Raw genomic sequence first — 57,671 nt, forward strand, 5'->3', positions numbered from 1 at the left:
TCACGGTCAATATCGGTAACTAAAGCATTGGTGACGACATTGATTCCCCATTCGGCGTACTGAGCGGGTGTAGCAAGCGCTAGGTCATCAGCACTCGCGCCACTAAAAAATGATGACAGATAAACGCGGTCGTATGCGAGGCGAGATTCGCCGCATAAAACGGTTATTTCTACATTGGCATCGCTTTGGTGAAGCTGTTCAACAAAATGGTGCCCCACCATGCCGTTGCCTACGACGACAATTTGCGTTTTTGAGTCCAATGAAGTCATGATATTCCCCTTTTTTCGGGACAAAAAAAAGCCCGCTTCAACTTTCGTTGATGCGGGCTTCGTTGCCTATTTTGCTAGTACTGACACTTAAGACCAGCATACTCTAACTAACACATTTTACGGAGTGTTATAAATCACACAATTTTTCAGCGATTGACACAAATCACCAAAACACACTTTACGCTTATAGCTATCCAAGTTCAGTGCCAAAACCGTAATCCGTTGTTTTTATTTGATTTACTAAAAAACAGGTATTATTCAGACTTCAAAACTGCACCAAACAAACGCAAACCTGTGTTCACTTGGTGCATTAAGAACTATCAAATAAATTAGGCCAGTTTATCCGTTGCTACACGGTAGCGAGGGTCTTCGACTACGTTAATTTCAACAAATTTGTCGGCCTTGCGAAGCAGTGAGCGACACTCATCGCTAATATGGCGAATGTGTAGCTTCTTACCTTGCTCTTCGTATTTATCTGCAAGGGTATCTAGTGCGTCGATACCTGATGAATCCCAGATACGAGAGTCTTTAAAATCGATAACTACATCTTCTGGGTCGTTAGCGATATCAAACAAGTCTTTGAAATGGGTTACCGAGCCAAAGAACAGCGGGCCGTCTAGCTCATAGACTTTCCAGCCGTCGTTATCAATATGCGACTTCGCTTCGATATGACGGGCGTGTTTCCATGCAAATACAAGGGCTGAAACGATAACACCCACTACCACCGCAATGGCAAGGTCGGCAATAACCGTGACACCTGTTACTAGAAATAGCACAAAGGCATCTTCTTTGTTTACGCCGCGAATAATTCTGAATGACGCCCACTCGAAGGTAGCGATAACCACTACGAACATTACGCCAACAAGAGCAGCAAGCGGGATCATTTCAATCAGCGGTGCAGCAAATAGAATGAAGCCCAATAGTACAAGTGCGGCAGTAATACCGGATAAGCGACCACGGCCGCCAGAGTTTATATTGATCATGCTTTGACCAATCATGGCACAACCGCCCATACCGCCAAAGAATCCGTTAACCGTATTTGCAACGCCCTGGCCAACACACTCTTTATTACCTCGACCGCGGGTATCGGTCATTTCATCAATTAATGAAAGAGTAAGAAGCGATTCAATAAGACCAACCAAGCAAAGAATTACTGAGGTTGGTAGTACTATCATAAATGTTTCCCAAGTGAACGGAACCATAGGAATAGCGAAGCTAGGAAGCTCGCCTGCAAGTGTTGCAGTGTCGCGCTGGTCAGCCGGTAGCAAGTCACGAACAAAGTCGATTACCGTACGTGCTTCTAAGTCGAGGCCGTGTACTAATGCGGTTACCGTAACAATCGCTACTAGCGAGGCAGGAACGGCTTTTGTGAGCTTAGGCAGTAAATAGATAATGGCCATGGTTAACGCTACAAGCCCTAGCATCCAGTACAGCAGTGTACCTTCCATCCACTGCAGTTCTCCAGCAGCGTTGGTGACTTTAAACTGACCTAACTGAGCTAAGAAAATAACGATAGCAAGACCGTTTACAAAGCCAAGCATTACCGGATACGGCACTAAGCGGATAAACTTTCCGAGCTTGAAAATACCGCACAATATTTGCAGTAATCCAGCCAAAATAACCGCGGCAAATAAATACTGCACGCCGTGTTGGGCAACCAGTGCCACCATTACAACGGCCATGGCGCCGGTAGCACCAGAAATCATTCCTGGTCGGCCACCAATAGCGGAAGTGATTAAGCCCATCATGAAAGCCGCATAAAGACCAATCATTGGTTCTACGCCGGCTACAAATGCGAATGCAACGGCTTCAGGAACCAAGGCAAGCGCCACGGTAATACCTGATAGCACGTCATTTTTAACGTTGCTGTCTTTACTGGTAATTAAATCGAACATGTTCTCTCAGAAGCTAGGATGTTAAACACAACAACCTACCGTGGCGTACACTGCGTTACAGCAGAACACCAAGTGGGTAGGAGAATTTTTCGGCGATTCTATCACCATTGTTGCTTAAAATCTTTTAATAGATTGTTACTACGGCCTGTTGAACGTTGATGTACAGCAAAGATCAACAAGCCCCCGTCCAAACTACTTGGCGCTTACGTGATAAGCACAAGGCTCTTTGCACCATTTCTAATACTGTGAGCTTGTCAATTTTTCATGTAAGGCCTCAGGGCTTAATTTAATAGCGAATGCTGACAAATTGCATCGTACATGGCATCGTATAAAGGTTTTTATTCACCGCGTCGTTCAATGCGCTTCGATTTCTAATACGGGGCTACGATAAGACGTCGCAATAAGGCACAAGTCTTATTCAACGAGGAGTTAAAGTGGTACCTTATATTCTGACCATTTTGTGCGTGCTAGTGGCAGGCGCTATACATTGGATGTCGCCGAAGGCTTATTGGAAAGCCACTATTATGTCGACCGCCGTTATTTTACTATTTTCTGTAGCGGCATTGTTCATCTTTAAAGCATCAGGAATGCTGGTTAGCGAGCACACAGGCGAGAATGCTGATTTTTCAGGACAAATGCTAACCATCACCACAATGATTGCCTTCTTCGGTTTCTTAATATCGCTGTTTGTAGGCTGGTTTCTTCGCGTAGTCAGAAACTAATTTGGAAAGCAAAACCACATAGTTTGCGAGGCTGCACCATTTTGGCGCAGCCTCTTGCCTCTCAACTTCCCTCTTAACGCCGCTAACCTTCCCGTCCCCCCTTATAAAGTCACCTTAAGTAAAAATTCCAGTCACACCACATGCCGCGAAATGTCAGCACTCCGAGCGTTTTTGTTCACGCTAACGCTTATCTTCATCAATTCTAATAAACAGGGCATAAGTGTTGCTTGGTAGACGTATTGCTCTGCTGAGTCCAGGGGGCTAAAAGCAAAGAGTTTCAAAAAATCGTTTCGCCAATAGATGCACTCATCAAGAAAAAATTCGAAACGTGTGTACCAAAGATTAGCAGGCCTTAATATGCTTCATGAACCAGAACAGACCATTGCGCTGTGTAGCGACGCTACTAAGCGCTTTTTGCTAGCGGCAAAGCACGCCGAAATAACTGTGCTTGAGCAATTATCTAGTAATTGTCGAATTGTAATTGCGGTTCGTGAGCTTATTCATGAACTGCAAAAAGAACGTGGGGCCAGCAACATCTTTCTTGCTTCAAAGGGCGAACGTTATAGTGTTGAGCGAATGCAGTATATCGGTGCTAGCGAACAAGCGGAGTCTTTGTTAAAAAGCCATTTAAAGTCCCTCTACCTGACAGATGAAATCACTACGGGTAACCCGCGGTTGTTGAGCAGCATTACACTTGCTATGCAGGCGACGGACTACCTGCCCAGACTGAGAGAACAAGTAAGCAAGCAGCTGCTGACACCACTGGAATCCACCCGAGCATATAGTCGCTTAGTGGCCAGTTTACTTACTGTTATCTTTGAAGCAGCAGATATTGCAAGCGACCCAACAATAACCCGCTTACTGGTTGCTCTGTTCAATTTTATGCAGGCAAAAGAATACGCGGGGCAAGAGCGGGCGTGGGGCGCTATTGGTTTCGCAGAAACTCATTTCGATGTTCGCCTTTGTGAAAAGCTAGCCGCACTTCAGCACGCACAAGAACATCACTTCAGTATATTCTGTGAGTTTAGCTGTAAACCGCATAAAGAAGCACTAGAAGCGTTAAACAAAAGCCCTGCTGCAATCGATATTACACAGCTTAGAAATATGATTGCACAGCTTGGTGACGGCAGTCCGATTGCCGGAGAAATATCGGAAGTTTGGTTTGATGTAGCAACACGTCGAATGGATGCAATGCAGACTATCGAAGTGGCGCTCACTGAGGCCCTTACTCAGCAAGCTAACAGTAAAGTGGCCGATGCAAAAAATGAGATGGCCAATCATCAGCAGTTGCTTACGCGCTTCAATGATGAACACGCTACTGATGGCTCACCGCTCACCTTATTGTTCGATCCAAGTATGCCTGGGCTCGCGGAAGACACCAAAGAAGACGAAATCAAAACGCTATCACTTAACGAGCAAACGAAGACTTTATCTGCTCACCGCTCTTTTTATGATTTACTGCGTTCACAGGCCCAACACATAGAAGATATGGGTCGGGAGCTCGAAGAGGCCAAGCGTGCAATACAGGAACAAAAACTGATTGGGCGAGCAAAACTGGTAGTAATGGAGCAATTCGGATTAAGCGAAAATAATGCGTATCGTCGACTGCAAAAACAAGCTATGAGCGAAAATACGACCATAGCGGCTATTGCCGCTAAGATAGTAAATATTACAACAAAGACTACTGCTCAAAGGTAGCTACTCTCAATTGAGTCACTTCTAGTTTAATTAAGCGCGTTCTAGCTCTTAAGGAGAAACTAAAGTCAACAAAGGCCAAACAGTAAGCCAATTCTTAGAAGCAAGTCGCTGTTTAAAAACTTCGGGTCTTGGATATTTTGGGTTAATACTTATGGTGCCGGCGAAGTTTGCTTCCAAACCAAATGGCGCGAGTATGTCTAAATCATCATTGGCTAAAAGACGAACCGCAACACAGGTTTCTCGTTCTATCCAATACGAAATAGCGTCTTGGCAATTTTGATAGGGAGCGTGCGCGTGAGCTACGTGCATACGCGCTTGGTTTTTAACTTGCCAATTAGCTTGAGGAACCATACGCGCTAGCTCGCGTTCAATGGCTTGTTCTTGTGCTTTCAGCCCTGGTTTAGCAGCTGCAGAATTTGGTGAGTAAGCTTGCGGTTGAGGTACTGATTCCAATGTATTATCGGCACTCGCAACACTTTGCGGCGGATTAATTTCACCACTAAAGTAAATCACATCAATATCGTTAAGCGGAGTTGGTGTCGCTCTTGCGTGTAACTCATCCCATATGGCATTTCGAACAAATCCAGCACCAATGTACCCTTGCGGTAAATCGAGCGCTCTCAAAGCGCGAAGGCAACGCATGCGAAAAGGATCCCGCTTAATAATGTCGCCTAGCCGTTTGAGCTCTTGCACGTTTAACCTTCGTCTTTTATACGCAGTTTGCGTTTCCACTTGATGATATAAAAGCAAAAGGCAGCCATACTGCCACCAGCAAACCACCCTGCAATAATGTCGCTAGGCCAATGCACGCCCAATAAAATGCGGCTTAAGCCAATACAAAATACAAGAAAGGTGGCTGCCATGTAGATCCACACTTTTACTGAAGCGTTTTGCGTGAAGTACGTTAACAAATAGGCGATATAGAAATAAACAAGCGTAGATAAGGTAGCATGTGCAGAGGGGAAGCTTTGTGTATACACACTTACATCCTGCATGGGCAGCGGAGGACGAGGCCTGTCGATGCCAGCTTTGAGTAAGAAAGTCGTTGCGATCCCCACGGCAACAGCAATCAAAAAAGTCAGTGCCTTTTTCTTTTCACCGGCCATCGCCAAGGCTCCGGCAACTGAAATCGTGACAAAGATAAGTGCCGTATTACTGCCTAACGCGGTGATATCGCGAAGCGCGTCTTCTTTCCAACCCGATACATTGCCTGCTTCGCTAATTACATTGAATAACGCATTGTCAAACGTAGTCAGCACGCCCATGTAGACAAACAACATCATAAGCAAAAAACCGGTGCCAAGTAGTAACACCTGAATAGAGGGTGTTTTAATGATGTCTAAGTAAGAGGCTAGCGCGCCGCTGTTTTTTGTTTCACTGCTTGTCATAAATCTACTTCCATTTAGTACAAAAAGAGCGTTATTGGTCGTGCTTGCTACCACCTAGGCAGTTTGGCGATACCATAGATTGCCCACCTCGAGCTTCCCACTCTGTAGGCGTATACGTGTGAAGTGCCAACGCATGAACAGGCCCCTGCAGCGCTTCAGCCGCAAGACCGTTAATTTCTCTGTGTCTCGCTATTAAGCGCTTACCCTCAAAGGCATCACTCACTACCGTTACTTTGAAATGACTTTGAGCCCCTTCTGGAACATTGTGCATAAAACTCTCATCTACAACCTCGAGAAAACTCGGATTAAGTGCAGCTTCAATCGTAGTTTCCAGAAACGCTTTTACTTGCATTTGGCTTACCTTGTTCTGTGAATAAGATGTCGGAATGTAAGATTAATTCTACCACCGATAGGCTTAGCCGTCTTCGCAATACCGTGCACATAATGACTTTGTGTTGTTCCTGCCATAATTAATACACTGCCGTGCTCAAGCACCTGCGTATACTTTTCCTTTGTTTCTTTGTGCTTAAAAACAAAGGGCCTTGCTTCACCTAAGGTGACGGATGCAATAACCGGGTTTATACCCAACTCAGGCTCATCATCTGAATGAAAGCTCATGCTATCTTGTCCGTCACGATACCAATTCGCTAACACACTGTTGAACTTTGTATTTTGGGTTGCAGCACATAACGCTTCACAACAATCCTTAATGCTTAAAAGGCTGTTCGTCCACGGATTTGGCGACATGGTTAAATTCGAATAGGTATAGGTGCAATCGTCATCGCCGTGCCAGCTCTGAAGGCGGGGAATTTTTACCGGCTTGCCAAACAATCTGATCGAGTCCTGACGCCAGGGTAACTCGGCCTTCAGTAACTCAAAAAAAGTATCTGCATCATTTTTTGATAGCGCCTGAGGAAAATAAGTGACATCGCCCTCTGACAGCGGCAGCTTATGAGATGAGCTATTGTTTTCTGACGTCTCGAAAAGAGAAAACTGCATGCGTAACTATGATATTTCCGGTGATTTTAAATTTTGGCTATGGGCACTTGATCTCAAAAGTGCTTAAACACACCTTTGAAGTTCCCCCAATTACACCTTAATTACGCATGCATTGCTAATGTGGATTTTTCTGCGAGATTTAAAAGTGATTCTGCAACCAGTACATTGTTACCACCAACAGCGCACTGCATAAGAATAACACGTTAATGGCTAGAGCCGCGTAGCTGATATGATAAGATAGGCAACGCGAACACAAACCAACTAGGCATTCCCAAAAGTATGTGAGTGCTTTGAGCCTTCTCTGAAAACAGATTCCAATGAATACAGAATTTATTTTTGCCGACCGACAATTCTCGCTTATTCGCTACCCTGAAAAGCACCAGCACATAAGCCTTCAAGCATGGGATAGCGCTGATGAACTCGTTATTGAGCACATTGAGAGCTTATTAAGTGAAGCGTCGCTTTCAATTGGCAGTGGTGACAATGATGGCTCAATGATGATTTTTAACGACGATTTCGGCGCGTTAGGTTGTTGGTTTTCGCACTTAGCACCTTACTGGGTATCTGACTCCTACATATCTTTGCGATCACTCTCTGAGAATTTAAAAGCCAATCATTTACTGGGTAATGCAGAAACGAGCAATAAAAACGGCCTGCTAACCGCGCCGCTGAAAACCTTGACTAGCGTGCAAAGCTTAACGTTTAAGCCAGAAAAGGCGCCGAGTCTTGTTGTGCTGAAGGTCCCCCGCGCCCTTGCACTTCTTGAACAGCAGCTTATTGATTTACAAAAATATATAACACCTGACACGCGTGTTATCGCAACCGGTAAAGTGAAGACCATCACAAAATCCGTACTCAACCTATTTGAACGATATATTGGCCCCACCACCACGTCCCTTGCCAAGAAGAAATCGCGGCTTGTGTTCGCTTCGCCTCGTGAGTCAATAAAACTATCTGACTCGCCCTATCCGACGCGCTGGCAGTGTAAAAGTACGATGGGAATGGCGTTAACTATAGACAATCTGGCGAATACGTTTTCCCGACAGTCATTAGATATAGGCGCTCGCATTATGCTTGAACATATGACGGTGAGCGCTAATGATGTGGTGGTAGATTTAGGCTGCGGCAACGGAGTACTGGGGGTTAATGCCCTTTCTCTTGCCCCTGATGCCAAAGTAATATTTGTGGATGAGTCCTATATGGCGTTAGAAAGTGCCAGACTCAATGTGCTCAACAACTTCCCGGATAAAATTGATCAATGTGAGTTTGTTGCAAGTAATTGCCTTGAAACATTAATCAATAGAGAGAATAAACCTGCTGTTACCAAAATTCTGTGTAACCCACCGTTTCATCAACAAAACGCAATCACTGACCATATTGCATGGCAAATGTTCACTGATTCCCGGGACGTACTTATTAAAAGCGGTCACTTAGTGGTGGTTGGTAACCGACACCTCGACTATCACATTAAACTTAAAAAGTTGTTTGGTGGCGCTAAGGTACTTGCGAGTGACAAAAAGTTCGTTATCTTAGGCACTGCAAAACGATAAGCGATCAAAAAACATGCGCGAATTAAGGAAAACATTTAAAGGCATTTTTATGAAGAAAATACTTTTATCACTGCTGACCGCTATCATGCTAATAGGCAGCAGTTCACCCGTTATGGCCAAGAAAGACGATGGGTCTCAGGTTCAGCCAGATAACTATTACCCTCGGGTGAAAATAGAAACCACCATGGGCGATATTGTGGTTGAACTGGACAGAAGACGTGCGCCAATTACCGTAAATAACTTTCTTCGTTATGTTGATAAGCGCGCCTACGAAGACACCATTTTTCACCGCATCGTGCCTGGTTTTGTTGTGCAAGGTGGTGGTTATACGGCTGACTTCAACGGCAAGTCGAACTTTCCAGATATCTTCAATGAGTCTGGTAACGGTTTGACTAACGATCTGCACACTATTGCAATGGCAAGACAAGGTGACCCGCATACCGCAAACCGACAATTTTTCTTCAACGTGAATGACAACAGCAGCTTAAACCCCGGAAGAGACTGGGGCTACGCGGTTTTTGGCGTAATTGTTGAAGGCGAAGATATTGTTGATGCCATGTCGGAAGTAGAAACTGAATATTCGATTCGCCTTAACGCGAATAACGTACCCATTGAGCCGATCATTATTAAAAAGATGACCGTGTTACCGCCCTTATAGCGATTAACAGATACAAGCAGCCATAAAGAGCAATGCTCTATGGCTGTAATTCCAACCTGAACAAATGCTGTTTTGGGAAGGTTTTGTCGAAGTAAAAGCCCTGCTTGTTAAATCCTAAGCGCTGTAAAAGCTTCTGCGACGCCATATTTTCTGGGTGCGTCATGGCTGTTAAAAAACGATAGCCCTTAGACGCAGACCACGCAATAACACACTGACATGCCTCGTAACATATACCCTTACCTCTTGCTTCAGGCAGCATGGCAAAGCCTAAATCTGGACATTCAAATGCAAAGCGATTGAAGAGACCACAAACCCCTAACGGTTGTTTGGTTTTGGTTAATTCAACAGCAAGCAGGCCATACCCCCACTCTTCGCGCTGCGCATTCGTTTTGCCAATGTAATCACACGCATCGTCCACTGTATTAACGTTCTTACTTCCAATGAATTTTAGCCATAGCGGGTCCTGCTGCAGAGCGAGCACCCAATGTTTATCATTATAAGTCAGTGGCCGTAGCGTTATTTTATCGTTTGTAAAAATAGCGGTGTTTGTGTTCACACTAGTCCTTTTGGCAAAGTTTTTATGACGCGCATGTAGTGCTAGTTTTGTACCTCTGCAGGCTAATATATAGCTAGAAGTAAGACTTAAGGCAAACAATATTCCTTTGATAGAAGCCTGTCTATGTGCTCAAGGTGATCTGGGTTCACCGCTGCCGCGCGAGGGTATTTTGGGTCCGCTCTGTCATTTACTCTTGGGTGCTCCCACAACGATGTATGGACGATAAACCGCTCGGCTTCCTCTGCACCACCGTGCTCTAAGCATCCACTCAAGCATGTATCTACGTACGTTTGATGTACAGGATAGGCGTCATTTGCCTGTGCACAATCGAGTGTTTCGCAAATCCAAAAGGTAAATTGTGCAAGCACATCGTCTAGAGACTCAGACCCCTTGTGTTGATGAAAATTGAGTGCTTTAGCGCTTACTTCGACAAACCGATAGTCTTTTTCTCTCTCCTGTAAGGCAGGGTTAATTTGTGTTGGGATAAGTTGGGCGTTTAATTTGCTATGCGCATTGACCACGGCGCCAACGTAGGTCTGTTTTTCATGAAGACTACGCGTCACCCATGCCCTTTCGAAGCCAAAAACCGTCACAGGGAGCCCTTGTGTAAAAATGTTGGAGTAGCGCTCTCGGCTGTTTTTGCTTAGTAAGCTTCCGTAACCTAACACCATGTGTTTTTCGGTTTGCGTACTTAACCAATTCGCTATTTCATTCATTTTCACCTCTACTTCACAACCGCTCGACGTTTACCATCTTAAGCATGTTTATCTTTGCAGTTTATTCAACTGGAAAAAATCGTACTGACCACTTTCCCCTAGTATAAAAAAAGGCGATGTACTGAGAGCCCCAATACATCGCCTTGTATACCGCAGTGGAGTTGTTTAATTAAAACAACGCTCTCACACCCATAGTAAAGTTTCTACCTGGAAGCGGTGCTTGGTCTTTTAAGAAAGATGTATGAACACGGGCTTCCTCGTCAGTTAGGTTTTCACCGCGCGCAAACACTACCCAGTCAATGCCCTGTGTGCCAAATTCATATTGCACGCTTGCGTTAACCAAGATGTAACCGTCGGTTGCAGTCTCAAATGACGCAACGTCGTTTTGGTCGTCGTACCACGTAAAGCCCACGTCAGCACTTAAACCATCGTTCACGTAGCTTAATTCACTACCAAAGCGCATAGGCGGCGTGCGCGGAAGGTTGTCGTCTTCTATTTCTGCGCGGATATAGTCACCAAATACGGTTAAACGTAGCGTGTCTGATAAATCAACGTAAGTTTCTGCTTCGAAGCCCCAAATGTCAGCGTCAGCTTGTTGGAAGTAATAGATAGGCAAGCCTTCTTCATCGCCGTGTTCATCATGTCCATGTTCTTCGTGCTCGCTTTCTAATCCTTCCTCTTCGTGCTCATCGTGTTCTTCGTGCTCGCTGAGCGCAATTAAGCCTGTGCTTGTTTGGAAGATATAGTCATCTGCCTGATTGTAGAAGAAAGACGCACTATAGCCCCAGCTACCGGTAAACTTACGGAAAGTAATATCTAGGTTGGTACTAACTTCTTCTTTTACGCCTTTAAGTGTTTCTTCGATATGGCCTTCTTCATCCATATCAAATACTAAACCCACTTCGTAGCTTTGGGTTGCTAAATGCTGGCCAGCAGAGAAAAGTTCTTGCTGACTAGGCGCACGCTCACTGCGTGACAACGTAACGGCAACCGAGTGACCTTCCTGGTATTCCCAGTTAGCGCCCGCTGAAAGCGATAGGCTGGTAAAGTCGTAGTCAGGGAAGTTGAAAGCAACAGCATGCTCCTCGCCTTCATGCTCATCATGCAATACGTCAAGTTCCACTTCGCTGGCATCAGCATCTAATGTCGTTCGCTCTAGTCGGCCACCAAGCTCAAAGGTTACATTACCTACTTTCTTTTGTTCTATAAGATAAAGTGCGTAGCTCGATGTAGTATTAGCTGGGGTAAAGGCTTCTTCGCCCACGGCATTGTAATCGCTATGATTAAACTGTAGCCCGAATACGCCGTGCCAGCCGTTCACTTCTTCGTGATAAGCAGACAGGCGAATGTCGCTCGATTCATTTGTGAATACCGTGCCTGGCTCACCGTCTTCAATCTCAGCATGTTCGTAATCGGTGTAAGCTGCGGCAAATTTAAGGTTAGTTATTCCTTCAAAGGGTGAATGCCACTCACCGGCTGCTTGATAACGGGTCATATCTACATCAAGTAACACGCCTTCTTCAGCGTGTTCTTCATGATCATGTTCTTCAAGATCGTGGTCTTCGCCCTCATGCTCTTCCTCACCATGAGCATGGCTATAGCCAGGTACGCCATATTTGTTGTCGAGTTGTTCCACAGCGAAACCGAAGTAGCCTTCTTCGGCCACGTAAGATAAACCTGCAACGACGTTACGCGTCTCCATTGCGCTGCTTTCTAGCACACCGTTTGGTTCATCCTCATCGGGATCGATAGACGCAAAGCCCGGAATATCCGCGTTATCTGTATCGCGATAAAATCCGTCGACATGCCATGCAATATTGCCACTGCCACCCGTTACATCTGCACGGGTATACGAGCCGTTATTCACTGTGCTATAGCTAGTTTCAGCTTCGCCTTCTACGCCGTCTATCTGATACTGAGGAATACGTTTGTCAACCACGTTCACCACACCACCAATAGCGCCACTACCGTATTGAAGCGTTGCAGGACCGCGAAGTACTTCCACCTGCGTTGCACTTGAAAGTGTGGTGGCGACATTGTGATCTGGACTTACTCGAGATACATCAGATACATCCAAACCGTTTTGAACAATCTTTACGCGCGGGCCATCGTTACCGCGAATAACTGGGCTGCTTGAAACTGGGCCAAAATAAGTGCTGTGCACACCAGGCGCGTTTTTGAGGGTTTCGCCTAAAGTTGGCGCTTCTATCTTACGTAATTTTTCCGCACCAATTACGGTAACTGGCGTAACAGATTCCAGTACTGATGATTGAAGCGCATTGGCGGTAACTACGATATTTTCGACGGATGCAGGCTTTAAAACGAAGTCTACATTTTGATCCGTATTTACGTCGCCTAAGTCGTTATCACCATGAATGTAGTTTGAAGAATAAACATGTAAATGAATATGTGGCTGCTTTACATCATCAAATCGATAAATACCATTTGCATCGGTGTATGCTACACGGCGACTGCCTTCGATTTTTACTTCAGCCCCTGCAACAGGTTGGCCTGCCGTGTCGGTGACTTTTCCCGTTACTGTGGTGGCATACACAGGCGCACTTAACAGCCCCGCTATGGACAAACTTAGCAGCGAACGCATTTTCATGGGTATTCCTCTGGGGATGTTATAACATTATATAGTGATGTTATAACATTTTATCCATTACCCATTGCTTGTCAACCGCTACTTTACTCACTTAATCTTATGTTTTTGCAATTTAATCGGACGCCCTACTGAAACCCAGGGTTTAAGAAATTCATAGCTTATTGGGCACGAAGGTACTAAGCCCTACTCACTGTGAAATTGATCACTTCTTGAATATGCTTCGCATTGATTTTAAGCATTAACAGCCTGTCGATGCCCAGCGCCACACCGGCACAGGCAGGCAAACCTGCATCAAGTGCACTTAAGAAGTTCTCATCAATAGGCTTAGTGGGAAGGCCATGTTCTTCGCGCTTTCTGTTATCCGTTTCAAAACGCAGTCGCTGCTCTTGTGCTGCACTGAGCTCATTAAACCCATTGGCGAGTTCAGCGCCTTGGTAATACACCTCAAATCGCTCGGCAACGCGTTCGTCATCAGAGCTTAGCTTTGCAAGCGCTGCTTGAGAAGCAGGAAAGTCGTAAATAAAACACGGCTTTTCGATGCCTATTTTGGGCTCGATAGCATAGCTGAATAATAGCTGTAGTTTGCTGTCATAACTGAGGCTTTGCGGCGCGTGAATATCTATGTTCTGCTCTTTCATTGCCTTTAGTAACATGTCGTCATCAGCAGTTAATGGGTCAATGTTCAAATAGGTTTGAAAAGCTTGCTGATAAGTCATCTTGTCGGCTGGAGCTGTCGCCAGTGTTTCTTGCAATAAAGCGTCGACCTCTTCCATTAATGCAAAATGATCAAAGCCCAAGCGGTACCACTCTAGCATGGTAAACTCAGGGTTGTGCCAGCGGCCTTCCCCTTCATGGCGAAACGCTTTACACACTTGATAAATACTACCGCTGTCAGCGCATAGTAACCGCTTCATGGCATATTCAGGTGACGTTTGAAGATACAGCTTAGCGGGTCTCCCCGACGAGACAAAATTGAATTGTGTATCGAACGCGTCTAAATGCTCATCGGTAACCGTACCGTTTGAAAGTAAAGGCGTATCTACCTCTAGAACGTTTCGTGCGTAAAAAAACTCACGTATTGTTCTGAGTAATTCTGCTCGCGCAACACGCGCTTCATGAGTGGTAGTAGGCTGCCAAGATTGCATGTGTCCAAACCTAAGAAGAATAGCTAAAACAAAAAACCGGTACACAAAGGCACCGGCTTTACACGTAAACAGAATGTCTCAGATACTATTTTTGTGCGCGAGACACGTATTCGCCAGAGCGCGTATCTACACGGATAACTTCGCCGGTTTGAACGAATAGAGGAACGCGAACAACTGCACCAGTGCTCAGCGTTGCTGGCTTACCGCCTGTACCCGCTGTATCACCTTTAAGACCAGGATCAGTTTCAGTGATCTCTAGCTCAACAAAGTTTGGTGGCGTAACCGTGATAGGTGAACCGTTCCACAATGTAATGGTACAAACGTCGTTCTCTACCAACCACTTTTTATTCTCACCCACTGCTTTTTCGTCTGCAGCGATTTGTTCGAATGTATCGTTGTTCATAAAGTGGTAGAATTCGCCGTCGGTGTACAAGTAGGCAAGCTCCGTATCCATTACGTCAGCGCCTTCTACTGATTCACCTGAGCGGAAAGTTTTCTCTAAAACTTTACCTGAAATAAGCTTGCGGATTTTTACGCGGTTAAACGCTTGGCCCTTACCCGGCTTTACGTATTCGTTTTCTAGAATGTTGCAAGGTTCGCCGTCCAGCATGATTTTCAGGCCGCCTTTGAACTCGTTAGTGCTGTAATTAGCCATAATTCCTCTGTCTAAACATAAGGTACAAAAAGTTTCGTGGAACAAATAATACCTAAAAAACCGATTTCTGTAGAGCATAACTGGCAAAAAGAATTAGCAAGTAGCTTTACCGATCCTGCAAAGCTGTTGCAACACTTAGGTTTAGACCAAGAAAAATACGCCCAACATATTAAAGCGCGCCGATTTTTTCCTATGCGTGTTCCACGACATTTTGTGGAACTGATGGAGAAAGGCAATCCACACGACCCGCTTTTTTTACAAGTTATGCCGCTCAGCGACGAATTTCTAACATCACCAGGCTATAGCGAAGATCCGTTAGACGAGCACGATACAGCAGGCAAAGGCATATTGCACAAATACGATTCTCGCGTGTTGCTGATGGTTCGCACCGGCTGTGCGGTAAACTGCCGGTACTGTTTTCGCCGCCATTTTCCTTACGCCGATAATGCGGTAAGCAAACACCAATGGCTTGATGTGCTTGATTACCTTCGTAATAACAGCCAAATAAATGAGGTGATTTTCTCAGGCGGCGACCCACTGATGGCAAAAGACGATCATCTGTCGTGGCTAGCCAACGAAATTGCCGCTATTGCCCACATAAAACGCCTGCGTATTCATAGCCGTCTGCCGGTAGTGCTACCAGAACGAATTAGCCATGACTTTGTTGAATGGTTTAGCGCATTGCCGCTTCAAAAAGTATTAGTGCTGCATGCAAACCACGCCAATGAGATGTCAGAAACGTTGAAAGTGCGTTTAAATATATTGCGAGAAAAAGGCGTCACCTTGCTCAATCAATCGGTATTGCTAAAAGGAATAAATGACTCTGCCGATGCAATTAGTGATTTAAGCGAAACGCTGTTTGAAGCCGGAGTGTTACCCTATTATTTGCACGTTTTAGATAAAGTACAGGGTGCGAGCCACTTTTATGTGAGTGACGATAAAGGCCGAGCAATTATGGAAGAAGCGATAAAGCGCCTGCCGGGCTTTTTGGTGCCAAAACTGGTGAGAGAAATTGGCGGTCAACCCGGCAAAACGCCTATCGACTTAAAGTTGCATCCCTAACTTACGCGAAGGTATCGACGTTGGCGCCTAACGCGGGGTTTGAAGATGACGATTTTGGTACGTCAGAAGCTGATTCCAGCAACTGAAGCGACGCTTGTCCCTCTTGCTCTTGTTGGCTTTTAGCCAACTTAAGAGAGGCCAACTCAAGTGACGCACCGGACGTTCCAGAGGCACTAGTACCTTGTAGATCCATACCATTTTCCTTTGTTGCTTGTAGCAAAGTAAAAAAATGGGCAGAATTGCCCACCTTTACGGCGTGTTGTGCATTACGTAACCAACAAGCTTCGTAATTTACAACAGTCTTTAGGTTATCGGCCTTGAAAGACGAAACTTTAATCATTATTTACCGAGTGGCATTTATTGTGGCAACAATGATAGCCACGGGATTTATACGTAAACATAAAGTGTGCGGGTAATGCGTACACTTAACACTCAGAAACAAAAGGCGCGATCATGCAACAAAGCCAAGAGATGCAAGCTGTTCATCAACAACTTCAGGAAACCATTCAAACGTTACACCGCAAAGCTGTTGATGCTGACCAGATATTAGATAATTTACAGCGCGATCAAAAAGGTAAGTTTGCAGCAGTGTTTGCTGATGACAGCGGGTTTACCACATCAGCCAAACGATTCGGTCCGTATGTACAAGAAATTGCCAGCGACTGGCAAGCGCTAAAAGAACTGGATGACGATGCGGCTAAACAAGCTCTGGCGCCACTGGTTAAAAAGATAGAATTAGCGTTGGTGACCATTGCGCAATTTCAGCAATCTCTATCTAAAAGCTAGTTCGTACTAAATTTAATAACGAAAAGCCCGCTTTATTTGCGGGCTTTTTTGAACTAGCTTCTCACTTACGGCGCACTCTCACGCCTTACTGCTTCTTTTTGATAAAGCGGCAGTAAGCGAATTCGGCCTTTAATTTCCTCGACTTCTTTTAAGTACGCTTCACTGTCTACCCGTTGATATTGTTCGGTAAACGCTTGCTTACTTAAGCCTTCAGGCAGCCCATCGATAGGCGGGATGATTTCAAGCTCACTTTGAATGCGCGCAATCGCGTTTTGCACTTCCATTGCAGTATTTGGATGGGTCGCAACTTTTGCAAACTCAGTACCCGACATATCAGCTGCCAGGTCGACAAAACTATAGCCAGAGCCACCATTACCGCGGTCCATGAGTTCTTTAAACTCGCCAATTGCTAGGGACATGCCTTGTTCCGCCAACAATTCCAATGCAGCAGAAATAATAAAGTGACGAGCCAAATCGTTGCGCTTGTGCAGCACAGCACCTCTGCGAGGCTTTAACGCTTTTTCGGAATCTGGCTGTATGTCGCCCACCAGAGTCCCAACACGATGATGCCCAACGTAAACCGCTAAAGCGAGGATTACCGCATTATTATGCAGTACTGCATCTTGAGGGGTTTGGCTTTGCTCTCTCGCCCGCGCCATCCCTTCGCGCAAGTATTCAATAAGGGATACCGGTTTATTTGATAAGGCTATTTCTCTACCAGACAAATACCGTAAATAGTACGCAGATAACTGCTGAAGCTCGGTTTGTTCGCTTACCGACATATTAGAAGCCACCACGTTTAACTCGCTTAGCAGCTCATCTAAACGCCCAACATCAAGGGTAAGTTCACCGCTTCTCATGGTCACACGTTCAACCCGCGATAACGCAATGGTGGCTATTTCTGATTGCGTATAAGAGTTCACCGTACGCTCTAAAAACCCAAGTAAAAAACGACCCGGAATGGTTAAGTCGCCAACTTGGACTTGCTCTATACGCAAGCTATCTCCAGGCAGTACTAGTGCTGACGCATTTACATAATACCCCGTATTGTTGATAGCGTAAGTGACGTTAATGGTTCCCGCCAACGGCGTGATATTCACTACGCCCTTAAAGTCAGGTAATGCACGCTGTAACACACCCACTAAGCTTTCGACTTGGGTTTCGGTGAGCGTAACTTGATGGCCTTCTTCTCGGCGAGAAAACGCCTGTTGCAGCTGACCGAGGAGTTCATTAACGCTATCAGCACCATCTAGCTGTGTGGGCGCTGTCGATGCGACTAATGGCGTTTTTTGCACAGCCAAAACCGTAATCGTAGCAACGCTTACTACAAGCAGAACAACAATGATGGCAAGAGTAATCAAAAGCCATTTTACGCTACGCAAAATCATGAGAAATCAGCTGTACCTGTCATAACAATGAATAAAAAATAAGTTAGCGCCTCTGGCGTTCTTTGCTGTAAAACAGAGAAAGTTACGCCCTAACGTGCTGGTTATACTACGTTATCTATTTTCGCGCCACCAGTGACAAGTGGCACGACAAGTCGGCAATTAACCTCCACCGCATTCGCTAAAAAACGAGTTCGCAGTCCACCCAGTCTTTCAAGCTTGTATACCGCACTGTGGCACCAGACAAGTTATGATGTTTCGACAAATCCGTGGGTATCACAACGCAGGCTAGGTTTGCAGCAAGTGCCGCTGTCATGCCGGTTTGCGTGTCTTCAATTGCCACACATTCACCGGGTATTTTTCCTAGCTTGTCCATTGCAAGCGCGTAACAATCAGGTGCTGGTTTGCTGTTTTCGACATCTTCCACGGCAACCACGCAAGAAATATAAGCACTTAAACCATACTGAGATAAGGTTTTTTCCACCGACTTTTTACTTCCCCCAGTCACAATGCCAATGGTGTAACCTTTGTTTGCACAATGTTCAATGGTTTCTTTAGCAAACGGCATTAAGGGAAAAGCTTGCTTATCTAAGTAGTCGCTAATGCTTTTGTGTTTTTGCTCTGCTAGCACCTGCGGCGCTACATCAATATTAAAATGTTCGACGAGATCGACAGCATTTTGCTTTACTGGAATACCCGCCATCACTTCACAATAAAAATCCTCGCTTAATTCAACATCGTACCCCAGCAAAATGTCTTTCCACAGGTCAAAATGTACGGATTCTGAGTCAATAAGGGTACCGTCGTGATCAAATAACAGCGTTGTGGTTTTGTCGCTTACCGCTAGCTGGCGGGTTGATGAAGAAACTGAGTGCAATGCCAAAATAAACCTCCTTGCTAGTTCAATACCGGTTTTGAAAACATATTGGGTGTCATCGATACCGAAAAAACGATAACACCTTTAGCCCCTGCTGCAGTGCTTTGTTAATAGTGATTGTTTGCATGCCATATGTCAGAACATGCCAGAACAGTGCCAGTCCTGTGATACACTGGGGCATTCACGAGCTAGAACATTTTCAACGTGGAGCAAATTGGGTGCTTTACCACATTTTAGGCTTTGCCAGTGCCGCGCTGTTTTTACTGACATGGTTAGGATTATGGTCACAAATTAAGGCCATGACGCGCTTTCACGTGCCCGTTTCTAGCGAAAGTGACGATGCTAACCACAGTCTGTCACTTAACCAGTTTGGCTCTAGCTATTTCGCGTTCTTCTCTATCTTCCTTTTCGGTATTTCAGTCGAGCCATTCAACCATTATTTGGTGTGGACACGATTTGGCGCGCTCATACTTACGCTCATTATCATTTGGAAAATATGGCAGCACAGGCGTACTAAAATTTCAGGTTACGTTGCCGCTGTTGCCCTGCTAGCTCTCATTGGCGGCACACTTTCCATTGCTTTTCGCCCTTTCCCAACGCTTGCACAGCTTGGCGCAAATACCTTAATGCTGGTCGTTACCGTTATCTTATTTCAAGGTTCACTGCACCAGTGGTTTGTACTGCAGCGCAGACAAAAAGTGGGGTCGCTGTCATTTGCGCTGTTTCGCAATATATTGATAAAAGACGTTAGCACTTTATTGTTTGGCCTAACAATGCCATTAAGCCAAAGCTGGCCGCTACTTATCTTAAATGGTACGAGCGTAATTATGCGCGGAAGTATTTTGTTGCAGATGCACAAACTAAAACGCCGAGAACTTCCCGTGTCAGGGTAGTTTCTCGGCGTTTCAACATTAAACTATTAAGCAGAGTGTTCTGCACACGCTTCTGTGCACAAACATTAAAGTGGCGTGTTACAGTACCACTTCAGCCATATTACCTTTACTTTCGAGCCATATTTTACGGTCGCCAGAACGCTTCTTAGCAAGCAGCATGTCCATCAGCTCCATCATTTCTTCAGCGTCTTCAATGGTCAGCTGAACAAGTCGACGGGTATTCGGATCCATGGTTGTTTCGCGAAGCTGTAGCGGGTTCATTTCACCCAAGCCTTTAAAGCGCTGTACGTTGACTTTACCGCGTTTTTTCTCCGCTTCAATTCGGTCAAGGATGCCCTGCTTCTCGCCTTCATCTAGCGCGTAGTACACTTCTTTGCCTACATCTATTCTAAATAGCGGCGGCATAGCAACATACACATGGCCTTGCTCTACCAAGGTTCTGAAGTGACGAACAAAGAGCGCACATAATAAGGTAGCAATGTGTAGCCCATCAGAGTCAGCATCGGCAAGAATACAAATTTTACCGTAGCGTAAACCAGACAGGTCGGTTGAATCTGGGTCGATACCCAGCGCAACTGAAATATCGTGAATTTCCTGTGATGCCAGCACTTGAGAAGAGTCGACTTCCCAGCTATTCAGGATTTTACCGCGCAGCGGCATAATTGCCTGAAACTCTCGGTCTCGCGCTTGCTTGGCCGAGCCACCCGCCGAGTCCCCCTCTACTAAAAACAGTTCAGAGTACGAAATATCTTGTGATGAGCAGTCGGTCAGTTTGCCTGGTAGTGCCGGCCCTTGAGTGACCTTTTTACGCGCAACCTTTTTGGTTTGACGAAGGCGGCGCTGTGCATTGTTGATACACATTTCAGCAAGCGCTTCAGCAATTTCAGTGTGTTGGTTTAACCAAAGGCTGAATGCGTCTTTCACTACACCTGATACAAACGCACTGGCCTGACGTGAAGACAGGCGCTCTTTAGTCTGCCCGGCAAACTGTGGGTCCTGCATCTTAGTCGACAGGATATAAGCACAGCGGTCCCAAATATCATCAGGCGATAACTTAACGCCACGGGGCATTAAGTTTCTAAATTCGCAGAATTCGCGCATTGACTCCAGTAAGCCTTGGCGCAACCCATTGACGTGTGTACCGCCTTGCGCTGTAGGAATAAGGTTAACGTAGCTTTCCGTTACCAAATCTCCACCTTCAGGCAACCACATTACAGCCCAATCGGCGGCTTCTGTATTGCCGCTGAATGTACCCACAAACGGCGTGTCAGACGGTAAGGTTTCAAACTCTTCTACCGCTTGGTAGAGGTAGTCTTTAAGGCCATCTTCGTAATACCACTCTTGGCTTTCTTTGGTAATCTTGTTGTCGAAACGAATGCGCAGACCCGGGCTTAACACCGCTTTAGCGCGCAAGTTGTGCACAAGTCGGCTGGCTGAGAATTTTGCCGAGTCGAAATATTGCGGGTCAGGCCAGAAGTGAACACGGGTTCCTGTATTGCGTTTACCGCAGGTATCGATAACCTGTAAGTCTTCGACTTTGTCGCCGTTTTCAAAGGCAATTTGGTATACGTTACTGTCTCGTCGAATAGTCACTTCTACGCGGGTTGAAAGCGCGTTAACTACCGAGATCCCTACCCCGTGAAGACCACCAGAAAAGGCATAGTTTTTGTTTGAAAACTTACCACCTGCGTGAAGTTTACATAGAATAAGCTCTACGCCTGATATTCCCTCTTCAGGGTGAATATCTACCGGCATACCACGACCATCGTCGATAACTTCTAACGATTGGTCTTCATGCAAAATAACTTTGATATTAGAGGCATGCCCAGCAAGCGCTTCATCCACACTGTTATCGATGACTTCCTGACCCAAGTGATTTGGGCGGGTAGTGTCGGTATACATACCAGGGCGGCGTTTTACGGGGTCAAGGCCGTTTAACACCTCGATAGCATCTGAATTGTATTGATTTGACATAGTTATGGTTGTTATTTAAGCCAGCGACAAAGAAAGAGATACGCAGCACTAAGGTTAGCTATATAGTATAGCGCCGCACAGCAATATGTTTGATGTTAGCAGGGCTAGTAAAGACTGGCAATGCGCTTATTTCAGCAAAAACTCGGCAATAGCAGGCAAGTGATTTTCGTAGCCTACAAAGCTGTGATCGCCACCCTCTTCAATAACCAGGTGACTTTGCGCGTACTTTTCTTCAGCCAAACGGTAATCCAACGTTTCATCTTCTGTCTGAAGCAACACTTTGTAACTGTTTGGTTCTTTGATTGACGCTGCCTCTAACGCTTGAATTACCCCTATATCGCTTTCAACTATTTCAAACTTTTCCTTGCTGTAAGGATTTTCATGAGTGCCGATTAAGCCTTGCAACAGCTCGTAGGGGCGAACTGCAGGGTTAATTAACACCGCTTTGCCTCCAAATTTTTCAAGCAAAAACGTAGAGAGATAGCCCCCCATTGAACTACCTATAAGCTTCAGCCCGTTTTCAAGCAGAGCTGGAGTGTTCTCAATAAGTGAAATTAGCTGGCCTTCTACTTTACTGGGGAAATTAGACAGCTCTGGAATATGTAGGGTAACGTTTGCGTGATGCTGCTCAAAATACGCTTTTGTGGCTTGCGCCTTAATGGATTTCGGCGAACTTAAAAAGCCGTGAAGATATAAAATGTGCTGCATGTTTTTCTCTATTCTGTGTTCTCTGTTTCTATATTTAATATGGACTCGATGAGAGTTCAAAACTGTTCTTAACGCCAAATACTTCCAAAACAGCCACGCTTAAGCAAAGAGCGCGAAAGCTAAACCCGAACAACCTTAACGCCCACCGAGCCACCATCCATTAAGCTCATCACCTGATACCCTGGCGCTTCATTGCTAACACCGAATTCGGGACGCATTTCCCATTGCCAACAGGTAGATGGGCTTGCGTAAGAAAGCGTTTTGTTCACTCCTATTTGCTGGCGCAATGGCGAATGCACATGGCCGTGAATGACAGCTTTCACTTGTGGATGTTCGTCTATTAACGCGGCTATCTGTTGCCCGTTAGCTAACGAGTGCTTATCCATCCAACTGTTTGAAGGCAATATGTGGTGATGAAGTGCAACGAGATGATTGGCCTGTGGTGACCTAATTAGCGCTTGTTCTAGCGCCTGTATATCGCTTTCTTTTACTTCCCCGGCTGCCGTTTGCTTATTGGTTATAGCGCGGGTATCCAGGCCGTGTATTTGCCAATTGGGAAAGCTTATCGGGTCATTGCTCTTTAAATGACGGCTGCTAAGATATTTTTCAAAGTACGGATTATTATCGTGGTTACCCGCCAGCACAAACCATTCTATATTTGCTGGCTCAATATATTGCTCCATCAATGCGATAAAATGCTCGTAGCTCTCAGGTGAATTATCGCCACTAATATCCCCAGTCACTAGCACAAGTACTTGGTGCTTTGCTCTCTGTTCTGGCTCGCTGGCAGCTCTTTGAGCAACGTGATTTTTAATATAAGCGCTATCAACAACATATTCTCGAACGCTACTGAGCACGCGTGCTAGCGATTTATAGGGCGCTATACCCGCATATCCCGTTTTATTTTTATCTTTCAGTAAGTGGCAATCACTGAGTTGTATTAGTGTAATCACGCTTCAGAGGTAAAATTTAAGGAGTGTTGCAAACAGAAGTTTAGCCACTCAGCTAAAAAGATGTTCACCATATGCTTTTCGTTGCGCTGGCGCATCTTTAAGTTCGGATACTCGTAAGAGGGTTCGAGCGCTCCCGTATTTTGGCTATTGATAACCTCCGCCATGCGAGCGTCGTGATATAGGCGCACCGTCATACTAGGCGTTAAGTAAGACGGCATGTCTTTAGTGGTTTGCTTAATACTTAATGTACTGGTGTAGCGAGCAGACTCCACAATGCGTATTTCATAAGACAGGCCCACTCCTACCGAAAATTCATAGCTCAAATCTTCCGTATCGCAATCAGGCAAAATTCTTAGAACATGGGAGTAGTTCAGTTCGCAAAGCGCCTGCATGGAAGGAAGATGAGGTACATATTTTCGTTGGTTGCGTTGAGTCACGATGTCTGCCACTGCTCCAGAAGTTGTGTTTTGTGCATAAAGAACCATTGTAGCGCAATTACCGCTGCGGCGTTGTCAATATGGCCATTTTCCAACCATTCAAGGGCGGTGTTTTCTTCTATTCGGTGTACTTTAATGTCTTCAGACTCGCTTTCTAGGCCGTGAATGCCCTGCGCTTGGCTAGCATCAGTCTTTGCTATAAAAATGTGTAATCTTTCGGTCGTGCCGCCCGGGCTCGATAAATAACTCAGCGCTTTGGTTAATTTATCTAGGGTAATACCTGCCTCTTCCATCGACTCTCTATGACATACAGACTCCGGTGTTTCTCCTTTGTCGATCATGCCCGCGATAATTTCTATTAACCAAGGGCTTGAAGATGTGGCTAATGCCCCAATTCTTACTTGCTCGATTAGCACAAACTCTTGAAGAACTGGATCGTAAGGCAAAACGCCTACTGCATGACCGCGTTCAAATATTTCTCGCGTGACGGTATCACTCCACTCTCCATTAAAACACTTGTGCTTAAATTGATACTGATTCATGGTAAAGAAACCACGATACACTGGCTTAATGTCAGTGATTTCGACGTCATTTGAGGTAAATGAAAGGAATTCCTTGCTCATTTGCTGACACTTATGGTTCAAATAGATTTATCATACATAGTACATTTACACACCAACCATGTATATGCGTTAAAAATGCATAACGGGGTGTGAGCGAATAACAGAAAATCATATTACAAGTCGTCTATTACTATAATAATTGCGTGGGTAGATCACATATTCTGTTACAGTTAATCAAATACTGTTACGAGTTTGGACTTTCGGTTTGTGGTTGAATTTTCATACACTTGGTTTTATTAAGTCGTCCCTTAGAGCGAATGACGACGCAACTTGAACACAACAGGAAGACGTAAGCATGAAACGAACACTTCTGTCGCTGGTTATCGGAGTTTCGATGACAACGGGTGCGCTGGCCGATGACCTTATGCAGGTATATCAACAAGCACTGGCGAACGACCCATTGGTAAACCAAGCGAAAGCGCAACGTGATGCAGCGTTTGAAGGGATTAGTATTAGCCGCGCAAACCTTCTACCACAGATATCTGGCTCGGTAGGCTATACAACTTCTACAGCTGAACGTGCACAAACGTTAGGTGCTAATGCTGATGACCTTCAAATTGTGGTATTTGAAACAGACGTAGACACTATCGATTATGGTTTGCAGGTACAAATGTCACTTTACGACCACGCAAACTGGCTAGGGCTGGATCGCGCTGAAAAAGTGGCCGAGCAAAGCGACGCCCAGCTTGCCGCTAGCATGCAAGACGTTATTGTGCGTACGGTTACTGCTTATTTTGACGTACTACGTGCACGTGACAATGTTGAATTTGTGGGCGCTGAAAAACGTGCCATTGAGCGCCAGTTAGAACAAACTCGCCAGCGTTTTGAAGTGGGTTTAACGGCTATTACTGACGTACACGAAGCTCAGGCCAATTACGACAGCACGGTGGCGCAGGAAATCCAAGCAAAGAACCAGCTTGAATTTGCTCTTGAAGCGCTTCGCGTAATTACAGGTAAATATCACGATCGTTTGTTTGGGCTAAACACAGAGAATTTTGCCGCAACTATGCCTGTGCCAGCGGCTGTCGATGAGTGGCTAGAAACTGCGCAGGATAAAAACTTAGCACTTCTGGTTGACAGACTTGCTATGGATATCGCGAAAGAAGATATTTCAATTGCGCGCTCGGGTCACTTACCTACCCTTGGTTTAACAGCTAACGCATCGCGAAGCAAAGACGATATTTCAAACCCGTTCTTACAGTTTGAAACACCTTATCTTGATAGTCAGTCAGTTGCGGTTCAATTGAATGTGCCTATCTATCAAGGCTCTCGCGTTTCATCGCAAACCGACCAAGCTAAGTTTAACTATGTTGCAGCAAGCCAAGCAGCTGAACAGACTTATCGTCAAACTGTGCAGTCTATTCGCAGCTCGTTTAACAATGTAAAAGCGTCAATCTCAACGATTCGTGCTTTAGAGCAGTCAGTGGTCTCAGCAGACAGCGCCCTTAAAGCAACAGAAGCAGGTTTTGATGTAGGTACACGTACCATTGTTGACGTGCTAGACAGCACACGTAACCTGTTCGATGCACGTCGTAACCTTGCGGGCGCACGCTATGACTTTATTCAGTCAGTGGTTACGCTTAAGCAAGCGGCTGGAACCCTTACCGGGGAAGACGTAGCCATGATTAACCGCGGTCTTAAACCTGTAGAAAAGAGTAGCAACGAATAGGATGTGATATAGCGCAAGACCAGCGCTTAAACACCACATAGGAAGGGTGGCCACTGGCTGCCCTTTTTTGTACCTAATACCAATTCGCGCAGATAATTGCCCACTCAGAAGGCCCTGGCAAGTTTCCTAGTGAAGCGTGTAAATGCCAGAAATGGTATGATAAATCTTTGTTAGCATTGAAGTGAATGACTATTTGGCGCAAGAGAATTTTTGCAAAACGCTCAGCAATTGCCGGTATTCATCACATAAGGCTTCTGCATTTTGTTTAGTCATTACAAAACTAGATAAACGCGCTGAAACAGCACGTAATTTTTCTTGCAACAGCCGTAACTCATCATCCATGATTATGCCCTTTAAATTTTTCTATCTTTGATGATGCTATATATGCAGGACAAAAGGCTTTAAAACCACCTTTTCGCCCCTACATTGTGGCACATAATATGTGCAAACAACGACTTTAGTATAACGCCAAGTTGGTCTACGACAAGCCTCTTGGCCTATTGTTTTTTTCTTGAGTGATAAATAAAAATGCAAGCCTCTGAACTACAAAATAAATTTGAGCGCATAAGAGCAAATAAATGGTTTGAAGCCTTTGTTATCAGCGTTATCGTTATTTCAGCGCTCCTTGTCGGTGCTAAGACCTATGAGCTTCCTGCTGGAATGTCGTCTGTTACTTTGTTTCTAGACTGGTTCATCAGCGCGTTTTTCTTAACTGAGATTACCATTCGATTTTTAGCGGAAAAGAAAAAGCGTTATTTTTTCAAGAGCTTCTGGAACTGGTTCGACACACTCATTGTAATAATCAGCCTAATTCCGGCAGACGATACCGAGCTTGCTCTCATAGCCCGTTTGGTTAGGGTATTCCGTGTACTTCGTATGATTTCAATCATTCCGGAGCTAAGAATATTACTTGTGTCGTTAGTTAAAGCTTTACCCCAGCTAGGCTACGTCATGCTGCTAATGTTTATTATCTTTTATATCTATGCCGCGGTGGGCAGTACACTATTTGAAACTATTAATCCTGTACTGTGGGGCGATATTACTATCTCTATGCTGACACTCTTTAGGATCATGACCTTTGAAGATTGGACCGATGTGATGTACGAAACCCAAGAGGTGTACTCACTAAGCTGGATTTTCTACTTAACCTTTATCTTCTTTACCGCATTCGCCTTCCTTAATATGGTTATTGGCATTGTGGTAAACGTGATGGAAAGAGAAAACGAAAAAGCAAGGGCAGAAAAAGAAGCCGCTTTACTTGAAGAGCAAATTGCACAGGGTCACGTAGAGCCTACGTTGCATGATATTTTAAAAGAGCTGCGCGAACTTAGGGCTCAAGTTGCAGCTCAAGGCAACAAAGAATACGTGAATAAAGCTGACTAACAAGCTTGGCAGAAACTTTTTTGCCAAAGCCTTTATAGTGGATGCCGTGTTTTAATACCAATCCGCATTTCTCGCGCTCTGGGCATTCACACGGAAAAAGTTGAATGCGTAGACAAACCGAAGGCCACAATAAGTGGCCTTCGTTCGTGTTTAGTTTTTGTAACGCAATAAAGCAAGTCCACTAGCTCGCTGCTCGTTGAATTAGCATTACACCCCGTATTGCTGCTTAAGGCTTTCGGCTCTTTGTTTTGCCGCTTCAGAGGTGAACTCTCTGCTTGCTAAGCGTCGCTGTGCTAACGCTTTTTTATCAAGTTCAAGCAACAAGGCCACGTGATTTAAATACACCTCATCATTAACAATGGGGGCTGTTGAAATTTGTTCATAGAGCTTCAAAGCTTCAGTTTTTTGGCCCTTGGCAATATAAATTTGAGCAAGGGTATCCACGGCATCAGCATTTTCTCGCTGCAGCGATACAGCCTTCTTCGCCAGCTCTTCAGCTCGCTTCAGTTTTTTATCTTCAAATGCTAAATAAGCCAGGTTGTTAAGTACCACGAAATTATCGGGAGTTTTGGTAAGTATAAGCTCGTAGGTATCAATGGCTGCGGCTCTATCTTTTCCTATTTGACGCTCAGCTAACAACATTGCACTTTGAACGTCGTTATTGTGCGTATTTACGTGCTTTTGTAGAAAGCTAAACGCTTGCTCTTTTTTACCTGACATTTCAAGGGCAGCAACAAGCAGCAAAGCATTGTCTGAGTTTGAAGTAGCATCATAAGCTGCTTTAGCGTGTTCAACCGCCTGCTCAGGCGCCTTATCTATAAGGTGTAGACGCGCAATAACGCCCCTTACGAACGGCAGCGACTTAACCTCCTCAGACACATTATTGATAATCTCCCATGCCGGTTTTGATTGACCAAGACGGCTATAAAAATACGCTTTCAAAAGCGTTAGCTGAGCGTCTGGGCGCTTAGACAACACCTTGTTTGTTAACTCTAAACCTTGCTTGAATTGCTTTTGTGAGTCGACAATAAGCAGCTTACCCAACACCGCATTTTTATCTTGTGGATAAAATGATAACCAGCGATCAAAGAAAGCCGTTGCGTCGTTAACATTATTGCTCGCAATAAGTGCCTGACCTTTTAAGTTCCAAAAAGCCTGAGGTGATGACTCGTCACCTTCAACAGCATTCAATAATGAAACCGTTTTATCTAGCTGGTTATTAAGCGAGTACATTCTTGCTAGTAAAAGGCGTAGGTTTACGTCGCTCTTGTTCTCATTAAATTGTGTCTGTGCATGATTAATTACAGCATCTGCATTTCCCTTGTCCATCGCTAGCGCAAACCATAACGCCAGCGCTTGAACGTCCGAGGGATTCTTATCTATGAAGGTGCGAATGAACGCTTCCGCATTGTCTTTTTTGCCTTCAGCAACAAGTAGCTTAGTTCTAGAATACGTGATCTCATTACCCGCATCATCAAGCGCACTCGCTTTGTCGAAATATTGTGCCGCTTCTTGGTATGCCCCTTCTGCCGTTGCAATGTTCCCCAAATAAATCAGGGGCGCCGCAGTCTGTGGTGAAGCCTCATGCCACTCTTTTGCAGCACTTTTTGCTTTTTCCAGCTGATTCGTCGCTATGTAGGCACGCAGTAAGGTTGCCTGTGAGGTGACGGACTCAGGTGCTTGTTCAACCGCTTGTTCGAGGTTTACTAAACCATCGATGTCATTTAGTGAAAGCTGTAAGACCCCTAAACGCGATAAGTCTTCGGCTGTAGTACTCACCCCTTCAGATTTTTCTACCATCTGCTGCGCACCAATGACGTTGCCTTCTCTTAGCAACTGGTAGCTGGCTTTCGAAAACAGGGCCGCATCAACACCCTGCTCACCTTCGACTCTGGCTAACACTTTTAGCGCTTCATCGTTCTCACCTAACTGCAACATACTGTCTGCCAGCATGCGAAGGCCTGGATGATTGTCGGGAAGGCTAGACGCAACCATTGTAAGGTGACGTTGCGCAGCTTCAAAATCTTGTATTTGGTAAGCGCTAAAGCCCGCAACCAAGCGCACCACTTGGTCACTTCTGCCGTTTTGAACGGCTATCTCTAGGTGTTTTAAGGCTTTCGCGTAATTTTCGTTGGCTGACTCAATAATGCCTTTAAAAGTATTTAGCAGCGGATGGTTTTCGTTCAGCACCAACAAGTCATCGACAATAGGCTGAGCGTTATCAAGATCTCTTATCTCAATAAGAAGCGCGGCATACGCAAATTTGCTGGTAACGTCATCAGGAAACTGGCTAACATAAACGCCATATACTTCTGCAGCTTTTTCTGGTTCGCCATTTTGCAGGTAAATTTTGGCAAGCTGTTGCAATACGTCTTTGTTGGTCGGCGCTTGCTCACGCAACGCTTCTGTTGCGGCTAATGCACCTTCCATATCGTTTTCTAGTACGAAGGCATAACTATCAATAAGGCCCTTGTAAACAGAACTTGTATCTAGGGTAGAAAGATCGGCAAGAAGCGCTTGCGCCTCTTCTTTTTTACCAAGCTGCATAAGGGCTTGAAGCTTATAAAAGCCCACTTCTGCTGATTCAACCGCTGTCATTCCTTCTGCGCGATAATCGACTTCAGCGAGGGCGTTTTCCGCTCCCGACTGTTGGTAAGCAAGTGATAACAATGGAATAACTTGGCTAACGGGATGCCCTAAGTCCATCGCTTTGTTCAGCTCTTTCTCTGCCGCCGCATAATTGTTTTGTTGTAGGTACAGTTTGCCTAGTTCAAAGCGAGGTTCTGCCGCATTAGGGGCTTTTTGAATAGCGTTTTTGTATTCAACGATGGCGGCATCAAGCTGCTGTTGAGAGGCATAGTTTCTCGCATCAGCCAAATGGCTTTCCATCGACTTCTCGCTACACCCTGACAAAAGGGCACTGGTTAACATCATTGCTAACGTGGTGCGTTTAATTAATTTGTTTGTTTTATACTTTGTCATTGTAATTCCTTGCCCTTCCTCAGATTTTTGTCGTCTCACTGCTGTTCTTTGTCAAAAGCACTGACCAAATTGCTTATTATTTCATCGAATTTATGCAATTTCGTGGCAACCTGTCCATTATTCGAATATAATACTGTTTTTTGCAACACTGCTGGCAAGCATATCGCGAAATACGCTAAGAATACGCTTCATTAACTCGCCGGACAGGCCAGTTCAACGCTGTATAGCGTCTTGCGATAATAAACCGAAAAAGTACGGTTTAGTCGTATGCCGCACCCTCCTTACTTAATGCACCAGGACCCTTAATGACAACAACTGTCGACATGACATTTAAAGACCTCAATTTACCAGAACCAATCTTACAAGCCCTTGAAAAAGTTGGCTACGAGAAACCGTCTCCTATTCAGGCTGAGAGTATTCCTCTTATTCTTGAAGGACACGATTTACTCGGTCAGGCACAGACAGGGACAGGAAAAACCGCTGCGTTTGCCCTGCCTATGTTGGCAAATATCGATCCTGAGCAACGTAAGCCGCAATTACTGGTATTGGCCCCAACCCGTGAACTAGCTATTCAGGTTGCAGAGGCGTTTCAGGTTTATGCGAGCTTTAGTCAAAAAATTAAAGTACTTCCAGTATACGGCGGTCAGTCGTACGACAACCAAATTCGCCAGCTTAAGCGCGGCGTTCAAGTGGTTGTTGGTACGCCAGGCCGTATCATCGACCACATAAAACGCAAAACACTAGACTTAAGTGAACTTAAGTTCCTAGTGTTAGACGAAGCAGACGAAATGCTTCGCATGGGCTTTATCGATGACGTTGAACTTATTCTTAGCCATGCGCCAGCAGAACGCCAAACTGCGCTGTTCTCGGCAACTATGCCTGGTCCAATTAAGAAAATTACTCAGCGTTATTTAAAAGATCCTAAGCACGTAAAAATCGCATCCAAAGTAAGCACGGCAAGTACTATCCGCCAGCGTTACTGCCAAATTGCACCTCACCACAAACTTGAAGCGCTAACGCGCATCATGGAAGTGGAAGCCTTTGACGGTATGATTATTTTCGTGCGCACCAAAACCGCTACGGTTGAACTGGCTGACAAGCTATCTGCCCGTGGTCATGACGTAGAGCCGCTAAACGGTGATATCCCACAGGCTGCCCGTGAGCGCACTGTTGAAAAACTAAAACAGGGTAAGATAGACATCCTAGTAGCTACTGACGTAGTGGCTCGAGGTCTTGATGTTGAGCGTGTAAGCCACGTTATCAACTACGATATCCCGTATGACAGTGAGTCTTACGTACACCGTATTGGTCGTACTGGTCGTGCTGGTCGTCAAGGTGATGCAATCCTATTTATCTCTCACCGTGAAAAACGCTTGTTGTTCTCTATAGAGAAAACCACTAAGCAGCCTATTGAAGCGATGCCTATTCCTTCAATTAGCGAGATTAATGAGACACGTTTAAGCCGTTTTAAACAATCGGTTGCCGAAGCTACTCAAGACGATAGCATTGAATCATTAATGCCTATTGTTGAAATGATTAAAGAAGAAAACGAAGCATCGCCTGAAACCATCATGGCTGCGCTACTTAAAATTGCGCAAGGCGATGAGCCGTTAATTCTTAAAGAGTCAGATCGACCAGACATTCACAGCAAGCCACCGCGTGATAACCGTGACAGAAATTCTCGTGATGGTCGTGAGAGAAAACCAAGAGTACCACGTGGTAATCGTAAGCCAGAAGAAGGCATGCAGCGCTTCCGCATTGAAGTAGGCCATGTTCACGGCGCGAAACCAGGTAACATTGTTGGCGCTATTGCAAACGAAGCGAACATCAATTCAAAGCACATTGGCGCTATCGAGATTTATGACAACTTCAGTACCGTTGACCTTCCTGATGGCATGCCGAAGGAAACACGCGATACGCTTCAAGGTACCCGTGTTGCCGGCCAACGTTTAAATATTCGCGAATGGTCCGATACGCCACCAGCTAAACGAGAAGGTCGTGGCGATCGTGGTAATCGCGGCGACAGAGCACCTCGCGGCAACCGTGAAGACCGAGGCAATCGCGGAGACCGCGAAAACCGTAAGCGTAAGAACTAAATAGCAATACATTCAGCCTTTATATAACTAATTGCAATATGAAGGCTGTTTTCGTTGTTTTCTAATTAAAAAGAATTGGCGCAAAATAGTGTCAGTTCTTTTTTTGTATATAAAGCTAAGAAAACCTTTATGGATTACTTTCCGCTATTCCTAGACGCTAGAAAACTTAATGTCCTTATTGTTGGGGCCGGTGAAGTGGCAGCCCGTAAGCTAGAGCTTATTATGAAGACACCTGCAACCATTACAGTGGTTGCACCTTGGGTTTGTGACACGGTTAAACAACTAGCGTTAAATGAGAAAGTTACACTGATTGAACGTGAGTTTGAAAATAGCGACCTTACCCATAAAGACATGGTGTTTATTGCCACCGACAAGGGCGATGTTAACCAGTATATTCACGACTTAGCTCGCGCCAACAAAGTGCTCGTTAATGTGGTAGATAACACGCCACTGTGCCAGTTTATTACCCCTTCTATTGTTGACCGTTCGCCTATCGTTATCGCCATGAGTAGTGGTGGTGTTGCGCCAGTTCTGCTGCGTTATTTACGTCAGAAGTTAGAGACTGTTCTGCCGGCCAATTTAAGTCGATTAGGGGCGTTTTCTGAAAAATTCCGCGATAAAGTAAAACAGACACTTAACGGTGTAACCGCAAGACGCTACTTTTGGGAGGACGTTCTTGACGGCGACATTGCAGAAATGGTTGAAAAGGGCCAAGACCAAAAAGCTGATGAAGCGTTTGACTTAGCATTGCAAGCTGCCGCTGAAGACAAAAAAGTCGACGGGCAAGTTTATTTGGTAGGGGCAGGTCCTGGCGATCCAGACTTACTTACCTTTCGCGCCCTTCGCTTAATGCAAAAAGCCGATGTGGTTGTTTACGACCGTTTAGTTTCGCCACAAATTCTTGAGCTTGTGCGTCGCGATGCTGAGAAAATCTATGTAGGTAAGGCCAAAAGCAATCACACGCTTCCTCAGGACGATATTAATCAGCTAATGGTTGATGAAGCGAAAAAAGGTAATCGCGTGGTGCGCTTGAAAGGCGGCGACCCCTTCATATTCGGTCGTGGCGGAGAAGAAATTCAAACCCTTATTCAGCACGGTATTGAGTTTCAAGTGGTTCCCGGCATTACTGCAGCAAGCGGCGCATCAAGCTATGCAGGTATTCCGCTTACTCATAGAGACCATGCACAGTCTGTGGTATTCGCCACTGGCCACTTAAGAAATGGCACCATTGACCTTAATTGGCCTGCCCTTGCACAAAAAAACCAAACCGCTGTGTTCTATATGGGTCTAACGGGTTTACCCATCATTTGTGAAAAAATGATTGAGCATGGGCTTGATGCCTCTACACCAATAGCACTGGTTCAGTCAGCCACTACAGAAAAGCAGCAGGTATTAACGGGGACGCTTGAAGACATTGTTGCTAAGCAGGAAAAAGCGCAGCTCCAGCCTCCTACACTTATTATTGTGGGTAGCGTTGTGAGTCTTCACAATGAATTAAACTGGTTTCAAGAATAGGCGACGCATGTCGCCTTTTTAATTGATGAACTCCTAAACTTACCGCACCTAATCATCCCTTCGGGCCGAATGCATCATATACTTGTTTTTTACACACAGGTGCGCATACTCAGTGATGTTATGAACATAACGGATAAGGGTTGATAAACAGTGTGAAGAGTCTTGCACAGGCAGCAACAAGAAATGCGTTGAAAAGATATGTCTTCGTGTCTCGATTTCACGGGTTCAGCACATTAAAAGCAGCTAGCATGCATATGCTGTTTTTCAGCTTTTTCCTATCATCTGCTGCACACAGCGAACAGCTCAAATACAGCAAAGTTAACACGGATACTGGGGTAAATTTTAGCTACGAATGGCTAGATAACGATAACACGCGACAATCTATTTCTTTTGAGTTATCTAAAAGTGCATTGAAAGAAGCTCCCTCTCAGCAAGCTAACTACAAGCCGAAAATAGCACAGCGATACATCATTGTTGCATTAACCAAAGAAGCCAAAAAAATAGATCCTAAAGTTGCGCGTGTGAAGATAACGCCCAAAAGAGAGTCTATTGATATCCAGGTTACAGGGTCAGATGAAGCAAAGGTTGAAGAAATACTCAGTAAATTAAAAGCTATTCAGCAGCAAGAGTACGATAAGTACTTGCGAGATCATTACTTTACGCGCTTCACAACCTTGTTTAATCAAAAGGCGGTAAAACCGGACCACGTGCGATATGTTGCTGAGTCGGTAAAACCGTTAATAGCAGCATCCCAGGCGTTTTACGAAAAAGTTGCCTCAAAATCAGACTCTAGAGCTTATTTTTCATTAATTCTTAGTTGGCTTCAAAGTATCCCCTACGACACTTTGGAAGACAGAGTAGTAAGTAATGGCTCTGGCTATGCGCCGCCTGTAAGCGTACTTATGCAGAACCTTGGTGATTGCGATAGTAAGGCAGTACTGGCGTCTTCAATGGTGCGCGCGTTTTTACCTTCTACAAAAATGATCATGGTATTTTTACCAAATCATGCCTTGCTCGGTATTGCATTGACACCTATTGAAGATGACAAAACTATTGAGCACGAGGGAAACACCTACGTGCTCTATGATCCAACCGGCCCAGCACTCATTCCTTTCGGGCAAGTATCCGAAGATACAGAGCGCTACATTGTGACCGGGCGCTATCAAGTGGAAGTGGTAGAGTAAGTTTCATCTACATTTGCCTGTTATTCCCTGAATAGAACATCACTTCATTGCCAATCACACTGTTGGTAGATTTATCGACAATAACAAAGTTAACAGACTGCATGGAGTTAGCCATTGGTGATAAAGCTTCAACTGAAAACGGCACATTTCGCTTTTCGCCTGGAGCTACGTTTATGGTCGGTACGTTAATAAGCTGCATATCTGATGACGTATCTATAGCAATTTCATAGGTTTTGGCCACGCGGGATTTATTTAAGACGGTTAACGTATAAGTGTTTTCAATGTGTCCCGCGTTGTTCTCTCTGTAAAGCGCGTTGCGGTCACGGCTAATTGAAGCTTCGAAGTCCCGCCTGTCGATAGCCCACTCGCCCATTGCGAGCAGTATGGCAATGATTGCTGCGCCGTAAAGATAGTTAGTGAATTTACGCCCAGAATTTCTGCCGGCTCGGGTAAAATTTATAAGTTTGAGTGGATAGCCAAATTTGGCCATGACCTTATCGCATGCGTCAATACACAGGCCACAGTTAATGCACTCGTACTGAATTCCTTCACGTACGTCTATGCCTGCTGGGCAGACTTGAACACATAAATTACAATCGACACAATCGCCCAGGCCTTTATGCTGTGAAAAACGCTTCCTTGGGCCGCGACTTTCTCCTCTGGTTTCGTTGTAAGTGACCAATGACGTACTGTTATCAAACATCGCAGCTTGAAAGCGAGAATAGGGGCACATGTGCGTGCACATTTTCTCTCGAAGCCAACCGGCATTGGCATAAGTGCAAACGGCAAAGAAAATTGTCCAGCCTGAAATTAACGCAGGCGCAGAGAAAGTAAAAAACTCCGTGTATAGACGAGATGCCGGATAGAAGTAAGACATAAATACCAGTGCAGTAATAATACTTAATGCCAACCATGCAACGTGCTTTGCCCCTTTCACTGCTACTTTTTTTAGCGAACTAGGCTGCTTATCTAAAGCCTTACTTTGATTGTGCGTACCTTCAATGCGGCGCTCTACCCAATTGAAAGCGAGTGTCCATACGGTTTGAGGGCAAGTAAAACCACACCATACTCGCCCGTAATGACGGGTGACTAAAAACAAAACAAAAGCCGCAAGAATAAACAGAAAGGCAAAAATCATGAGGTCTTGTGGATACAACACCCATGCAAAAAGTGTGAGGGTTTGACGCCCTACATCAAACAAAATCGCCTGCTGTCCTTGGTATTGAATAAAGGGAAGCGCAACAAACAGCGTCACTAATACTACATTCAAGTATCGACGTATTTTTTGAAAGTGCCCGGTTTCCTCACGGATATAGATTTTTTTGCTTTCTACGGGTGTACAAGCAATGATGTCTTCTTGCCGAATTTTAACTGCCGTCATTAGCTTTCTCCGAAAATTTTGCGCTAATGGTAGGGATTTAAGGCCGTTAAAATAGAAACAGATTAGGGGTTTCTTTATAGATCAGTTGCAATAGATTTTAAGGCGTAGATATTTAAGGTGTAGGCTTTGAAGTCGCAGATTTTTAAGGTGAATGTTTTTCTTGTTTTCAAACCTGCACCCTATACATAATGTGCAAAAACTACGGTTTGCGTTACACAGAGTGATAACGCGTTATTTATGAAAGACTTTTTATAAATAGCGAAAGCTTAAGCAGTTGATTGCGCTTCGCTTCATTCAGAGCAAACGATGCATTTAAACGAAAACAATGGTTAAACTCATTGGTTAAGCTAAACAGTTTTCCTGGCGCAATGGTGATGTGTAAACGCAACGCTTCTTTATAAATAGCCATTGCATTAACATGCCCCCGGCATTCCACCCACAAAAAATAGCCGCCGCTATGTGTATGAATAGTCGCAACGTCTGATAGAAGGTCGGTAAGCAGCGCCGTTATCGTCTTCTTACGAGCGATGAGTTTTTTTCGCAGCTGCTTTAAATGAGACTCGTAATTTTTTGTGGATAAATAGTCTACAAGCGCAAGCTGTATCGGCGCACTGGTTGCCAATGTACTCATAAGCTGCTGTTTTTGTATTTCAAGGGCACGCTTACCTGCGGCGACCCACCCTATTCTGTACCCTGCCACTAAAGACTTGGAGAACGATGAACACAACATGCTATCTCCCTCTTTCATAAAATGCTTAATTGGCAGAGGTGGACGCTTATCAGCATAAAGCTCGGCATACACATCATCTTCAATAAGGGCAACATTATACTTATCCAGTAACGCGGCCACCTGCTGTTTTTGAACGTCACTCAATGAGTATCCAACAGGATTTTGAAAGTTGCTCATAAGCCAGCAGGCTTTCACATTATGATTTTTAAATGCGCGCTCAAGTGCTGCTACATCTAGGCCAGTGTTGGGTGATACCGTTACAGTAATCGCTTTTAGACCTAAACGTTGAAGCGCCTGCAGCGTTCCGTAAAACACCGGCGACTCAACAACCACCCAGTCTCCTGGTGTGGTGCATGCCTGCAAACTCAAGTTCAGCGCCTCTAGCGCACCAGCGGTAATAATGATTTCATCAGGCGATATATTCACGCCTTTGGCGGCATAGCGCTTAGCGATGATTTTTCTAAGGTCCAGGTTACCTGGAGGCAAATTATCCATGGCGCTGGTCAAGGAAATTTGCTGGGCGGCAGCTGCAATAGACTTATTTAAATGTTGCCTTGGATAAAGGCTTGGGTCGGGGTACGCAAATCCTAAACTGAACATGTGAGGGTCGCGAGAGGCCTGCAGCACTTCATATACAAAGTCGTTAATGCTGACGGCTTCCGTGGCCTGTACACGTTCTTTTGAGGCATTGCTCGCTTTAGCTGTTACCAGAAAGCCCGAACGTTCTTGGGAGCTGACCATGCCTTGGCTTTCTAACATCTGATAGGCGTGCAGCACTGTCATTAGGCTGAAGCCTGTTTGTGCTGCCTGTTTGCGAAGCGATGGGAGTTTTTCGTTTTCTACCCACACGCCGCGCTCAATCTGCTCTTTAAGTTGGTGAGCTAAAGCTTCGTATTTAGCCACGTTATACTCCGATATTTCCCACCAGCGGAGTATAACAGTGAGGACAGTATTCTGTTATAAAAACAATACTGCCAATTTACGCGTTATCTTAGGTTAAAGATTTTCTTCAGCAAAACTCGCAAGACGACTTCTTACCACGCCGTCTAGGTTAATGGTGGCACTGCCCGAAAAGTCTTTAAACTTCTCAACCAAGTACGTTAGGCCCGAGGTCACTGCGCTCAGATAGTTACTGTCAATCTGCGCGAGGTTACCGCCCACTATCAGCTTTGTTCCTTCACCACAGCGTGTGATGATCGTTTTAAGCTGTGACGCGGTTAAGTTCTGCGACTCATCCAAAATCACAATCGCATTTTGAATACTTCGGCCTCGCATAAAGTTTACCGACTTGTACTGAATGTTGGCTTTTTCCATGATGTAATTCATAGAACCTTTGGTATTTTCGTCGTGCTTGTGGAGTACTTCCAAAGAATCGGTAATTGCTGCCAACCAAGGCAACATTTTTTCTTCTTCCGTTCCCGGCAAGAAGCCAATGGACTCAGCAATTTCCGGCGTGCTTCGCGTGACAATGATTTTGTCATACATGTTACGCTCTACCACCATTTCAAGGGCTGCAGCTAACGCAAGGAGCGTTTTACCACTACCGGCAGGGCCTGTGAGAATAACCATATCAATGTGTGGGTCTAGCAGCGCATGAAGCGCCATGGCCTGCCCTATATTTTTGGGTGTGATGCCCCAGGCATGACGACCCATCAAGCGTTCATAACCTAAATCCAACACCTCTAAATGATCGTCGGTGATCTCTTCTACTAAACCTGCAAACTGTTTAGTTTCGTCGAGCAAAAACTCGTTTACATACGCTTCTGGCAACATAGACTTGGGGATAGTGTGAATAGTGTCGCGCCCTTCGCTGCGGCTATCCACGCTTTTTACGCTGTCCCAAAAATTACCTTCAAAGGTATGAAACCCGCGAGATAGATATTTGATGTCAGTAATTAGCTGGTCGGTGCGGTAGTCTTCAACATGAGCGAGGCCTGCCCCTTTCGCTTTAAGGCGCATGTTTAAGTCTTTGGTAACCAACACCACTTTTTGCGGCGCGAACGTCTTTTGCAAGTGCAGCGCTACGTTAATAATGCGGTTGTCATTCTCGTTGCTGGTAAACACTTGCTGAGCCTCAACCATGTTGAGGTCGGCGAATATAGATAGACTCCCTGTAGGTGCCGTTTGACCCGCGCCCAACCCTTCCATCGATACACCCGCTAGCATATCTTCTGGCGTTGCGTCGTGGAGTAAATCCTCCATTGCCCGAATGGATACCCGTGCATCACGCGCCACGTCTTTTTTGCTGTCTTTGATGTAGTCGAGCTCTTCCAATACGGTCATTGGAATAACAACGTCATGTTCTTTAAAGGAGAGAAAAGCGTGAGGTTCGTGCAGCAGAATATTGGTATCGAGGACGTAAATCTTAGTATCGGTAGAATTTTTTCTTGGCATCCTTCACTCCGGTAAATAAAGCCAGGTTAGACGTATTGTTCATTTATGAACGCACGCGCTAACAAGCTACAGTTACGGTTGTAGGAGAATGCCGCTCGAAACAGGACTTCTTCCCCTACTCGCGTCGACTGAGAAGCAGTACTACTCTTTCTGCCTCAAAGGTTCGTTTGTTAAATTAGCGAACCCTTAATTCCACCATAATCCAGTTTTTGAGATTTAGCACTGTTTTTTCTTTTTTATTTTTCGTTAGAGCAAGTGATAAGCGAAGAGCAGTCCCTTCACGTAATATGAGATAGCACAGCGCTCCCATTCTGCATTAACAAGAAACTGGCATACTTGGTTCGTAACAAATGTTCACACTTTAACTACAGTTAGCGCAGCTTTAGTTGCGTTTTTAATACCCAAATAGGCTAAGGTGTATTTGTTGAAGCGGTGAATTAAACACGGGTGCTAACCCAATGCCACAACACCTCAATAAAGTGGATGCGTTTAAATTAATAACACTCAGGGAAAGATCAGCTATGAATTGGCTTAACATCACAAAAATAAAAACGGCCATAAGCATGACGTTAGCGCTACTAGCGTGCTTTAACGTTGAAATTGCATGGGCGAATAGCCAAGGGCACAATGATTCTTCCCCTTCTACCATTCTAATCAAGGTTGAGAAAAGCACGGCTGACACGCCTGAAAAATGGGTAGTCACCTACACATTAACTACGCCAGCCAAAACGCTGGCTTTTGTTAGAAACCCAGACACATCAAGAACAACTCGTTGGTTTTCGCAAGACAACGACATAGAAATCGTCTTTGATGACACCAAACACCAAGAACTTGTGCGCTCAAAGTCGGGCATGCCCCTCTCTACCGTGTCATTTTTACTGACGCCCACCTATAAACACTTGGGTAAAGATTACGCACCATTTTCTCCTTTTTCTGATGGTGGAAATGCCTTTCACTCTGGGCGACTGTTTGCTTGTGCTAATGCCTGTACTGAAGAAGATAATAAATGGCACCTGACAATCAATGTTCCCAGTGATGAACACATAGTGTTGAATGGCAAAGTAGTGAAAAACAGCGTGTCGTGGACAGATAACAATGATGGAAGAGTCGTGTATGTGGGTAAGCAACAGCCAATTATTACCGATGATGTGGTTGCCCTAATTGATCCCGGGCTTCCTGAAAGCATTAAAGCTTCGCTAGAAGAAGATATACCCAACATGATGGCGTTTTTCTCCCATTCTCTTAATCCGCTTAAGGGCGAAAAGCCCATGTTATTTGCCTCTTATGCAAACGTAGATGATCACTCTACACAAGGCGGCACACTACCTAACCAGATATTTATGCATTGGAACAGACAAGACTTAAATGAGCAGGCCGATAACAGCAGCTTTGTTAACCAAACACTTTGGTTCTTTGCTCACGAAGTCGCCCATTTATATCAGCCCGGCAGTACCGAAGGTGTATCAGAAAACGAGGAGCAGTCTTGGCTGCACGAGGGCAACGCCGACTACTTTGCGGCAATCGCCATGAACTTCCTCTACGAAGACGCCAATAGCTACGTTGAAAGCCGAATGACCCGCGCTTTCGAGAGCTGTACTGAAGGGCTGGCGCAGACAACGCTGGCTCGTGCTTATAAAAACGGGCACTTCAATCTTTATTATTCATGCGGGATGATAATGCACCGCGCCATCGATAGCGTGGTGCAACAAAAAACGTTAGGTGAGGAGTCGCTGTTCACCGTATGGAAGCGACTTCAAAAAGCAGTGAATAGTGGCATGCCGCCTGGCACAGCGACGTTCTTAACCTTGTTAGAACCTTACAATGCACCTGAACTTATCAAAGCCATCAATAATGCAACGAGCGATGATGCTTTAAAAGCCATTCAAGGAATTGAAACTTTGTACCATTTACCTGAATAGGCTACTTAATAAAGTAGCCTATTGCTTTATATTCGCCATCAACTTCCACCATAGAAAGGGTCTCTACTTTCATTGTGGTTTTTGAATCAAAGTCAGTGGTGAACGACAAGATCAGGTAGTTTCCTTTAGGCAATCCTGGCAGTGAAGTTGGCGCTTGCGCTAACGCAATTTCCCTCGATTTAGCTACACCCAATGGCTCCCTGACTAGCTGCATTGCCTCTGCCCATTTAGCTATTGAAATACCGCTTCTAAAAATAGCCCCACTCTCTTTCCAGCTTTGTTCATATTCGCCGCTGTCGATAAGTTCCAACCAGCTTTTTGCATCTTCAAGGACTTCGCTACTAACATTAACTGGCTTGCCCGCTTCAATTACTTGGTTGTTACCATTGTTCGCATTGACCGTTTGCGCATAATAAATAGCAAAAAACAAACTGATGGCGAGCGCTAGCGTGATCCAAAGAACATGTTGGGGATTCAACGACGTTGGGCGGTCACCCTGCTGAGCTACCGCACTGTCGTCCGCAGTAGAAATTTGCGTGGCTGGCTGTACTTGAGCATGACTTGGGGTGGCGTAGGATTCCCCCATTAAAAGCGCATCGGGCGTCGTTTCGAAAACCGAAGCAAGTGCGCCTATTGAATCGTGTGATGCAGATTGTGTTTTCTCAATTCGCTGAATAGTACGCAAACTCAATCCAGACACATCTGCCAGATGCTGCTGACTCCATGCCTTAGCATTGCGAAGTTGTATAAGCTTTTGACTGTCTACTTTCATATCCATCTCGCGCTTCCTCCTGTTAGCTGCGCTTCTCATACGTTAAAAACGTAACGCGGTTAACAGTAAGAAATATCCATGGTCAGTGATACGACAGTTTTACGCCAACCTTGTGACAAAGCAAGCCTGATGGGCACGTTAACGCTCTTATTCTTTTGCTACCAGCACTCTCGTTGTGAAGTAATGAGGCCTACTAGTGCTAATCGTTTTGTTGACACAGAGACATCGGTACCCAATCGCGCCCCCACCTGCAACCGCAAATCAAATGAGCTAGTATTAATGACTTATCACAACGCAATGCGTACAATACCGCCCCCCGAAAAATAGGTTGGTGATTTATGAGTTCAGATAGTCAATTTTCAGTTGGTCAGCGTTGGTTAAGCAACACAGAAATAGAGCTGGGGTTAGGTGTCGTTATTGGTAGCGACTTCCGTTCAGTCGAAGTGTTGTATCCAGCAACAGGCGAAGCGCGAAAGTATACTAAGCAAGATGCGCCACTTACGCGACTAATTTTTGAAATTGGCGAAACGGTCAAAAGCCAAGACGGCTGGGAAATGACGATTACTGAAAAAGAAGAAAGCCAAGATCTTTTCATCTATCACGGGCTTCGCGAAGACACCAAAGCGCAAGCGCGATTGCCTGAAACCATGCTAGACAGCCACATTCGCTTGAACCAACCTGAAAAGCGCCTGTTCAGTCAGCAATTAGACAACCCTAAATGGTTCGATTTGCGCGAGCGTGCTTTAGATCATCAATACGATTACTTACGTTCAAACACCATTGGTCTTGCTGGTGCGCGCATATCGCTTATACCGCACCAACTCCACATTGCGTCAGAGGTAGGCGGCAGACACGCACCTCGCGTATTACTTGCCGATGAAGTAGGTCTTGGTAAAACCATTGAAGCCGCGCTGATTATTCACCAACAGCTTAAAACCGGCCGTGCAGAGCGCGTGCTTATTTTGGTTCCAGACTCGCTCATGCACCAATGGTTAGTTGAAATGCTTCGCCGCGTTAACCTTCCTTTTGCCATTTACGATGAGAGTCGTTGCGAGGCGATAGAGAAGAGCGAAGGCTTAGAAGATGACGAAACGTCTGACGCGAGCGCGGTGAATCAATTTGAAAACGACCAGCTGGTACTTTGTAGTATCGACTTCCTAAGCAAGAGCGAAAAACGCCAGCAACAAATTCAAGCCGCAGGATGGGATTTAATGGTTGTCGATGAAGCCCATCACCTTGCGTGGTCAAGTGAGGCTCCCTCTGCCGAATACCTGTGTGTAGAAGCGCTGGCAAACCAAACACCCGGTGTATTACTGCTTACCGCAACGCCTGATCAACTTGGTCACGAAAGCCACTTTGCCCGCTTGCGTTTGCTCGACCCGGCTCGCTTCCATAGCTACGATGCATTCTTAGATGAAGAATCGAAATACAGCCAGCTGGCCGATGCGGTAGCGCCATTACTTTCAGACGCCGAGCCTAACGACAAACAACGCAGCAAGCTCGCTGAATTCGCGCCTGACGTAATGGAACATGCGGGTGATTTAAGCTCGCCAGAAAATCGCCATGCGTTGCTACACCAACTTATCGATTGTCACGGCACAGGTCGTATGCTGTTTAGAAACCGCCGCGCCAATATCGAAGGCTTTCCGGAGCGTAAATTAAGCGCCTACGAATTAGCTTTGCCTGAGGTTTATTCAGATGCCGTGAGCGGCGGCGACTTAACCTATTCACTGTATCCTGAACGTATGGCAAGCGTGGTTAACAGCTGGACCAAGCATGACCCGCGCGTTGAATGGCTGCTTGATTTCATGCAAAGCGTTAAACCAGAAAAGATTCTGCTTATTTGCGCAAGTGCCCGCACAGCGCAAGAGTTAGGTGAGGTTATTCGCACGCAAACCGGTATTCGCCATAGTGTATTCCACGAAGGCATGAGCATTGTTGAACGCGACAAGGCGGCCCATTATTTTGCGGATGAGGAAGACGGCGCACAAATTCTACTGTGTAGTGAAATAGGCAGCGAAGGTCGTAACTTCCAGTTCGCTCACCATTTGGTGCTGTTCGATTTGCCTATTACGCCAGATCTGCTTGAACAACGTATTGGTCGTCTTGACCGTATTGGCCAAACCCAAACCGTACAAATTCACGTGCCGTATTTAGCGAAAACCGCGCAGCACGTATTGCTAGACTGGTATCACGAAGGGCTGAATGCCTTCGAGAAAACCTGCCCTACGGGCTCTGGTGTGTTTGACGACGTGAAGCCATTGCTTATTGGTGCCTGCTTACACCCTGACGATATGAGCGCCCGTGACGAGCTAGTGAACATGAGTGTTACGCTTAATAGCCAGCTCGTAGCGCAACTAGAAGCCGGTCGCGATCGTCTTCTAGAGCTTAATGCTTCGGGAGAGGGCCGCGTAGAACAACTGCTTGAAGACATTATTACCCTTGATAGCGAACAAGATTTATCCCGCTTTATGGGTCGCGTATTCGATGCTATCGGTGTTCAGCAGGATGAAAAAGGCAATGACTGCTTTATTCTTATGCCAACCGAATCGATGGTGAGCCAGCTTCCAGGTCTTGACCCAGAAGGCATGACGGTTACTTACAAGCGCCGTGTTGCCACCACGCTAGAAAACGTGCAGTTTTTAAGTTGGGATCATCCACTTGTGCATACCGCCATGGACGTAGTACTTACCGACGTACACGGAAAAAGCAGCATGGGCTTCATTGCCGAGCCGTCTTTGCCAAAAGGCGCTTATTGGGTTGAGGCGTTGTTTGTGCTGCAGGCGCAAGCGCCTAAAACGCTTCAGTTAGGCCGCTTCTTACCTCAAACGCCAGTGCGAGTGTGTTTAGATGCGCAAGGAAACCCGTCTGAATTAAGCTTCGACGTTAAGCGTAAAATTGGACGTAAGATCTCGGCTCAGCTTCTAAAAGCCTTGCAACAGCCGCTTGAGCTTGCCATTGAAAAGGCGCGTAAGCTTGCCCATCAGCAAGCTAACCAAAAGCAACACGACGCACTTAACAGCATGCACAGCACGCTTAATGAAGAAATACAGCGCTTGCGCGATCTTCAAAAGCGTAACCCAGCAGTACGTGACAGCGAAATTGAGTTTATTGAAACGCAAATGAACGCCCTTGATAAAGTTATTCAGGATGCAGATGTTCAGCTGGACGCCATTCGTATTGTGGTAAATAACCCGTAGCCTCGAAAGGTTAAACATTCAAAAGCGACTGTGAAGTAACGAGTACATAATGGCGAACCCAAGTTTTGTTTATAACCCACCGATGACACCTTATCTTGATATTTTGTATCAAGATGAGGATATGGTGGTTGCGCATAAACCTAGCGGGCTATTGAGCGTTCCGGGCAAAGCATTAGAGCACCGCGACTCGCTGATCAGCCGGGTGAACCGTGTGTATCCCACCGCCACAGTAGTGCATCGCTTAGACATGGCGACTTCGGGTATTTTGGTGCTGGCGCTTAATAAAGATAGTCATCGCCATATCTCGAAACAGTTTGAGCTACGTCAAACTAAAAAGCGTTACTTCGCCCGAGTTCATGGACATGTAGAACAAGACCGCGGAGAAGTTAACCTTCCTCTTATTTGCGACTGGCCAAACAGGCCAAAGCAAATGGTAGACTTCGAGCGCGGTAAAAAAGCCGTAACGCACTATGACGTTGTCGAACGTACCCATGATGAAAAAGGTTTGCCCTACTCTTTAGTTGCCCTCTACCCTATCACAGGTCGATCTCACCAACTTCGCGTGCATATGCTTGCCTTAGGCCACCCTATTTTGGGGGATAGACTCTATGCCCATGAAGAAGCGTTATCTATGGCGCCTCGTTTACAGCTCCATGCTGAAAGCTTGAGTTTTACGCACCCGACACTTGGGCATTGGCAGCACTTTAATGTCGCCATCCCTTTTAGTCCGTTTCGCCCAAAGCCACTGTCAGAAAGTATTGAGTAACGTTTTAACGCTACTCAATTTTATCAATAGACTTCATTTTAGTTTTAAAGCAACCTGCCGATAACTCTGCTAGAACGATTTAGTTTTTTAATTGATGTGATACGGGCAAAGCTGTCCGTATCGGGGTGATAGCTAAAGGCAAACCACTTTTTATGAAAAGGCACGCTCTCCTTTTAATCTTTGCAATGGTTGTTTCGCTGCTGCCGATGACGGCTCACTGCGACTTTTTCAGGGATGTCAGGAATGCTTATCTCCCCGGCGAAGTAAAAGCGCTTATGATAGGTGAAATGGAAGCCCCACTCATTGAAGTTGAGGCAAGAACACCACTTCCCTTAGGTGTTGCTATTGTGCTCACTGAACCCTTTCCATCTAGCCTGACTCTTGCTCAAGGCAACAGCTTGGCGAGCATGCTTGCTGAGAAAGGGTGGAACGTGGTTATTAGCCCATTTAATTTGCCGATTAACTCACCATCAACTTTAAATACTGAAGAGCAAACGAGTGAGTCGCAGCAAGAAAACCTAACACCATCGATAGGTAGCAAACAGATGGTTCATCCTAGAAGTAACCAGTTGACTCAGTACCTTGATTTTGAATCAACAACGACTGCGCTAGCGCTTCAACTCAATGCTTTAGATAACTATTTACAAGACAGAACAGGTTATCGCATGGTCATTGCGCAGGGTATGCTTGCAGCGGCCTATTTGTCTGCAATAGAAGTGCAGCCCAATTTCCAGCCTGATACCTTTGTTGCTATTTCGCCGTTTTGGCCGCAAGAAGAAACCAACAATTTGGTAATTGATACGATAGCGAAAGCCAACTTTCCCATTCTTGATTTGTCCTTAAGCAACTTTAACGATTGGGAATCACGCACGGCGATAAGAAGAAAGGTTCGCGCAAAAAACGAGCTAAAGTTGCATTATAGACAAGTCGTCCTACCAAATAATTCTTTAACCTTTAGTATAAAGTTGATTGAAAAAAGCCCTAATATTCATATGGTTGCAAATAGCACCATAGGCTGGACCAGGCATCTAGGCTGGTAATTTTTTCTTCTTGATATTACGCTAAATTAACATCCAAAACAGTGACCTACCCATAATAAGATAAATATCGGGGTATTGAAGTTATTGGTAACGATGTAATGGACTATACTAATTTTAGCAGACAGAGACGGTTGAGTTACTCGTGAATGTTCAGAATTTTGTAGATAACAAAGCAAAACAGCTGTGTTTCTATTTGAGAGCATTTTGGCAGGGAGAGCTTCCTATCGAAGAGATCGAGCTATTCTTTTGGGATAGTATGGAAGAATGGGGTCAAGTTGAATGCACATTGACCCAGCCATATACGCAAAAGGAACGTGTTTTTTGGCATTTGCTTCACCAAGTGCATTACTGGAATGAAGATAAACTCACGAAAGACCAGTTTCTTGTTGATGAGTTAACAAACTGCGTTAACTTCCTAGAGGGTTTGGGACACTGCCCTCTAGACTGTGTTGGAATACGCCCATAACTCCGTTATTTTCACGGCGTTTGACCGCATATCACCGACTTCTACTCTTTTCTAAATCATTCATAATGCCTTCACAGTTTTATTGCTAAACACCCTGGTTCATGGCTCAATACACTTTTGAGTTACCGCTTAAGGCCGAAGTATTGCTTACTGCATTAAAAACATTCAATGACAAACGCTATCTCACGATTTTTCTATTTGGCATTTCCAGTGGTTTTCCTTGGATCATGATAGGTTCAGTGTTATCGGCTTGGCTAAAAGATGAAGGTTTATCGCGCTCGGCTATTGGACTTTTCGGCATAATCTTCGCTACCTATTCATTTAATTTTCTATGGTCGCCTCTTGTCGATAAGCTTAAGCCTCCAATGTTAGGGCAAAGACGCGGCTGGATCTTCTTAATGCAATGCGGTGTTGTTTTGCTCTGTTTGGCTATGTCACAGCTTACCGCAGACAATGACTTATTTTACGTCGCCTTAATTGGTTTATTAATTGCCATTGCTTCTGCCACCCAAGATATTGCTATTGATGGCTTTCGTATTGATTGCATTGAAAAAGAAGATAAAGATGGTATGTCTGCTGCCTCGTCAGTAGCAACAGCTGGATGGTGGACGGGTTATGGAGGTCTTGGAGCTATCCCCTTTTTCTTAGCAGACCTTACTTCTTGGGCATGGCCAGACATTTACTTATTGCTTGGCGCAATTATGGCCTCGTTAGCAATAGCTACCTGCTTTGCCAATGAACCCGCTGTTAATAGAGAGGCCTTGCTTGAACAGGTAACGGATTTAAACGCAAATAGCTCTGCATTAATTAACTGGATAAGAACAACACTAATTACACCATTTTCCGAGTTCTTTAACCGCAATGGCATCAAGCTGGCCGCTTCATTCTTACTGTTTATTTTTCTTTTTAAAATTGGCGAGGCGTTTTTAGGTCGTATGAGCATTGTCTTTTATAAGGAAGTCGGCTTTTCCAATAGCGATATTGCCACTTACTCAAAGTTACTAAACTGGTGGGTAACCATAATATTCTCTCTACTTGGTGGATTAGTAAACATTCGCTACGGCATTTATCGAGGGTTGATGATTGCAGGTGTTGCTATGGCGGCTTCAAACCTTCTCTTTGCTCTTATCGCACAAACCGGCCCATCGACCTCACTGCTAGCCATCACTGTCGTTGTCGACGGCTTTACCGGCGCGTGGAGTACTGTTGCCATGGTCGCCTTTATATCGCTCTTGTGTAACCGCGCTTTTAGTGCAACTCAATATGCACTTATGGCCTCATTAAGTGTTGCAGGACGAACATTGGTTGCTTCTAGCAGTGGTTTGGTTGTTGACAGTCTTGACGGAAACTGGAGTCTATTTTTCATTTTGACGGCTGTAATGGTGCTCCCAAGCCTTTGCTTTTTATACTCTATTAGGGGTCATATTAAACGCGTTGAAGCGCCATAAATAACGTTCAGTAACATCCACAATACCTCTGTTTCCTTGCAACTTCGCGTCAGTTGCCTACATTTAAAGTAGGCAACTAACGCACACACTTGCAAGGAAGAAAGTTGAGTTCAAACAAGGCTTCGCCCCCACAGCACAAACTATCGTCGAACTCCGCTGCTTATACATTTTCTAAAGCAAGCGTGACTGCTCTTCTTTTTAGTATGATAGTTATGTCAATTTTGCTGGCGCTCATCACCAAACAACAATCTTTCATTACTGACTTGGAGCAACAGAATAATTTAGAAGATAGTCTAATTAGCGCTGAATATCGAATTGACCAACTCAACAGCCAAATGCTAAGCAATAGTGCCACCCACACGGCCCTAGCACACCAGTTACAGGTAACCTATCAAGAGTTGAATAGATATTTACTAGACAAACAGAGGGTCAGCGCCCTTGCTTCCTCCGTTTCTAAAGAAGAGTTTCAAAGCGCGTATAAAAGTTTAAGTAAAGCTACGGCGGAGGAAACAGCTAAGCAAACACGAATATTACTTTATACCCTTGTGGAGTTGCCCCCCACAGAATTAAAGGCCTATATTGATGACGACTTTAGCCTTCTTCCGCTTTTAAAATCCCTAAAAGCCGAAGAAAATGCAGTGCTACTGCGTATTCAAGCACTGCGCGAAAAGATGTTGATAGCTACCCTATTTGGCGCAGTTGCTCTGGCTCTTTGCTATCTTTATGCGTGGCTTTTTACTAGAAACGTACCCAAGAGTTCTCTTCGAAAGCTTAATAAATCAAAGGTAAGGCTTGCTATTGCAGACAATAGTGAGGACTTGCAGGACAGAAAATTTTTGCAGCTTATCAGCCATGAGTTTCGAGCCCCTATTAGCGCCATAATCAGCGCTTTAGAGCTTATACCAAACATGGAAGACCAGAAGGCTAAGTTAATTCAACAGGCCGAGCAATCGAGCTACAGGCTGCTTAATCTAACGAATAACCTTACCGAGATACTCAATAACCATGTAAAGGACGACCTTCAAGTTTCAAAAGTCGACTTAATTAGTTTACTAGACGAATGCATATCGCCTTTTTCAGTAAGAGTTAAAGATAAAAAGCTTGAACTTAACATGCATTGCAGTCATAGCGTTCCAAATTATGCTGAAACCGACGCTATGGCCCTGTCGAAAGTGATAGTAAATATAATGGATAATGCCGTAAAGTTTACGTCGACGGGGCTCATTGACGTGACCGTTACAACGCTTGTAAAAAACAAAAAAGTCTTTCTAGTAATTATTATTAACGACACTGGTATTGGCATTGATGAACAAACCCAAAAACGCATGTTCGAGCGCTTTTACCGGGGAGAACATTCACAAAGTCAGCGCTACCCAGGGGCGGGAATTGGCCTGTCCGTGGCTAAGCGCAGCCTTGATAAACTTGGCGGTACTTTACAGGTTAACAGTACTCTAGGCGTCGGTTCCGAATTTAAAATATCACTACCAATTAAACCCTTAGAAGACTCGCCGTCGGTAACATCGACACCTTCTAATGCCAAGTTTGCCATTGTCGACGACTTAGAAATATCAAGGCTATACCTACAGTCTATAGTCACGAAAGAAGGCTTTAGCGTTCGCACATTTTCATCTGGCGCCAACCTTTTAAACCTTCACGATGAACTGCTTCAGTTCTCCGGTATCATCGCCGATCTTTATATGTCAGGAATGAATGGCTTAGAACTAATTAAGACACTCAAAGCTATTTACGGAGAACGCGTACCGCCGGTTATCGTATTGTCAGCTACGCCGGATATCGCCAATATTATCGCCAAAAGCGAATTGCCTATATTCCAAAGCTTTGTAAAACCTATTGACAGAAACCGGTTTGTCGATGCTATACACCAGCTTTCAGGTAGTAAAACACAGACCGTCAAAGCCTTGACCAAAGCAAACATTTTAGTGGTAGAGGATGAGCCAATAAATGCAGAAATGCTGGAATACATGCTAAACAGTATGGGTCACGATGTTACCGTAAGCTACACAGGCGATGACGCCATAGGTCGAGTAAACGAGACAGCCTATGACTGTATATTGCTCGATATCAATCTGCCTGATATAAACGGCCTGGAAGTGGCGAATATTATAAAGGAAGGGTTCCCTGACCTCCCTATCATTGCGCTTACCGCCAACGCCCATAGAAACGATAAAGAGGCCTCGTTGAAAGCAGGCATTCGATATCACCTCGTGAAGCCTGTTACCTTTCAAGAACTCAAAAATACCTTAGATCTTACACTCGTTTAGAAGGTATTTTTTAAGTGTAGATACGATACTGATTTCGACCGTTTTCTTTCGCCTCATAAAGCGCCTGATCGGCACATTCAAGCCATGCCATCGCGCCTTTAAAGTCGGGAGAGAACTGGGCAAGCCCTAGGCTTACAGTAAAGCTTATCGACTCGCCTTCATGCTCAACCACTAACCGCTGTGCCAATTGACGAATTCGCTCGGCTACTGCTTTTGCATCATTTACCGTTGAATCGTTTAGGATAATAGCAAACTCTTCACCGCCGTAGCGTCCAGCAAGATCAGTTTCCCGCACACAGCGTTTAATCAGTGCTGCGAGCATTTTTATAACTTTGTCTCCCGCCTGGTGGCCGTAGGTGTCGTTGATGCGTTTAAAATGATCGATATCAAGCATAAGTGCGGTACTGGGCTTATCTCGCCGAACGCATAACTTGTGCATTTCATCAAACCGTTCTTGCCAATAGCGACGGTTGAATAGCCCTGTTAGGCCATCTACTCGACTTGCTGTTTTCAACTCTTCGTTAAGATGCTCCATTCCAAGCTTGCCTAGGGCCTGTTCGGTAACATCGTAAACCAGCATACAAAATCGCTCTACGCGCCCGCTTTTATCCACTATAGGGAATATGGTCACGTTTTGATACATAAACTCAGCGGCACAAGTGACCGGTCGGTTACAATCAAATTTTAATAAATAAGGGCGCTGCTCCCAGATGATAAATACAGGACTATTCAAGTTAAATACAGGGTCAACTTTAGTTCTGAGCCACTTCTCTTCTATTTCTGGAAAGTGAGAAAACAAGCTAGTTCCAATAATAGCGTTTGCTTTTTTGGCGCTATGGTTCTCAAGAAATTTATTCCAGACCTGCACGTTGAAGTTGCGATCAATTACCGCAATCCCTACTTCTATTGAATCGAGCAATTCTGCAGGAACGTGAGACGAACTAACGTGGTCGCTGACAGCGAGTTCACTAGTTGAAGCATTCATAGACTTCCCTTGTCTTGTTTTATAAAGCCATCATCGAACAGACGCGCATAAACCTGATTCATAGCATCGCCGGGGAACAACAATAAAAGATCGAAGGAAATATCTCTCGACTTTATCGCATAGCCAATCTCAATGGCCATTAGTTTTCCCCAGCGCTGGACGTTATCACTCAAAAGCGTTGATAAGCCTTGGTGCTGCCCGAGTAAGATAGGATGCGTATGACTAAACGCAACGTTGAGCTGCTCTGATAAGCCATTTAAACAAGCACCGATTAGAATATTCGACACATCCATTAGCGCTTCTAGGGCAAGCTTATCTGACGACGCAGACGATGGGTATTTCAACAGCTCAACAATATTTTGCGTATTTGTGTCGTTAAAAATAACCAGGGCTTCTCCACTTATACCTTCGCTAATAAACCCTTTTGAAACCGCAGAAACGCTGTCATTACGATTAATCTCGGCAATGGCCATAGACAGTTCGTTGCTTTCAATTAAGTTTACATTAGGTATGGGTAAGTCAATAAACTCACCTAGCAGCTGGGCTAAATTTTCTCCTGCACGCCCCATGGCAATATTCACCATTTCACGGCATGCGTCTAACTGCTCTTCTTTACTCGTTGGGCTCTTGGCTCTAGGTGAACTTGACTCACTTTGCCCCTGCGCCTTTTTTAAACTGGCCCCTGAAGAATGGCTCTCACCGCTATAGATGCCGTAGGAAGATAAGATATGGCTGAGTTTTTCATTATCGATTGGTTTTCGAATGAAATCTAATGCACCGAGGGCAAGCATTTTTTCCCGCGCTTGCGCCTGAACATCACCGGACACTACCACCACTAAGCAAGGCAAATCCTGCTGACGAATGGCTTCCATGGTTTGGTAGCCATCCATTACCGGCATGTTTAAATCGAGGAAAACCACATCACCTTTTCCTTCTCGGATAAAAGCTAGGGCCTGTTCGCCATTCTCGGCAAAGGAAATATCTACATCCCACCCATCGGGTAAACTGCGCGCCATTTGCCGCCTTGCGAAGCCCGAGTCATCGCAAATTAATATTGGAGTACTCATGGTAACTCCTTAAATAGCAACTGGGGCTTTAATATGTGGGTGAGACTGGTAATTCTTCAGCGTAAAGTCATCGTATGAAAAACCAAAGATATCTTTAATATCTGGGTTAATTTCCATGGTTGGACGGGCAAAAGGTTCGCGACCAAGCTGCAATTCTACCTGTTCAAGATGATTAGAATACAAGTGCGCATCGCCTAGCGTATGAATAAAATCACCCGGCTCTAGATCGCATACTTGGGCAATCATCATGGTAAGCAGTGCATAACTTGCAATGTTAAACGGAACACCAAGAAAGATATCACCGCTACGTTGGTACAGCTGACAGCTTAGCTTGCCCTCTAAAACGTAAAATTGAAAAAGCGTGTGGCAAGGGGGTAGCGCCTGTTTGCCCATTGCCGCATTTTCCTTTGGTGAATAGCTAGTATCAGGTAAGACTGCGGGGTTCCAGCCGCTAACGATAAGACGACGTGAATCAGGGTTATTTTTAATTTGCTCTACCACTTCGGCAATTTGGTCAACCGAGGTACCGTCACCGCGATCCCAACTACGCCATTGATGGCCATATACAGGACCAAGCTCGCCTTCATCGGTAGCCCATTCATCCCAAATCTTTACGCCATGCTCTTTTAAATAAGCAATATTTGTTTCGCCTTTCAAGAACCAAAGTAGTTCGTGAATGATCGATTTAAGGTGACACTTCTTTGTTGTCACCAAAGGAAAACCTTCCTGTAGATTAAAGCGCATCTGATACCCGAATACACTTAACGTACCTGTACCAGTTCGATCTTCCTTTTTCACACCCGTATCACGTACATGGCGCATTAGAGCGAGATATTCTTTCATCGTTATTCTTATATTTTTTGCTGTTCAACATGGTCTTTTCCGCGCATGTAAGCACGGACTATCAATCCTATTCCTAAAGCTATCATAGGTAAACAAAGAAGTTGCCCCTGGCTTAGGCCCATTTGATATAAGCCAATATGTGCGTCGGGTTCTCTGAAATACTCAACAATAAATCGGAAGCTTCCATAACCAAGTAAGAATAAACCACTCACCGCCCCTACTGGGCGCTTCTTGGCAGAGTAAAGCCATAGGATAATAAAGAGCAGAACGCCCTCTAAAGCAAATTCGTACAGCTGAGACGGGTGACGAGGAACATAGCCTGCGTTCGGGAAAATAACAGCCCAAGGCACGTCCGTGGTACGCCCCCATAGCTCTGCGTTTAGGAAGTTGCCGATTCGACCCGCCCCCAAGCCAATGGGCACCAGCGGCGCTACGAAATCCCCTAGACGTAGGAACGTGGTATTCATACACTTTGCGCGCCAAAACAGCGCAGTTAACACCCCTAACAAGCCGCCGTGGAAAGACATTCCACCCGCCCAAATTTTGAATAGATACAGAGGATCATCTAAGAACATGCCAAACTGGTAGAAAAGCACATAGCCGATGCGACCACCTAGAATCACGCCCACAAAGCTCCAAAAAAGCAGGTCGCTTAACTGCTCTCTACTCCAGTTAGTTTGTGATAGGCGCTTTTGAGCCAACAAATACGCGGCGATAAAACCTACCAAATACATCAAGCCATACCAGCGCACACTTAATGGACCGACACTGAAGATAACGGGGTCGATACTGGGGAATACCAGATAACTGCTCTGTTCCATTACTTTATTCAATTCCTAAAATCATTCTAATGCTTACTAAAACAAGCAAGCATGCCAACATCGCTTTTAGCACACGTATATTAACGCGCTGTCCAAGCTTAGCTCCTATGTTTGCGGTAAACATAGAGGTTGCAACAATACCAGCTGTAGCAGGCAGATAAACATAACCCATACTGTATTCTGGTACATCTATCTCACCCCACCCAGCGATAACAAAACTGGTGGTACCAAAAATGGCAATAACTAGCCCGCAAAAAGCGGCACAACCAATAGCCGCGCGTACATTAACACGAAACCACACTAAAGCGGGTACAAGTAATGCGCCACCGCCAATACCCATTAACGCACTTAGCATACCGGCACCTCCACCAACAGTGGCTAACGCCCCTTTTGATGCCTCGTTTTCAGACGCTTTTTGTTTGCCGAAAATCATTTGCAAAGCTATCAATATCACCAGTACGGCGAACACATCTTTTAGTAATTCACCCGAAATATGACTTGCCACCTGTGCACCGGCAATTGCGCCAAACGCAATCCCTAATCCGGTATAAAGCACAACATGACGCTGAATATTACCGAGTTTATAATGTGCTAAAGCCGACGACATACCCGTGAAAATGATGGTAGATAAGGACGTTGCAATAGCGATAGGCATAACCGTTTCGGTGGTCATGCCCAGAAAGTGAATCAGCAAGTACGACAGCGCAGGTACAATAATTAAGCCGCCACCGATGCCCAACATACCTGCAAGAATTCCAACCACTGAACCTAAAATTAGACAGCTGACAACAATTACAACAAGTGGATCCATTTTTTAACCACCTGCTCGGATAAGGCCTCCTAGGCCCTTGGTTTCAAGATACTGATTTAAGTGCACAAAAACTTCGTCTTGGCTAACAGAGGTTAGCGCTAATGAAAGTAGTTGCTTACACTCATCAAGCGTTACTTTTCGAATAAGCCAGTTTATCTTTCTTAAGTTGAAACCATTCATACTCAAGCGTCGGTAACCCATTCCCATTAGCAGCAGGGCCCCTGCCGGCTCCCCCGCTATTTCTCCGCAGATAGTCACCGGTACTTGGTTTTGATTAGCTTTTTGGACCACATCGTAAAGTGCCCCTAATACGGCTGGGTGATAACTGTTGTAGAGCCCCGCCACCCGCGTGTTGTTTCTGTCGACTGCCAAAAGGTACTGGGTTAAGTCATTGCTGCCTACAGAAAAGAAATCAACATGCTTAGCCAGTTGAGGCAGTTGATAAAGTACCGAAGGCACTTCAAGCATAATGCCTAGTTTAGGTTTATTTAGGGTCTGCCCCGATTCTGCTATTTCGTCAGATATCTCATAAAACGCCTGATTGATAAGGCGCTTAGACTCCTGCACTTCAGATACCGTAGATATCATAGGCAGCATAATTTGCAGGTTGCTTAGCCCCACGCTTGCCCGAAGCATTGCGCGAACTTGAACCAAGAATATTTCAGGGTGATCAAGGGTAAGCCGAATACCACGCCAGCCTAAAAAAGGGTTCTCTTCGTTAATCGGGAAATACGGCAGTGGTTTATCGCCCCCCACATCCAAAGTGCGCATGGTAATGGGTAGCGATGGTGCAGCCTCAAGGACCTGGCGATATAGCTTTACCTGCTCTTGTTCCGAGGGGAATCGCTCGCGAAGCATAAAAGGAATTTCTGTACGGTACAAACCAACGCCAGCCCCAATCTGCTCGGCGTTTAGCTCTACTTCAGCAGAAAGGCCCGCGTTGATGTAAAGTGACATTCTACAACCATCAACGCTTTCACAAGGTTTATCTGCCTCTGCGTTTATTTTCTCGGCGATGGCCGACTCTTCATCAATAAGCTGAATAAATTCAGTTTTAATATTGCGCTCTGGCGAAACAATGACTTCCCCAGAATAGCCATCAAGCAGTATTTCTTTGTCTTCAAGTAGTGCTGGTGTGACGTTTTGACAACCCATTACAGCGGGCACGCCCATAGCTCTTGCTAATATGGCCGCGTGAGAGTTGTTAGAACCACGAATGGAAATAATGCCTTTGAGCTTATCTCGCGGAAACTCAGCGAGCATAGGCGCTGACACTTCATCAGCGACTAGAATACTGGGCTCAGTAATGACCTGTTCAGTAACTTTTTGACCGTTCGCTTCATACAAGATGTTAGCTAAG

General features: G+C 45.1%; 50 protein-coding genes (2 of these 50 only partly in view). 19 read left to right on the plus strand and 31 right to left on the minus strand.

The features are described 5' to 3' along the window. Together nirB and V7R55_RS08740 are read right to left on the minus strand one after the other, a co-directional pair. Positions 1–269, minus strand: partial view of a nitrite reductase large subunit NirB gene (nirB, locus tag V7R55_RS08735; RefSeq protein WP_334059137.1) — the start only. 2,281 nt of this gene lie to the left of the window's left edge; 269 of the gene's 2,550 nt are visible here — the first part of the coding sequence; the start codon lies at positions 267–269; its stop codon lies beyond the left edge, outside the window. Between the two features lie 329 nt (positions 270–598). Next, positions 599–2,164, minus strand: coding sequence for a SulP family inorganic anion transporter (locus tag V7R55_RS08740; RefSeq protein ID WP_334059138.1), 1,566 nt, complete (start codon positions 2,162–2,164; stop codon positions 599–601). A gap of 434 nt (positions 2,165–2,598) precedes the next feature. On the opposite strand from V7R55_RS08740, the gene V7R55_RS08745 reads away from it, so the two are divergent. Both V7R55_RS08745 and V7R55_RS08750 read left to right on the plus strand, forming a co-directional pair. Continuing rightward, entirely contained in the window at positions 2,599–2,886 is a 288-nt protein-coding gene (locus V7R55_RS08745) for a hypothetical protein (protein WP_014948232.1), read from the plus strand. Positions 2,887–3,243: 357 nt separating this feature from the next. Beyond that, a complete protein-coding gene (locus tag V7R55_RS08750; protein WP_334059139.1) occupies positions 3,244–4,584 on the plus strand; it encodes a nitrate- and nitrite sensing domain-containing protein in 1,341 nt (446 codons plus the stop codon). 48 nt (positions 4,585–4,632) lie between these two features. On the opposite strand, the gene V7R55_RS08755 is transcribed toward V7R55_RS08750, so the two are convergent. The 4 genes from V7R55_RS08755 to V7R55_RS08770 are packed head-to-tail and all read right to left on the minus strand — an operon-like array spanning position 4,633 to position 6,971. Beyond that, a complete protein-coding gene (locus tag V7R55_RS08755) occupies positions 4,633–5,277 on the minus strand; it encodes a nucleotidyltransferase family protein (protein ID WP_334059140.1) in 645 nt (214 codons plus the stop codon). Positions 5,278–5,279: 2 nt separating this feature from the next. Then, entirely contained in the window at positions 5,280–5,972 is a 693-nt protein-coding gene (locus tag V7R55_RS08760) for a phosphatase PAP2 family protein (protein ID WP_014975656.1), read from the minus strand. A gap of 31 nt (positions 5,973–6,003) precedes the next feature. After that, on the minus strand, positions 6,004–6,324 hold the full coding sequence (locus V7R55_RS08765; RefSeq protein ID WP_014948226.1) for a BolA family protein: 321 nt from the start codon (positions 6,322–6,324) through the stop codon (positions 6,004–6,006). 5 nt (positions 6,325–6,329) lie between these two features. Then, positions 6,330–6,971 carry an alpha-ketoglutarate-dependent dioxygenase AlkB family protein gene (locus V7R55_RS08770; RefSeq protein ID WP_039219952.1) on the minus strand — a complete coding sequence of 214 codons (642 nt, stop codon included), beginning with the start codon at positions 6,969–6,971 and terminating at the stop codon, positions 6,330–6,332. Between the two features lie 317 nt (positions 6,972–7,288). Between V7R55_RS08770 and V7R55_RS08775 the strand changes: the two genes are divergently transcribed. Together V7R55_RS08775 and V7R55_RS08780 are read left to right on the plus strand one after the other, a co-directional pair. Further along, positions 7,289–8,521: a methyltransferase gene (locus V7R55_RS08775; protein WP_014975653.1), complete on the plus strand. Its 1,233-nt coding sequence runs from the start codon at positions 7,289–7,291 to the stop codon at positions 8,519–8,521. 49 nt (positions 8,522–8,570) lie between these two features. Continuing rightward, positions 8,571–9,179, plus strand: a complete 609-nt coding sequence (locus V7R55_RS08780) for a peptidylprolyl isomerase (RefSeq protein WP_014975652.1) — start codon at positions 8,571–8,573, stop codon at positions 9,177–9,179. A gap of 37 nt (positions 9,180–9,216) precedes the next feature. Here the strand turns inward: V7R55_RS08780 and V7R55_RS08785 are convergent, their stop codons facing one another. The 5 genes from V7R55_RS08785 to efp form a co-directional block, all read right to left on the minus strand. Further along, a complete protein-coding gene (locus tag V7R55_RS08785; protein ID WP_202941204.1) occupies positions 9,217–9,735 on the minus strand; it encodes a GNAT family N-acetyltransferase in 519 nt (172 codons plus the stop codon). A gap of 86 nt (positions 9,736–9,821) precedes the next feature. After that, positions 9,822–10,451, minus strand: coding sequence for a gamma-glutamylcyclotransferase (locus V7R55_RS08790; protein ID WP_202941205.1), 630 nt, complete (start codon positions 10,449–10,451; stop codon positions 9,822–9,824). 169 nt (positions 10,452–10,620) lie between these two features. Continuing rightward, on the minus strand, positions 10,621–13,059 hold the full coding sequence (locus V7R55_RS08795) for a TonB-dependent receptor (RefSeq protein WP_334059141.1): 2,439 nt from the start codon (positions 13,057–13,059) through the stop codon (positions 10,621–10,623). 176 nt (positions 13,060–13,235) lie between these two features. Beyond that, positions 13,236–14,204, minus strand: coding sequence for an elongation factor P--(R)-beta-lysine ligase (gene epmA / locus V7R55_RS08800; protein ID WP_334059142.1), 969 nt, complete (start codon positions 14,202–14,204; stop codon positions 13,236–13,238). An 85-nt stretch (positions 14,205–14,289) separates the two neighbouring features. Then, a complete protein-coding gene (gene efp / locus V7R55_RS08805) occupies positions 14,290–14,859 on the minus strand; it encodes an elongation factor P (protein ID WP_014975647.1) in 570 nt (189 codons plus the stop codon). Between the two features lie 36 nt (positions 14,860–14,895). On the opposite strand from efp, the gene epmB reads away from it, so the two are divergent. After that, positions 14,896–15,921: an EF-P beta-lysylation protein EpmB gene (gene epmB / locus V7R55_RS08810; protein WP_156077876.1), complete on the plus strand. Its 1,026-nt coding sequence runs from the start codon at positions 14,896–14,898 to the stop codon at positions 15,919–15,921. 1 nt (position 15,922) lies between these two features. Here epmB and V7R55_RS08815 read toward each other — a convergent pair whose 3' ends face one another. Then, positions 15,923–16,114, minus strand: coding sequence for a hypothetical protein (locus V7R55_RS08815; protein ID WP_044556911.1), 192 nt, complete (start codon positions 16,112–16,114; stop codon positions 15,923–15,925). Positions 16,115–16,374: 260 nt separating this feature from the next. Here V7R55_RS08815 and V7R55_RS08820 point away from each other — a divergent pair, with 260 nt between their 5' ends. Next, complete coding sequence (locus V7R55_RS08820) at positions 16,375–16,707, plus strand: hypothetical protein (RefSeq protein ID WP_083648647.1); 333 nt, start codon at positions 16,375–16,377, stop codon at positions 16,705–16,707. 65 nt (positions 16,708–16,772) lie between these two features. On the opposite strand, the gene V7R55_RS08825 is transcribed toward V7R55_RS08820, so the two are convergent. Further along, the gene (locus V7R55_RS08825) at positions 16,773–18,095 is read right to left on the minus strand and encodes a hypothetical protein (RefSeq protein WP_278343986.1); all 1,323 of its coding nucleotides are present in this window, start codon (positions 18,093–18,095) and stop codon (positions 16,773–16,775) included. Between the two features lie 178 nt (positions 18,096–18,273). Continuing rightward, positions 18,274–18,975: an HAD family hydrolase gene (locus V7R55_RS08830; protein ID WP_039224464.1), complete on the minus strand. Its 702-nt coding sequence runs from the start codon at positions 18,973–18,975 to the stop codon at positions 18,274–18,276. Positions 18,976–19,187: 212 nt separating this feature from the next. Here V7R55_RS08830 and V7R55_RS08835 point away from each other — a divergent pair, with 212 nt between their 5' ends. Next, positions 19,188–19,862 (plus strand): hypothetical protein, encoded by a 675-nt coding sequence (locus V7R55_RS08835; RefSeq protein WP_278347008.1) that lies wholly within the window; start codon positions 19,188–19,190, stop codon positions 19,860–19,862. Between the two features lie 78 nt (positions 19,863–19,940). Here the strand turns inward: V7R55_RS08835 and parE are convergent, their stop codons facing one another. From parE to nudF, 5 genes are all read right to left on the minus strand, one after another. Then, positions 19,941–21,836 (minus strand): DNA topoisomerase IV subunit B, encoded by a 1,896-nt coding sequence (gene parE, locus V7R55_RS08840; RefSeq protein ID WP_014997265.1) that lies wholly within the window; start codon positions 21,834–21,836, stop codon positions 19,941–19,943. A 126-nt stretch (positions 21,837–21,962) separates the two neighbouring features. Beyond that, on the minus strand, positions 21,963–22,544 hold the full coding sequence (locus V7R55_RS08845; RefSeq protein ID WP_061439462.1) for a YqiA/YcfP family alpha/beta fold hydrolase: 582 nt from the start codon (positions 22,542–22,544) through the stop codon (positions 21,963–21,965). A gap of 119 nt (positions 22,545–22,663) precedes the next feature. After that, on the minus strand, positions 22,664–23,497 hold the full coding sequence (locus V7R55_RS08850; protein ID WP_334059143.1) for a metallophosphoesterase: 834 nt from the start codon (positions 23,495–23,497) through the stop codon (positions 22,664–22,666). Beyond that, entirely contained in the window at positions 23,494–23,889 is a 396-nt protein-coding gene (locus V7R55_RS08855; protein ID WP_334059196.1) for a DUF1249 domain-containing protein, read from the minus strand. The genes V7R55_RS08850 and V7R55_RS08855 overlap by 4 nt, the downstream gene beginning before the upstream one ends. Positions 23,890–23,930: 41 nt before the next feature. Then, positions 23,931–24,557, minus strand: coding sequence for an ADP-ribose diphosphatase (nudF, locus tag V7R55_RS08860; protein ID WP_334059144.1), 627 nt, complete (start codon positions 24,555–24,557; stop codon positions 23,931–23,933). A gap of 295 nt (positions 24,558–24,852) precedes the next feature. On the opposite strand from nudF, the gene tolC reads away from it, so the two are divergent. Next, positions 24,853–26,226 carry an outer membrane channel protein TolC gene (tolC, locus tag V7R55_RS08865; RefSeq protein ID WP_334059145.1) on the plus strand — a complete coding sequence of 458 codons (1,374 nt, stop codon included), beginning with the start codon at positions 24,853–24,855 and terminating at the stop codon, positions 26,224–26,226. 189 nt (positions 26,227–26,415) lie between these two features. Here tolC and V7R55_RS08870 read toward each other — a convergent pair whose 3' ends face one another. Beyond that, the gene (locus tag V7R55_RS08870; RefSeq protein ID WP_167334069.1) at positions 26,416–26,568 is read right to left on the minus strand and encodes a hypothetical protein; all 153 of its coding nucleotides are present in this window, start codon (positions 26,566–26,568) and stop codon (positions 26,416–26,418) included. 186 nt (positions 26,569–26,754) lie between these two features. Here V7R55_RS08870 and V7R55_RS08875 point away from each other — a divergent pair, with 186 nt between their 5' ends. Then, positions 26,755–27,609: an ion transporter gene (locus V7R55_RS08875; RefSeq protein ID WP_334059146.1), complete on the plus strand. Its 855-nt coding sequence runs from the start codon at positions 26,755–26,757 to the stop codon at positions 27,607–27,609. Positions 27,610–27,816: 207 nt separating this feature from the next. On the opposite strand, the gene prsT is transcribed toward V7R55_RS08875, so the two are convergent. Beyond that, positions 27,817–30,591 carry an XrtA/PEP-CTERM system TPR-repeat protein PrsT gene (prsT, locus tag V7R55_RS08880; RefSeq protein ID WP_334059147.1) on the minus strand — a complete coding sequence of 925 codons (2,775 nt, stop codon included), beginning with the start codon at positions 30,589–30,591 and terminating at the stop codon, positions 27,817–27,819. Positions 30,592–30,896: 305 nt separating this feature from the next. Here prsT and V7R55_RS08885 point away from each other — a divergent pair, with 305 nt between their 5' ends. From V7R55_RS08885 to V7R55_RS08895, 3 genes are all read left to right on the plus strand, one after another. Further along, positions 30,897–32,687: a DEAD/DEAH box helicase gene (locus V7R55_RS08885; RefSeq protein ID WP_334059148.1), complete on the plus strand. Its 1,791-nt coding sequence runs from the start codon at positions 30,897–30,899 to the stop codon at positions 32,685–32,687. Positions 32,688–32,816: 129 nt separating this feature from the next. Then, positions 32,817–34,202: a siroheme synthase CysG gene (gene cysG / locus V7R55_RS08890; protein ID WP_334059149.1), complete on the plus strand. Its 1,386-nt coding sequence runs from the start codon at positions 32,817–32,819 to the stop codon at positions 34,200–34,202. Between the two features lie 206 nt (positions 34,203–34,408). Next, entirely contained in the window at positions 34,409–35,386 is a 978-nt protein-coding gene (locus V7R55_RS08895) for a hypothetical protein (protein ID WP_334059150.1), read from the plus strand. A gap of 7 nt (positions 35,387–35,393) precedes the next feature. Here the strand turns inward: V7R55_RS08895 and ccoG are convergent, their stop codons facing one another. The 3 genes from ccoG to V7R55_RS08910 all read right to left on the minus strand — a co-directional run bounded on the left by ccoG (position 35,394) and on the right by V7R55_RS08910 (position 39,891). Further along, positions 35,394–36,767: a cytochrome c oxidase accessory protein CcoG gene (gene ccoG, locus V7R55_RS08900; RefSeq protein ID WP_334059151.1), complete on the minus strand. Its 1,374-nt coding sequence runs from the start codon at positions 36,765–36,767 to the stop codon at positions 35,394–35,396. 235 nt (positions 36,768–37,002) lie between these two features. Further along, complete coding sequence (locus V7R55_RS08905; protein ID WP_334059152.1) at positions 37,003–38,400, minus strand: aminotransferase-like domain-containing protein; 1,398 nt, start codon at positions 38,398–38,400, stop codon at positions 37,003–37,005. A 93-nt stretch (positions 38,401–38,493) separates the two neighbouring features. Then, positions 38,494–39,891, minus strand: coding sequence for a PhoH family protein (locus V7R55_RS08910; RefSeq protein ID WP_014978266.1), 1,398 nt, complete (start codon positions 39,889–39,891; stop codon positions 38,494–38,496). 521 nt (positions 39,892–40,412) lie between these two features. Here V7R55_RS08910 and V7R55_RS08915 point away from each other — a divergent pair. Further along, positions 40,413–41,810: a hypothetical protein gene (locus tag V7R55_RS08915; protein ID WP_334059153.1), complete on the plus strand. Its 1,398-nt coding sequence runs from the start codon at positions 40,413–40,415 to the stop codon at positions 41,808–41,810. A gap of 1 nt (position 41,811) precedes the next feature. Here the strand turns inward: V7R55_RS08915 and V7R55_RS08920 are convergent, their stop codons facing one another. Further along, the gene (locus V7R55_RS08920; protein ID WP_334059154.1) at positions 41,812–42,588 is read right to left on the minus strand and encodes a DUF4019 domain-containing protein; all 777 of its coding nucleotides are present in this window, start codon (positions 42,586–42,588) and stop codon (positions 41,812–41,814) included. 332 nt (positions 42,589–42,920) lie between these two features. Here V7R55_RS08920 and rapA point away from each other — a divergent pair, with 332 nt between their 5' ends. The 6 genes from rapA to V7R55_RS08950 all read left to right on the plus strand — a co-directional run bounded on the left by rapA (position 42,921) and on the right by V7R55_RS08950 (position 51,784). Further along, positions 42,921–45,782 (plus strand): RNA polymerase-associated protein RapA, encoded by a 2,862-nt coding sequence (rapA, locus tag V7R55_RS08925; RefSeq protein WP_334059155.1) that lies wholly within the window; start codon positions 42,921–42,923, stop codon positions 45,780–45,782. A gap of 49 nt (positions 45,783–45,831) precedes the next feature. Continuing rightward, positions 45,832–46,548 (plus strand): bifunctional tRNA pseudouridine(32) synthase/23S rRNA pseudouridine(746) synthase RluA, encoded by a 717-nt coding sequence (rluA, locus tag V7R55_RS08930; RefSeq protein ID WP_334059156.1) that lies wholly within the window; start codon positions 45,832–45,834, stop codon positions 46,546–46,548. A 152-nt stretch (positions 46,549–46,700) separates the two neighbouring features. After that, the gene (locus V7R55_RS08935; protein WP_334059157.1) at positions 46,701–47,588 is read left to right on the plus strand and encodes a DUF3530 domain-containing protein; all 888 of its coding nucleotides are present in this window, start codon (positions 46,701–46,703) and stop codon (positions 47,586–47,588) included. A 142-nt stretch (positions 47,589–47,730) separates the two neighbouring features. After that, the gene (locus V7R55_RS08940; RefSeq protein WP_334059158.1) at positions 47,731–48,054 is read left to right on the plus strand and encodes a hypothetical protein; all 324 of its coding nucleotides are present in this window, start codon (positions 47,731–47,733) and stop codon (positions 48,052–48,054) included. A 101-nt stretch (positions 48,055–48,155) separates the two neighbouring features. After that, the gene (locus V7R55_RS08945; protein ID WP_334059159.1) at positions 48,156–49,502 is read left to right on the plus strand and encodes an AmpG family muropeptide MFS transporter; all 1,347 of its coding nucleotides are present in this window, start codon (positions 48,156–48,158) and stop codon (positions 49,500–49,502) included. A 212-nt stretch (positions 49,503–49,714) separates the two neighbouring features. Next, positions 49,715–51,784 (plus strand): response regulator, encoded by a 2,070-nt coding sequence (locus tag V7R55_RS08950; RefSeq protein ID WP_334059160.1) that lies wholly within the window; start codon positions 49,715–49,717, stop codon positions 51,782–51,784. Positions 51,785–51,794: 10 nt separating this feature from the next. On the opposite strand, the gene V7R55_RS08955 is transcribed toward V7R55_RS08950, so the two are convergent. The 6 genes in view from V7R55_RS08955 to ptsP are tightly spaced (at most 9 nt apart) and all read right to left on the minus strand, a layout consistent with a single transcriptional unit that may run on beyond the window. Continuing rightward, positions 51,795–52,769, minus strand: coding sequence for a sensor domain-containing diguanylate cyclase (locus V7R55_RS08955; protein ID WP_334059161.1), 975 nt, complete (start codon positions 52,767–52,769; stop codon positions 51,795–51,797). Then, complete coding sequence (locus tag V7R55_RS08960) at positions 52,766–53,836, minus strand: response regulator (protein WP_334059162.1); 1,071 nt, start codon at positions 53,834–53,836, stop codon at positions 52,766–52,768. The genes V7R55_RS08955 and V7R55_RS08960 overlap by 4 nt, the downstream gene beginning before the upstream one ends. Positions 53,837–53,845: 9 nt before the next feature. Then, positions 53,846–54,679 (minus strand): thymidylate synthase, encoded by an 834-nt coding sequence (locus V7R55_RS08965; protein ID WP_334059163.1) that lies wholly within the window; start codon positions 54,677–54,679, stop codon positions 53,846–53,848. Between the two features lie 8 nt (positions 54,680–54,687). Then, positions 54,688–55,500, minus strand: coding sequence for a prolipoprotein diacylglyceryl transferase (gene lgt, locus V7R55_RS08970; RefSeq protein WP_334059164.1), 813 nt, complete (start codon positions 55,498–55,500; stop codon positions 54,688–54,690). Between the two features lie 4 nt (positions 55,501–55,504). Next, positions 55,505–56,311: a sulfite exporter TauE/SafE family protein gene (locus V7R55_RS08975; RefSeq protein WP_334059165.1), complete on the minus strand. Its 807-nt coding sequence runs from the start codon at positions 56,309–56,311 to the stop codon at positions 55,505–55,507. A gap of 3 nt (positions 56,312–56,314) precedes the next feature. After that, on the minus strand, positions 56,315–57,671 hold the 3' portion of the coding sequence (gene ptsP, locus V7R55_RS08980) for a phosphoenolpyruvate--protein phosphotransferase (protein WP_334059197.1). The gene runs 935 nt beyond the window's last position; the window shows 1,357 of its 2,292 coding nt (coding positions 936–2,292); its start codon lies off the right edge, out of view; the stop codon is at positions 56,315–56,317.

This window comes from Alteromonas sp. S005, assembly GCF_036864475.1.
Taxonomy (GTDB): Bacteria; Pseudomonadota; Gammaproteobacteria; order Enterobacterales; family Alteromonadaceae; genus Alteromonas.

Bases quoted from the DNA above. Each gene is read 5' to 3' on its own strand.
- V7R55_RS08740 (WP_334059138.1), bottom strand. From the start codon at position 2,164: ATGTTCGATTTAATTACCAGTAAAGACAGCAACGTTAAAAATGACGTG.
- V7R55_RS08750 (WP_334059139.1), top strand. From the start codon at position 3,244: ATGCTTCATGAACCAGAACAGACCATTGCGCTGTGTAGCGACGCTACT.
- V7R55_RS08760 (WP_014975656.1), bottom strand. From the start codon at position 5,972: ATGACAAGCAGTGAAACAAAAAACAGCGGCGCGCTAGCCTCTTACTTA.
- V7R55_RS08765 (WP_014948226.1), bottom strand. From the start codon at position 6,324: ATGCAAGTAAAAGCGTTTCTGGAAACTACGATTGAAGCTGCACTTAAT.
- V7R55_RS08770 (WP_039219952.1), bottom strand. From the start codon at position 6,971: ATGCAGTTTTCTCTTTTCGAGACGTCAGAAAACAATAGCTCATCTCAT.
- V7R55_RS08775 (WP_014975653.1), top strand. From the start codon at position 7,289: ATGAATACAGAATTTATTTTTGCCGACCGACAATTCTCGCTTATTCGC.
- V7R55_RS08780 (WP_014975652.1), top strand. From the start codon at position 8,571: ATGAAGAAAATACTTTTATCACTGCTGACCGCTATCATGCTAATAGGC.
- V7R55_RS08790 (WP_202941205.1), bottom strand. From the start codon at position 10,451: ATGAATGAAATAGCGAATTGGTTAAGTACGCAAACCGAAAAACACATG.
- V7R55_RS08795 (WP_334059141.1), bottom strand. From the start codon at position 13,059: ATGAAAATGCGTTCGCTGCTAAGTTTGTCCATAGCGGGGCTGTTAAGT.
- epmA (WP_334059142.1), bottom strand. From the start codon at position 14,204: ATGCAATCTTGGCAGCCTACTACCACTCATGAAGCGCGTGTTGCGCGA.
- efp (WP_014975647.1), bottom strand. From the start codon at position 14,859: ATGGCTAATTACAGCACTAACGAGTTCAAAGGCGGCCTGAAAATCATG.
- V7R55_RS08815 (WP_044556911.1), bottom strand. From the start codon at position 16,114: ATGGATCTACAAGGTACTAGTGCCTCTGGAACGTCCGGTGCGTCACTT.
- V7R55_RS08820 (WP_083648647.1), top strand. From the start codon at position 16,375: ATGCAACAAAGCCAAGAGATGCAAGCTGTTCATCAACAACTTCAGGAA.
- V7R55_RS08825 (WP_278343986.1), bottom strand. From the start codon at position 18,095: ATGATTTTGCGTAGCGTAAAATGGCTTTTGATTACTCTTGCCATCATT.
- parE (WP_014997265.1), bottom strand. From the start codon at position 21,836: ATGTCAAATCAATACAATTCAGATGCTATCGAGGTGTTAAACGGCCTT.
- V7R55_RS08845 (WP_061439462.1), bottom strand. From the start codon at position 22,544: ATGCAGCACATTTTATATCTTCACGGCTTTTTAAGTTCGCCGAAATCC.
- V7R55_RS08855 (WP_334059196.1), bottom strand. From the start codon at position 23,889: ATGCAGGCGCTTTGCGAACTGAACTACTCCCATGTTCTAAGAATTTTG.
- nudF (WP_334059144.1), bottom strand. From the start codon at position 24,557: ATGAGCAAGGAATTCCTTTCATTTACCTCAAATGACGTCGAAATCACT.
- tolC (WP_334059145.1), top strand. From the start codon at position 24,853: ATGAAACGAACACTTCTGTCGCTGGTTATCGGAGTTTCGATGACAACG.
- V7R55_RS08870 (WP_167334069.1), bottom strand. From the start codon at position 26,568: ATGGATGATGAGTTACGGCTGTTGCAAGAAAAATTACGTGCTGTTTCA.
- V7R55_RS08875 (WP_334059146.1), top strand. From the start codon at position 26,755: ATGCAAGCCTCTGAACTACAAAATAAATTTGAGCGCATAAGAGCAAAT.
- prsT (WP_334059147.1), bottom strand. From the start codon at position 30,591: ATGACAAAGTATAAAACAAACAAATTAATTAAACGCACCACGTTAGCA.
- V7R55_RS08885 (WP_334059148.1), top strand. From the start codon at position 30,897: ATGACAACAACTGTCGACATGACATTTAAAGACCTCAATTTACCAGAA.
- cysG (WP_334059149.1), top strand. From the start codon at position 32,817: ATGGATTACTTTCCGCTATTCCTAGACGCTAGAAAACTTAATGTCCTT.
- ccoG (WP_334059151.1), bottom strand. From the start codon at position 36,767: ATGACGGCAGTTAAAATTCGGCAAGAAGACATCATTGCTTGTACACCC.
- V7R55_RS08910 (WP_014978266.1), bottom strand. From the start codon at position 39,891: ATGCCAAGAAAAAATTCTACCGATACTAAGATTTACGTCCTCGATACC.
- V7R55_RS08915 (WP_334059153.1), top strand. From the start codon at position 40,413: ATGAATTGGCTTAACATCACAAAAATAAAAACGGCCATAAGCATGACG.
- V7R55_RS08920 (WP_334059154.1), bottom strand. From the start codon at position 42,588: ATGGATATGAAAGTAGACAGTCAAAAGCTTATACAACTTCGCAATGCT.
- rapA (WP_334059155.1), top strand. From the start codon at position 42,921: ATGAGTTCAGATAGTCAATTTTCAGTTGGTCAGCGTTGGTTAAGCAAC.
- rluA (WP_334059156.1), top strand. From the start codon at position 45,832: ATGGCGAACCCAAGTTTTGTTTATAACCCACCGATGACACCTTATCTT.
- V7R55_RS08935 (WP_334059157.1), top strand. From the start codon at position 46,701: ATGAAAAGGCACGCTCTCCTTTTAATCTTTGCAATGGTTGTTTCGCTG.
- V7R55_RS08945 (WP_334059159.1), top strand. From the start codon at position 48,156: ATGGCTCAATACACTTTTGAGTTACCGCTTAAGGCCGAAGTATTGCTT.
- V7R55_RS08950 (WP_334059160.1), top strand. From the start codon at position 49,715: ATGTCAATTTTGCTGGCGCTCATCACCAAACAACAATCTTTCATTACT.
- V7R55_RS08955 (WP_334059161.1), bottom strand. From the start codon at position 52,769: ATGAATGCTTCAACTAGTGAACTCGCTGTCAGCGACCACGTTAGTTCG.
- V7R55_RS08960 (WP_334059162.1), bottom strand. From the start codon at position 53,836: ATGAGTACTCCAATATTAATTTGCGATGACTCGGGCTTCGCAAGGCGG.
- V7R55_RS08965 (WP_334059163.1), bottom strand. From the start codon at position 54,679: ATGAAAGAATATCTCGCTCTAATGCGCCATGTACGTGATACGGGTGTG.
- lgt (WP_334059164.1), bottom strand. From the start codon at position 55,500: ATGGAACAGAGCAGTTATCTGGTATTCCCCAGTATCGACCCCGTTATC.
- V7R55_RS08975 (WP_334059165.1), bottom strand. From the start codon at position 56,311: ATGGATCCACTTGTTGTAATTGTTGTCAGCTGTCTAATTTTAGGTTCA.